The sequence below is a fragment of the Streptomyces sp. GMY02 genome (assembly GCF_019056675.1).
Classification (GTDB): domain Bacteria; phylum Actinomycetota; class Actinomycetes; order Streptomycetales; family Streptomycetaceae; genus Streptomyces; species Streptomyces odonnellii.
The window spans coordinates 5292064-5349734 of the sequence record NZ_CP077658.1; the positions used below are offsets into that span (position 1 = coordinate 5292064).

35 protein-coding genes, 3 rRNA genes and 3 pseudogenes (2 of these 41 only partly in view) are annotated in these 57671 nt (G+C 69.5%); 24 read left to right on the forward strand and 17 right to left on the reverse strand.

Annotated features, from left to right (window positions below; genetic code table 11):
* The 5 genes and pseudogenes from KQY30_RS22430 to KQY30_RS22450 all read left to right on the forward strand — a co-directional run.
* Positions 1 to 92, forward strand: partial view of an SIS domain-containing protein gene (locus KQY30_RS22430; protein WP_217308378.1) — the end only. Its footprint begins 1048 nt before the window's first position; 92 of the gene's 1140 nt are visible here — the last part of the coding sequence; the start codon falls outside the window, past its left edge; it ends in the stop codon at positions 90 to 92.
* 202 nt (positions 93 to 294) lie between these two features.
* A pseudogene (gene manA, locus KQY30_RS22435) lies at positions 295 to 1463 on the forward strand (mannose-6-phosphate isomerase, class I).
* 87 nt (positions 1464 to 1550) lie between these two features.
* Positions 1551 to 2537 (forward strand): cation diffusion facilitator family transporter, encoded by a 987-nt coding sequence (locus KQY30_RS22440; RefSeq protein WP_217308379.1) that lies wholly within the window; start codon positions 1551 to 1553, stop codon positions 2535 to 2537.
* 294 nt (positions 2538 to 2831) lie between these two features.
* Positions 2832 to 4289 carry an adenosylhomocysteinase gene (gene ahcY, locus KQY30_RS22445; RefSeq protein ID WP_217308380.1) on the forward strand — a complete coding sequence of 486 codons (1458 nt, stop codon included), beginning with the start codon at positions 2832 to 2834 and terminating at the stop codon, positions 4287 to 4289.
* Positions 4290 to 4543: 254 nt separating this feature from the next.
* A complete protein-coding gene (locus tag KQY30_RS22450) occupies positions 4544 to 5158 on the forward strand; it encodes a hypothetical protein (protein ID WP_217308381.1) in 615 nt (204 codons plus the stop codon).
* Between the two features lie 31 nt (positions 5159 to 5189).
* Here KQY30_RS22450 and KQY30_RS22455 read toward each other — a convergent pair whose 3' ends face one another.
* Complete coding sequence (locus KQY30_RS22455) at positions 5190 to 6179, reverse strand: RDD family protein (RefSeq protein WP_217308382.1); 990 nt, start codon at positions 6177 to 6179, stop codon at positions 5190 to 5192.
* Between the two features lie 157 nt (positions 6180 to 6336).
* On the opposite strand from KQY30_RS22455, the gene KQY30_RS22460 reads away from it, so the two are divergent.
* From KQY30_RS22460 to rrf, 4 genes are all read left to right on the forward strand, one after another.
* A complete protein-coding gene (locus KQY30_RS22460) occupies positions 6337 to 7344 on the forward strand; it encodes a stage II sporulation protein M (protein WP_217308383.1) in 1008 nt (335 codons plus the stop codon).
* A 577-nt stretch (positions 7345 to 7921) separates the two neighbouring features.
* Positions 7922 to 9447, forward strand: a 16S ribosomal RNA gene (locus tag KQY30_RS22465).
* 306 nt (positions 9448 to 9753) lie between these two features.
* Positions 9754 to 12876 (forward strand): 23S ribosomal RNA (locus KQY30_RS22470).
* 81 nt (positions 12877 to 12957) lie between these two features.
* Positions 12958 to 13074 (forward strand): 5S ribosomal RNA (gene rrf / locus KQY30_RS22475).
* The 16S, 23S and 5S rRNA genes sit together here, the layout of an rRNA operon.
* 125 nt (positions 13075 to 13199) lie before the next feature.
* Here rrf and KQY30_RS22480 read toward each other — a convergent pair.
* From KQY30_RS22480 to KQY30_RS22500, 5 genes and pseudogenes are all read right to left on the reverse strand, one after another.
* Positions 13200 to 14510, reverse strand: a complete 1311-nt coding sequence (locus tag KQY30_RS22480) for a DUF58 domain-containing protein (RefSeq protein ID WP_217308384.1) — start codon at positions 14508 to 14510, stop codon at positions 13200 to 13202.
* A gap of 15 nt (positions 14511 to 14525) precedes the next feature.
* Positions 14526 to 15518: a MoxR family ATPase gene (locus KQY30_RS22485; protein WP_217308385.1), complete on the reverse strand. Its 993-nt coding sequence runs from the start codon at positions 15516 to 15518 to the stop codon at positions 14526 to 14528.
* Positions 15515 to 16756: a DUF4350 domain-containing protein gene (locus KQY30_RS22490; RefSeq protein ID WP_217308386.1), complete on the reverse strand. Its 1242-nt coding sequence runs from the start codon at positions 16754 to 16756 to the stop codon at positions 15515 to 15517. The genes KQY30_RS22485 and KQY30_RS22490 overlap by 4 nt, the downstream gene beginning before the upstream one ends.
* A complete protein-coding gene (locus KQY30_RS22495; RefSeq protein WP_217308387.1) occupies positions 16753 to 17445 on the reverse strand; it encodes a DUF4129 domain-containing protein in 693 nt (230 codons plus the stop codon). The genes KQY30_RS22490 and KQY30_RS22495 overlap by 4 nt, the downstream gene beginning before the upstream one ends.
* Before the next feature lie 4 nt (positions 17446 to 17449).
* Positions 17450 to 18684, reverse strand: a pseudogene (locus tag KQY30_RS22500) (hypothetical protein).
* A 194-nt stretch (positions 18685 to 18878) separates the two neighbouring features.
* Here KQY30_RS22500 and mtnA point away from each other — a divergent pair.
* From mtnA to KQY30_RS22535, 7 genes are all read left to right on the forward strand, one after another.
* Complete coding sequence (gene mtnA, locus KQY30_RS22505) at positions 18879 to 20033, forward strand: S-methyl-5-thioribose-1-phosphate isomerase (protein ID WP_217308388.1); 1155 nt, start codon at positions 18879 to 18881, stop codon at positions 20031 to 20033.
* Positions 20034 to 20040: 7 nt separating this feature from the next.
* Complete coding sequence (gene mtrA / locus KQY30_RS22510; RefSeq protein ID WP_009333493.1) at positions 20041 to 20718, forward strand: two-component system response regulator MtrA; 678 nt, start codon at positions 20041 to 20043, stop codon at positions 20716 to 20718.
* A 1-nt stretch (position 20719) separates the two neighbouring features.
* Positions 20720 to 22804, forward strand: coding sequence for an MtrAB system histidine kinase MtrB (gene mtrB, locus KQY30_RS22515; RefSeq protein ID WP_217308389.1), 2085 nt, complete (start codon positions 20720 to 20722; stop codon positions 22802 to 22804).
* Positions 22794 to 24647, forward strand: coding sequence for an LpqB family beta-propeller domain-containing protein (locus tag KQY30_RS22520; RefSeq protein WP_217308390.1), 1854 nt, complete (start codon positions 22794 to 22796; stop codon positions 24645 to 24647). The genes mtrB and KQY30_RS22520 overlap by 11 nt, the downstream gene beginning before the upstream one ends.
* Before the next feature lie 162 nt (positions 24648 to 24809).
* Positions 24810 to 25532 carry a ComF family protein gene (locus KQY30_RS22525; RefSeq protein WP_217308391.1) on the forward strand — a complete coding sequence of 241 codons (723 nt, stop codon included), beginning with the start codon at positions 24810 to 24812 and terminating at the stop codon, positions 25530 to 25532.
* A 312-nt stretch (positions 25533 to 25844) separates the two neighbouring features.
* Complete coding sequence (gene raiA, locus KQY30_RS22530) at positions 25845 to 26534, forward strand: ribosome-associated translation inhibitor RaiA (protein ID WP_217308392.1); 690 nt, start codon at positions 25845 to 25847, stop codon at positions 26532 to 26534.
* A gap of 254 nt (positions 26535 to 26788) precedes the next feature.
* A complete protein-coding gene (locus KQY30_RS22535; RefSeq protein WP_046507242.1) occupies positions 26789 to 27550 on the forward strand; it encodes a response regulator transcription factor in 762 nt (253 codons plus the stop codon).
* Between the two features lie 4 nt (positions 27551 to 27554).
* On the opposite strand, the gene KQY30_RS22540 is transcribed toward KQY30_RS22535, so the two are convergent.
* Both KQY30_RS22540 and KQY30_RS22545 read right to left on the reverse strand, forming a co-directional pair.
* A complete protein-coding gene (locus KQY30_RS22540) occupies positions 27555 to 28751 on the reverse strand; it encodes a winged helix-turn-helix domain-containing protein (protein ID WP_217308393.1) in 1197 nt (398 codons plus the stop codon).
* A 30-nt stretch (positions 28752 to 28781) separates the two neighbouring features.
* Complete coding sequence (locus tag KQY30_RS22545) at positions 28782 to 29354, reverse strand: GNAT family N-acetyltransferase (RefSeq protein ID WP_217308394.1); 573 nt, start codon at positions 29352 to 29354, stop codon at positions 28782 to 28784.
* Between the two features lie 240 nt (positions 29355 to 29594).
* Between KQY30_RS22545 and secA the strand changes: the two genes are divergently transcribed.
* A complete protein-coding gene (secA, locus tag KQY30_RS22550; RefSeq protein ID WP_217308395.1) occupies positions 29595 to 32420 on the forward strand; it encodes a preprotein translocase subunit SecA in 2826 nt (941 codons plus the stop codon).
* 144 nt (positions 32421 to 32564) lie between these two features.
* Here secA and KQY30_RS36640 read toward each other — a convergent pair whose 3' ends face one another.
* On the reverse strand, positions 32565 to 33101 hold the full coding sequence (locus KQY30_RS36640; RefSeq protein ID WP_254407658.1) for an Rv3235 family protein: 537 nt from the start codon (positions 33099 to 33101) through the stop codon (positions 32565 to 32567).
* 339 nt (positions 33102 to 33440) lie between these two features.
* On the opposite strand from KQY30_RS36640, the gene KQY30_RS22560 reads away from it, so the two are divergent.
* Together KQY30_RS22560 and KQY30_RS22565 are read left to right on the forward strand one after the other, a co-directional pair.
* Entirely contained in the window at positions 33441 to 33947 is a 507-nt protein-coding gene (locus KQY30_RS22560) for a hypothetical protein (protein WP_046507231.1), read from the forward strand.
* 87 nt (positions 33948 to 34034) lie between these two features.
* Complete coding sequence (locus KQY30_RS22565) at positions 34035 to 34700, forward strand: HAD family hydrolase (RefSeq protein WP_217308396.1); 666 nt, start codon at positions 34035 to 34037, stop codon at positions 34698 to 34700.
* A gap of 200 nt (positions 34701 to 34900) precedes the next feature.
* Here the strand turns inward: KQY30_RS22565 and KQY30_RS22570 are convergent, their stop codons facing one another.
* Entirely contained in the window at positions 34901 to 35467 is a 567-nt protein-coding gene (locus KQY30_RS22570) for a DJ-1/PfpI family protein (RefSeq protein ID WP_217308397.1), read from the reverse strand.
* Positions 35468 to 35902: 435 nt separating this feature from the next.
* On the opposite strand from KQY30_RS22570, the gene KQY30_RS22575 reads away from it, so the two are divergent.
* Entirely contained in the window at positions 35903 to 40978 is a 5076-nt protein-coding gene (locus KQY30_RS22575) for an NAD-glutamate dehydrogenase (RefSeq protein WP_217308398.1), read from the forward strand.
* 59 nt (positions 40979 to 41037) lie between these two features.
* On the opposite strand, the gene KQY30_RS22580 is transcribed toward KQY30_RS22575, so the two are convergent.
* The 3 genes from KQY30_RS22580 to KQY30_RS22590 form a co-directional block, all read right to left on the reverse strand.
* Positions 41038 to 42405 carry a glycosyltransferase family 87 protein gene (locus tag KQY30_RS22580; protein ID WP_254407280.1) on the reverse strand — a complete coding sequence of 456 codons (1368 nt, stop codon included), beginning with the start codon at positions 42403 to 42405 and terminating at the stop codon, positions 41038 to 41040.
* A 137-nt stretch (positions 42406 to 42542) separates the two neighbouring features.
* Positions 42543 to 43355 (reverse strand): ABC transporter ATP-binding protein, encoded by an 813-nt coding sequence (locus KQY30_RS22585; protein ID WP_254407281.1) that lies wholly within the window; start codon positions 43353 to 43355, stop codon positions 42543 to 42545.
* Positions 43348 to 44253 (reverse strand): ABC transporter permease, encoded by a 906-nt coding sequence (locus KQY30_RS22590; protein WP_254407659.1) that lies wholly within the window; start codon positions 44251 to 44253, stop codon positions 43348 to 43350. Before KQY30_RS22590 ends, KQY30_RS22585 begins: the two co-directional genes overlap by 8 nt.
* Positions 44254 to 44531: 278 nt before the next feature.
* Here KQY30_RS22590 and KQY30_RS22595 point away from each other — a divergent pair, with 278 nt between their 5' ends.
* Positions 44532 to 45140 carry a TetR/AcrR family transcriptional regulator gene (locus KQY30_RS22595; RefSeq protein WP_217308400.1) on the forward strand — a complete coding sequence of 203 codons (609 nt, stop codon included), beginning with the start codon at positions 44532 to 44534 and terminating at the stop codon, positions 45138 to 45140.
* Between the two features lie 205 nt (positions 45141 to 45345).
* Here KQY30_RS22595 and KQY30_RS22600 read toward each other — a convergent pair whose 3' ends face one another.
* From KQY30_RS22600 to KQY30_RS22615, 4 genes are all read right to left on the reverse strand, one after another.
* Entirely contained in the window at positions 45346 to 46149 is an 804-nt protein-coding gene (locus KQY30_RS22600; protein ID WP_217311252.1) for a carbohydrate ABC transporter permease, read from the reverse strand.
* 212 nt (positions 46150 to 46361) lie between these two features.
* A complete protein-coding gene (locus KQY30_RS22605) occupies positions 46362 to 47681 on the reverse strand; it encodes a carbohydrate ABC transporter permease (RefSeq protein WP_254407282.1) in 1320 nt (439 codons plus the stop codon).
* A gap of 31 nt (positions 47682 to 47712) precedes the next feature.
* On the reverse strand, positions 47713 to 49104 hold the full coding sequence (locus tag KQY30_RS22610) for an ABC transporter substrate-binding protein (protein WP_217308402.1): 1392 nt from the start codon (positions 49102 to 49104) through the stop codon (positions 47713 to 47715).
* 258 nt (positions 49105 to 49362) lie between these two features.
* Complete coding sequence (locus KQY30_RS22615; protein WP_217308403.1) at positions 49363 to 53658, reverse strand: FHA domain-containing protein; 4296 nt, start codon at positions 53656 to 53658, stop codon at positions 49363 to 49365.
* A gap of 469 nt (positions 53659 to 54127) precedes the next feature.
* On the opposite strand from KQY30_RS22615, the gene KQY30_RS22620 reads away from it, so the two are divergent.
* The 3 genes and pseudogenes from KQY30_RS22620 to prfB form a co-directional block, all read left to right on the forward strand.
* Positions 54128 to 55801: a serine/threonine-protein kinase gene (locus KQY30_RS22620; RefSeq protein WP_217308404.1), complete on the forward strand. Its 1674-nt coding sequence runs from the start codon at positions 54128 to 54130 to the stop codon at positions 55799 to 55801.
* A 107-nt stretch (positions 55802 to 55908) separates the two neighbouring features.
* A pseudogene (locus KQY30_RS22625) lies at positions 55909 to 57092 on the forward strand (serine/threonine-protein kinase).
* A 16-nt stretch (positions 57093 to 57108) separates the two neighbouring features.
* On the forward strand, positions 57109 to 57671 hold the 5' portion of the coding sequence (prfB, locus tag KQY30_RS22630) for a peptide chain release factor 2 (protein WP_217308405.1). Its footprint extends 544 nt past the window's final position; only the first 563 of its 1107 coding nucleotides appear in the window; its start codon is at positions 57109 to 57111; its stop codon lies beyond the right edge, outside the window.

Genomic DNA, 57671 nt, shown 5'->3' on the forward strand with positions numbered 1-57671 from the left:
AGGGCAGCGAACTCGAAGCCCTCGCCGAGCTGATCGCCGTCACCGACTTCGCCACCGTCTATCTGGCCCTCGCCGGAGGCGCCCCCGTATGACCCGTTTCCGCATGACATGACCCGCTTCCGTACGACCCTTCGCGCGGCGATCGTTCGTACAGCACCCCTTCGTACGGCGACCCTTCGTAAAGCGACTGTTCGTACGGCATGGGAACCTTCGTCGGCACACACCCGCGCCGCCGGCGCACGCCCCACGTCGTCACCCCCGACTCGTCCCTCCCCGTATCAGAAAGCTCATCCCATGGACCGCCTGTCGAACACCGTGCGCCCCTACGCCTGGGGCTCCACGACCCTCATCCCGGAACTGCTCGGGACCGCCCCCACCGGCGAGCCCCAGGCGGAGATGTGGATGGGCGCCCACCCCGGAGCACCCTCGCGCCTCGACCGCGGCTCCGCCTCCGGTGAGCAGGCGCTCTCCGACCTCATCGATGCCGACCCCGAGGCGGAACTCGGCGCGGCCGCGGCCCGGAAGTTCGGCCCCCGTCTGCCGTTCCTCCTCAAACTCCTCGCCGCCGCCTCCCCCTCTCCCTCCAGGTCCACCCCGATCTCGCCCAGGCGAGGGAGGGTTACGAGGACGAGGAGCGCCGGGGCGTCCCCGTCGACGCCCCCCACCGCAACTACAAGGACGCCAACCACAAGCCCGAACTGATCTGCGCGCTCACCCCCTTCGACGGCCTCTGCGGCTTCCGCGCCCCCGCCGAGGCCGCCGAACTGCTCGCGCGCCTGGACGTCGACTCGCTCAAGCCGTACGTCGATCTCCTCCACGCCCACCCCGAAGAGGCCGCGCTGCGCGAGGTCCTGACCGCCGTCCTCGGCGCCGACCCCGCCGCGATGGCCGCCACCGTCGCCGAGGCGGCCGCGGCCGCCGAGCGGCTCGGCGGTGACCACGCGCCGTATGCGTCGATCGCGCGCCACTACCCCGGCGACCCCGGTGTCATCGCCGCCATGCTGCTCAACTACGTACAACTCCAGCCCGGCGAGGCCCTCTTCCTCGGCGCGGGCGTCCCGCACGCCTATCTCAGCGGCCTCGGCGTCGAGATCATGGCCAACTCCGACAACGTCCTGCGCTGCGGCCTCACCCCCAAGCACGTGGACGTTCCCGAACTCCTCCGGATCGTGCGCTTCGAAGCGAGCGAGCCGGATGTGCTGCGCCCGCGGGCATCGTCCTCCGGCGAGGAGCTGTACGAGACGCCCATCGACGAGTTCCGGCTCTCCCGCTTCGCTCTCGCGCCCGGCGCCGCACCCCGCGATCTCACGGCCGGCACCCCCCAGATACTTCTCTGCACGGAGGGCACCCCCCGTGCGAACGATCTGGATCTGACACCCGGCGCCTCGGTCTTCGTCCCCGCGGGCGAGAAGGCCGAACTGTCCGGTACGGGCACTGTGTTCCGTGCCACAGTGGTGGTCTGATTCACCGTCCCCGCGCACGGCTGCAACAATGTCCCGCCGTACCGCGGCGCCAGGGCCGCAGCACCGAGGAAGGGACACCACGCACGCATGAGCGCGTCAGGCGGAACCAAGGCGATCGTGGCGGCACTGGGCGCCAACCTCGCGATCGCAGTAGCGAAGTTCGTGGCGTTCGCGTTCAGCGGTTCGTCGTCGATGCTCGCGGAGGGCGTGCACTCCGTCGCGGACTCCGGCAACCAGGGGCTGCTCCTTCTCGGCGGCAAGAAGGCACAGCGGGAGGCGACCCCGCAGCACCCCTTCGGCTATGGGCGCGAGCGCTACATCTACGCCTTCCTCGTCTCCATCGTGCTGTTCTCGATCGGCGGCATGTTCGCCATCTACGAGGGCTACGAGAAGATCAAGCACCCCCATGAGATCGAGGCCTGGTACTGGCCGGTCGGGGTGCTCGTCTTCGCGATCATCGCCGAGTCGATCTCCTTCCGTACCGCCATAAAGGAGTCCAACGCCACCCGCGGCTCGCTCTCCTGGAGCGAGTTCGTCCGCCGCGCCAAGGCCCCCGAACTCCCCGTCGTACTGCTGGAGGACCTCGGCGCGCTGGTCGGCCTGGTTCTCGCGCTCGGCGGTGTGTGCGTCTCCCTGGCCACCGGCGACGGCCTCTGGGACGGCATCGGCACCCTCTGCATCGGCGTCCTCCTCATCCTGATCGCGCTGGTCCTGGCCGCCGAGACGAAGTCCCTGCTCCTCGGCGAGTCCGCGGGCACGGAGGACGTCGAGAAGATCGAGGCGGCGCTCGTCGACGGCGATGTCGTCACCGGCATCATCCACATGCGTACGCTCCACCTCGGCCCCGAGGAACTCCTGGTCGCCGCCAAGATCGCGGTACAGCACGACGACACGGCCGCCGAGGTGGCCCGCGCGATCGACGCCGCCGAGTCACGGATCCGCGAGGCGGTCCCGATCGCCCGGGTGATCTACCTGGAGCCGGACATCTACAGCGAGTCGGCCGCCGCCGCGGGCACCAACCCCGGCAAGGTGCCCGGTGGGCCCGGTGCCGCCGCCCCGGACGTCGCTCACTGACCTCGCAGATCCCGCCGTGCCTCGATCTTGTCTTTAGGCTCGATCGCATCTGACTTGATCTCATGGCCCTCTCTTCCTCGTTCGACTGTGGGCCGCTGGGCCGATCGGTGTAGATTCGTGACCAGTGCCAGACGTCGCTGCTGATGGCGGTCGGGCGGTCCGCGAGCGGACCGGCCGAGGGAGAGAGGGCCTCCGACGGACTGACCCGTGAGCGCTCGGGCATTCGTATGCCCCGCGCCGCAGAGCCAGCCGTACGCACCCACCCTCGACCCGATTCACGAGGAGCAGCTCGTTATGACGACTGTCGCCAACCGACAGGACTTCAAGGTCGCCGACCTCTCGCTCGCCGAGTTCGGCCGCAAGGAGATCACGCTCGCCGAGCACGAGATGCCCGGCCTGATGTCGATCCGCAAGGAGTACGCGGAGGCCAAGCCGCTGGCCGGCGCCCGTATCACCGGCTCCCTGCACATGACCGTGCAGACCGCGGTCCTCATCGAGACCCTGACGGCTCTCGGCGCCGAGGTCCGCTGGGCGTCCTGCAACATCTTCTCCACCCAGGACCACGCCGCCGCCGCCATCGCGGTCGGCCCCGAGGGCACCGTGGACAACCCCCAGGGCGTCCCCGTCTTCGCCTGGAAGGGCGAGACGCTGGAGGAGTACTGGTGGTGCACGGAGCAGGCCCTGACCTGGCCGAACACCCCCACCGGCGGCCCGAACATGATCCTGGACGACGGCGGTGACGCCACCCTCCTCGTCCACAAGGGCGTCGAGTTCGAGAAGGCCGGCGAGGCCCCGGACCCGGCAACCGCGGACAGCGAGGAGTACGGGCACATCCTGACCCTCCTCAACCGCACCCTCGGCGAGAACCCGCAGAAGTGGACCCGCCTGGCGTCCGAGATCCGCGGTGTCACCGAGGAGACCACGACCGGTGTCCACCGGCTGTACGAGATGCAGCGCGACGGCGTCCTCCTGTTCCCGGCGATCAACGTCAACGACGCGGTCACCAAGTCGAAGTTCGACAACAAGTACGGCTGCCGCCACTCGCTGATCGACGGCATCAACCGCGCCACCGACGTCCTCATCGGCGGCAAGGTCGCGGTCGTCTTCGGCTACGGCGACGTCGGCAAGGGCTGCGCCGAGTCCCTGCGCGGCCAGGGCGCCCGCGTGATCATCACCGAGATCGACCCGATCTGCGCGCTCCAGGCGGCGATGGACGGCTACCAGGTCTCCACGCTCGACGACGTCGTCGGTATCGCGGACATCTTCGTGACCACGACGGGCAACAAGGACATCATCATGGCCTCGGACATGGCCAAGATGAAGCACCAGGCGATCGTCGGGAACATCGGTCACTTCGACAACGAGATCGACATGGCCGGCCTCGCCAAGATCGACGGCATCGTCAAGGACGAGGTCAAGCCGCAGGTCCACACCTGGACCTTCCCGGACGGGAAGACGATCATCGTCCTGTCCGAGGGCCGTCTGCTGAACCTGGGCAACGCGACCGGTCACCCGTCGTTCGTGATGTCCAACTCGTTCGCCGACCAGACCCTGGCCCAGATCGAGCTGTACACGAAGCCGGAGGAGTACCCGACCGACGTCTATGTGCTGCCCAAGCACCTGGACGAGAAGGTCGCCCGCCTCCACCTCGACGCGCTCGGTGTGAAGCTCACGACGCTCCGCCCGGAGCAGGCCTCGTACATCGGTGTCCCCGTCGAGGGCCCGTACAAGCCGGACCACTACCGCTACTGATCCACCCGTGCTGACGCGCTTCCACTGATCCACGGCAGCGCACCCCGGCGGTACCGGACAGGCCCCCGCACCCCCGTGTCGGGGGCCTGTTCCGTGCACCGATGAACACGCGGCCGAGGCACACGCGTCCGCGTGCGTGTGCGCGTACGCGGAAGAACGTCAGCAGCGAGTCAGCCGGCGACGACCTGAAGGACCCGAAGGCTCCGGACGGAGGACCCGAAGGCTCCGACGGACTCGAAAGACCTGGAAGCCCCATGCCCCGCGGCCGTTATTCGCTCCATGATCCGCATGATCACTCCCCTCTCGGTGATGAGCACTTCCACTGCGCGCCAGGTCCCTCCGGCTGGCGCTATGTCTCCCAGATCACCACTCCCTCCGGCGGCCACGCCGGCTCCGTCGATCTGGCCCTCGACGAACTCGGCCGCCCCATCCGTCTCGAACTCCACGCCGCGAGCTGGCAGGTCCGAGGTGCCGCCCTGGACGGCGTCACCTGGGTCCGTACCGACCCCACCGGCGCCCATGCCACCGAAGGCACTGTGCGCGCCCATGCCTTCACCGGCATGTCCCCCGCCTTTCTCGTTGCGACAGCGAGGCTTCTGCGGCTCACCCCCGGTGCCCCCGCGACCCGCGTCCGCCTCGTCGCCTTCACCCAGCCCGTACTGGCACCCCGGACCGTCGATCAGTCCTGGGCGCTGGTGAACAGTGAAGCGCACGCCACTGACAACGGCCCCCTGATCGTGGACGAGTACCAGGTCAGCGCCCTGGACACCGGTGAACAGCACACCGTTCACCTCGCCGGGGACGTGGTCGTATCAGCCCCCGGCATCGAACTCGAAGACCTCGAAACACCGCCCTCCGCCATGTCCTGACGGACAGGCCCGGAGGGCAGAGGGCCGGGGGCTATGCCGGCGGGGCGAAGCCCGTGGCCGGAGGCGCCTCGGGCGACGAGGGCCGAGAAGGCGTAGAAGCAGGGGGAGCAGAGGGAAGAGGGTCGGCGGGGGCGGCAGCCGCCGCAGGGCGGGGCGTGGACGCCGGATCGGGCACCGGGTTCGGCACGGCCGGTGCAGGCCCGGGTGAGGACCAGGTCGAGCCCGCGAGCCCAGCCGCAGGTGCCGGCGCAGCCACCGGCGCCGAACCGGCGGAAGCCCCGAACGCCCGCCGAGTGTCCCGAGCCTGCCTCTCATGAACCACGGCCGCCAGATAGGCCCCCGCAGGCACCCCTTGCGGCACCGGCGCCCCCGTACGAACCGCCAGATCATCCGCGAGCCGCTCCGCCATCGACTGACTCACCCCCGCGTCGAGCTGCCCCAGCCGCGTCAGGTACTGCCGTATCGCCAGCCACAGATCGTCCGGTACGGCAGAGAGGTCCAGCTCCGCGAAACGCCCCGCCAGCCACGGCGGAGGCGGCGGCACCATCGCCATACGCCCGGCCGGAACCCGCTCCCGTACGACCAGGGTCCCCGCGAAGACATCGCCGATCCGCCGCCCCCGCGCCGACACCAACGACGCGATACACGCGATGACCCCGAACGACATCAGGACCTCCACCACGCCCATCGCCCCCCGCACCAGCGCGTGCCGGAACCGTATGGGCCCGCCGTCGTCCCGTACGACCCGCAGCCCACAGGCCAGCTTGCCCAGCGAGCGCCCATGGCTGAGGGTCTCCACCGCGATCGGACCGCCCACCAGAATCAGCAGAAACGACGCGATGGCCAGCGCCATGATCGCCGCCTCGTCCAGCGACCCCGTCGACAGGGTGAGCACGAACGTCACCAGCAGGTAGACGACCCACACCGCCACCAGGTCGATCGCCAGCGCCAGAGCCCGGCTCGGCAGCTTCGCCGGGCGCAGCCCCAGTACGACCGCGTCGCCCGTCACAAGCTCATTCACCGGTGCCACCCTTCGCCCGCCTTCCCTGCCCCTGAAATCATCAGTCTGCCAAGCTGACCCGGAGCGCGTACCAGCAGTGCGGCAGAGGCAGTGCGGCAGAGCAGTAAGCAGGTACGGACCGACCGTACGCACCCAGCGCCTGGAGCAGCAGCCGACCATGGATCTCGATGTCTTCGTGACCGCCCACCGCGCCGAGTGGGAACGCCTGGACCATCTCCTGCGCCGGGGCCGCCGTCTCAGTGGCGCCGAGGCCGATGAACTCGTCGCCCTCTACCAGCGCACGGCCACCCATCTCTCGCTGATCCAGTCCACCGCTCCCGACCCCGTGATCACCACGCGCCTCACCCAGCTCGTGGCCCGCGCCCGCGCCACCGTCACCGGAGCCCGCCGCGCCACCTGGCGCGACGCCGTGCGCTTCCTGAGCGCGGGCTTCCCCGCCGCCGTCTACCTGTCCCGGCGCTGGTGGATACCGACCGCGCTCCTCTCCACACTCCTTGCCGCAGTGATCGGCTGGTGGGTCGCCGCCCACCCCGAGATCCAGTCGGCGATAGGAGCCCCGGACGAGCTGCGCCAGATGACACGGCCCGGTGGCGAGTACGAGACGTACTACTCGAGCCACCCCGCGGCCTCCTTCGCGGCCCAGGTGTGGACGAACAACGCCCAGGCCGCCGCCATGTGCCTGGTCCTGGGCGCCTTCCTGTGCCTCCCGGTGATCTGGGTCCTCTTCCTCAACGTGCTCAACCTGGGAGTCGGGATCGGACTGATGTCCTCGGTCGGCCGCCTCGACACCTTCCTGGGGCTGATCCTTCCGCACGGTCTCCTCGAACTGACAGCTGTCTTCGTCGCCGCCGGTACGGGTTTGCGGCTCGGCTGGACCTTGATCGACCCCGGGCCGTACAGCCGTCGTACGGCGATGGCCCAGCAGGGCCGCGCCGCACTCGGCATGGCCATCGGCCTGGCTCTGGTGCTCTTCGTATCGGGCCTGATCGAGGGCTTCGTGACCCCGTCGGGGCTGCCCACCTGGGCGCGCATCGCCATCGGAATCGTCGCTGAGCTGCTGTTTCTGGTGTACGTGTACGTCCTCGGCGGCCGCGCCGCACGGGCGGGCGAGGTGGGCGATGTCGAGGTGGCGGACCGGAGCGCGGAGCTGCCCACCGCCGCCTGATGTGCGCATCGCGTCTCCGACCTGTTAGTCTCCTCTTCGCCCCACAGGGACCGTTGACACGGTCTGGGTGGGGAGGTAGATTTGAACGGTTGCCTCGGAGTTGGGTAAACGCCGAGAGCACTGGTACATATCTATGCGGCTCCCGACGGAATGAAGTTCCGTGGAGCCCCTCTCGATTCGCCTTCCAGATCATCAAGGCCGATGTGAGTCGGCCCGAATGTTTCTGATAAAGTCGAGTCAAGCCGAAAGGCAAAAGGCCAACTTCGAAGGCCACTGGAATTCACGAGGCGGAAGACGCCGAATGGATCTGGTAAAGTCGGAGACGCGAGACCGAAGGGAAAAGCCCGGAGGAAAGCCCGGAAGGGTGAGTACAAAGGAAGCCTCCGTTCCTTGAGAACTCAACAGCGTGCCAAAAGTCAACGCCAGATATGTTGATACCCCGACCAGCGGGAACGGTTTTCTGTTCCGGCAGGTTGAGGTTCCTTTGAAGAAAACACAGCGAGGACGCTGTGAACCACTGGTCCTATTCCGGCCGGTGGTTCCGCTCTCGTGTGTGATACCGGATATCCGGTGCACATTCACGGAGAGTTTGATCCTGGCTCAGGACGAACGCTGGCGGCGTGCTTAACACATGCAAGTCGAACGATGAAGCCTTTCGGGGTGGATTAGTGGCGAACGGGTGAGTAACACGTGGGCAATCTGCCCTTCACTCTGGGACAAGCCCTGGAAACGGGGTCTAATACCGGATAACACTCTTCCCTGCATGGGGGAGGGTTGAAAGCTCCGGCGGTGGAGGATGAGCCCGCGGCCTATCAGCTTGTTGGTGGGGTGATGGCCTACCAAGGCGACGACGGGTAGCCGGCCTGAGAGGGCGACCGGCCACACTGGGACTGAGACACGGCCCAGACTCCTACGGGAGGCAGCAGTGGGGAATATTGCACAATGGGCGGAAGCCTGATGCAGCGACGCCGCGTGAGGGATGACGGCCTTCGGGTTGTAAACCTCTTTCAGCAGGGAAGAAGCGTGAGTGACGGTACCTGCAGAAGAAGCGCCGGCTAACTACGTGCCAGCAGCCGCGGTAATACGTAGGGCGCAAGCGTTGTCCGGAATTATTGGGCGTAAAGAGCTCGTAGGCGGCTTGTCGCGTCGGATGTGAAAGCCCGGGGCTCAACCCCGGGTCTGCATTCGATACGGGCAGGCTGGAGTGTGGTAGGGGAGATCGGAATTCCTGGTGTAGCGGTGAAATGCGCAGATATCAGGAGGAACACCGGTGGCGAAGGCGGATCTCTGGGCCATTACTGACGCTGAGGAGCGAAAGCGTGGGGAGCGAACAGGATTAGATACCCTGGTAGTCCACGCCGTAAACGTTGGGAACTAGGTGTTGGCGACATTCCACGTCGTCGGTGCCGCAGCTAACGCATTAAGTTCCCCGCCTGGGGAGTACGGCCGCAAGGCTAAAACTCAAAGGAATTGACGGGGGCCCGCACAAGCAGCGGAGCATGTGGCTTAATTCGACGCAACGCGAAGAACCTTACCAAGGCTTGACATACACCGGTAACTGGCAGAGATGTCAGCCCCCTTGTGGTCGGTGTACAGGTGGTGCATGGCTGTCGTCAGCTCGTGTCGTGAGATGTTGGGTTAAGTCCCGCAACGAGCGCAACCCTTGTTCTGTGTTGCCAGCATGCCTTTCGGGGTGATGGGGACTCACAGGAGACTGCCGGGGTCAACTCGGAGGAAGGTGGGGACGACGTCAAGTCATCATGCCCCTTATGTCTTGGGCTGCACACGTGCTACAATGGCCGGTACAATGAGCTGCGATGCCGTGAGGCGGAGCGAATCTCAAAAAGCCGGTCTCAGTTCGGATTGGGGTCTGCAACTCGACCCCATGAAGTCGGAGTTGCTAGTAATCGCAGATCAGCAGTGCTGCGGTGAATACGTTCCCGGGCCTTGTACACACCGCCCGTCACGTCACGAAAGTCGGTAACACCCGAAGCCGGTGGCCCAACCCCTTGTGGGAGGGAGCTGTCGAAGGTGGGACTGGCGATTGGGACGAAGTCGTAACAAGGTAGCCGTACCGGAAGGTGCGGCTGGATCACCTCCTTTCTAAGGAGCATCTAGACCCCCAACGGGGTCCAGAGCCACTACGCCGGCAAGTGTCCGGCGGTGGTCAGCTCATGGGTGGAACGTTGACTATTCGGCACGATCGGCATGATGGGTTCACTAGTACTGCTTCGGCGTGGAACGTGGGTCTGTGGTGCTGGTCGGGTCGGGCGCGCTGTTGGGTGTCTGAGGGCACGGGCGAGTGTGTTGCCTGTTTCTTCAGTGCCGGTCCCAGTGAACTCGCTGTATGGCGGGGTGGTGGGTGGCTGGTCGTTGTTTGAGAACTGCACAGTGGACGCGAGCATCTGTGGCCAAGTTTTTAAGGGCGCACGGTGGATGCCTTGGTACCAGGAACCGATGAAGGACGTGGGAGGCCGCGATAGGCCCCGGGGAGCTGTCAACCGAGCTGTGATCCGGGGGTGTCCGAATGGGGAAACCCGGCAGTCGTCATGGGCTGTCACCTGCTGCTGAACACATAGGCAGTGTGGAGGGAACGAGGGGAAGTGAAACATCTCAGTACCCTCAGGAAGAGAAAACAACAGTGATTCCGGGAGTAGTGGCGAGCGAAACCGGATGAGGCCAAACCGTATGTGTGTGATACCCGGCAGGGGTTGCGCATGCGGGGTTGTGGGAGTTTTCTGGATCGGTCTGCCGGCCGGTCGGCGAGTGAGAAACCGTATGGGTAGGCGAAGGGCATGCGAAAGGCCCGGCGTAGAGGGTAAGACCCCCGTAGCTGAAATTTGTACGGCTCGTTTGGAGATTTCCCAAGTAGCACGGGGCCCGAGAAATCCCGTGTGAATCTGGCGGGACCACCCGCTAAGCCTAAATATTCCCTGGTGACCGATAGCGGATAGTACCGTGAGGGAATGGTGAAAAGTACCGCGGGAGCGGAGTGAAATAGTACCTGAAACCGTGTGCCTACAAGCCGTGGGAGCGTCGGAGCAAGGCTTGCCTTGTTCTCGTGACTGCGTGCCTTTTGAAGAATGAGCCTGCGAGTTTGCGGTGTGTTGCGAGGTTAACCCGTGTGGGGGAGCCGTAGCGAAAGCGAGTCCGAATAGGGCGTTTTAGTAGCGCGCTCAAGACCCGAAGCGGAGTGATCTAGCCATGGGCAGGTTGAAGCGGCTGTAAGAGGTCGTGGAGGACCGAACCCACCAGGGTTGAAAACCTGGGGGATGACCTGTGGTTAGGGGTGAAAGGCCAATCAAACTCCGTGATAGCTGGTTCTCCCCGAAATGCATTTAGGTGCAGCGTCGTGTGTTTCTTGCCGGAGGTAGAGCACTGGATAGGCGATGGGCCCTACCGGGTTACTGACCTTAGCCAAACTCCGAATGCCGGTAAGTGAGAGCGCGGCAGTGAGACTGTGGGGGATAAGCTCCATGGTCGAGAGGGAAACAGCCCAGAGCATCGACTAAGGCCCCTAAGCGTATGCTAAGTGGGAAAGGATGTGGAGTCGCAGAGACAACCAGGAGGTTGGCTTAGAAGCAGCCATCCTTGAAAGAGTGCGTAATAGCTCACTGGTCAAGTGATTCCGCGCCGACAATGTAGCGGGGCTCAAGCATACCGCCGAAGTCGTGTCATTGCAGCATGAGGGCCAACGCCTGCTGTGATGGGTAGGGGAGCGTCGTGTGCCGGGTGAAGCCGCCGTGTAAGCGAGTGGTGGATGGTTCACGAGTGAGAATGCAGGCATGAGTAGCGATTCACACGTGGGAAACGTGTGCGCCGATTGACTAAGGGTTCCTGGGTCAAGCTGATCTGCCCAGGGTAAGTCGGGACCTAAGGCGAGGCCGACAGGCGTAGTCGATGGACAACCGGTTGATATTCCGGTACCCGCTTTGAAACGCCCAGTATCGAATCAGACGATGCTTAGACCGTGAAGCCGCCCTGATCTCTTCGGAGTTGAGGGGAGTGGTGGAGCCGTCGGACCAGATCTGTAGTAGGTAAGTGATGGGGTGACGCAGGAAGGTAGTCCAGCCCGGGCGGTGGTTGTCCCGGGGTAAGGGTGTAGGGCGTTGTGCAGGTAAATCCGTGCAACATAAGTCTGAGACCTGATGCCGAGCCGATTGTGGTGAAGTGGATGATCCTATGCTGTCGAGAAAAGCCTCTAGCGAGTTTCATGGCGGCCCGTACCCTAAACCGACTCAGGTGGTCTGGTAGAGAATACCGAGGCGTTCGGGTGAACTATGGTTAAGGAACTCGGCAAAATGCCCCCGTAACTTCGGGAGAAGGGGGGCCACACCAGGTCAAGGCACTTGCTGCCGGTAGCTTGGGGTGGCCGCAGAGACCAGCGAGAAGCGACTGTTTACTAAAAACACAGGTCCGTGCGAAGCCGTAAGGCGATGTATACGGACTGACGCCTGCCCGGTGCTGGAACGTTAAGGGGACCGGTTAGCTCCATTTCGGTGGGGCGAGGCTGAGAACTTAAGCGCCAGTAAACGGCGGTGGTAACTATAACCATCCTAAGGTAGCGAAATTCCTTGTCGGGTAAGTTCCGACCTGCACGAATGGCGTAACGACTTCTCGACTGTCTCAACCATAGGCCCGGTGAAATTGCATTACGAGTAAAGATGCTCGTTTCGCGCAGCAGGACGGAAAGACCCCGGGACCTTTACTATAGTTTGATATTGGTGTTCGGTTCGGCTTGTGTAGGATAGGTGGGAGACTGTGAAGCGGCCACGCCAGTGGTTGTGGAGTCGTTGTTGAAATACCACTCTGGTCGTGCTGGATGTCTAACCTGGGTCCGTGATCCGGATCAGGGACAGTGTCTGATGGGTAGTTTAACTGGGGCGGTTGCCTCCTAAAGGGTAACGGAGGCGCCCAAAGGTTCCCTCAGCCTGGTTGGTAATCAGGTGTTGAGTGTAAGTGCACAAGGGAGCTTGACTGTGAGACCGACGGGTCGAGCAGGGACGAAAGTCGGGACTAGTGATCCGGCGGTGGCTTGTGGAAGCGCCGTCGCTCAACGGATAAAAGGTACCCCGGGGATAACAGGCTGATCTTCCCCAAGAGTCCATATCGACGGGATGGTTTGGCACCTCGATGTCGGCTCGTCGCATCCTGGGGCTGGAGTCGGTCCCAAGGGTTGGGCTGTTCGCCCATTAAAGCGGTACGCGAGCTGGGTTTAGAACGTCGTGAGACAGTTCGGTCCCTATCCGCTGTGCGCGTAGGAGTCTTGAGAAGGGCTGTCCCTAGTACGAGAGGACCGGGACGGACGAACCTCTGGTGTGCCAGTTGTTCTGCCAAGGGCATGGCTGGTTGGCTACGTTCGGGAGGGATAACCGCTGAAAGCATCTAAGCGGGAAGCCTGCTTCGAGATGAGGACTCCCACCCCCACTGAGGGGGTAAGGCTCCCAGTAGACGACTGGGTTGATAGGCCGGATATGGAAGCCAGGTGACTGGTGGAGTTGACCGGTACTAATAGGCCGAGGGCTTGTCCTCAGTTGCTCGCGTCCACTGTGTTAGTTCTGAGACCACGAACAGCCGTGACTTCTTCCGGCGGGCTTGTGTGTTTCGCAGTGTTTCGGTGGTTATAGCGTGAGGGAAACGCCCGGTTACATTCCGAACCCGGAAGCTAAGCCTTACAGCGCCGATGGTACTGCAGGGGGGACCCTGTGGGAGAGTAGGACGCCGCCGAACAAACTTTATAAGAAATGCCCTTGTACCGGGTCCCGGTACAAGGGCATTTCTGCGTTCAGGGCTATTTCAAGAGTACGGAGCGGTGGTCGACCGGTTTTCACCGGCCGTACTCGACCGCCCATAGATCAGAGGCGTCCTGCGGCCTTCAGCGCGAGATACGCATCCGCCAGAGCCGGAGCCAGTTTCTCCGGGATGGCGTCGACGACCGTGACTCCGTGACGCTGTAGCTGTTCAGCCGTACGACGTCGCTGGGCCTGCGCCTGGGTGCCGGCGGCCGCTTCGTACACCGCGTCCACTGTGCCTCGCCTGATGCTCATTCTCTCAATGTGTGGATCGGCGACGGAGGCGACGAGAACCGTGTGGCGTTTGGTGAGCTGCGGGAGGACGGGAAGAAGTCCCTCCTCGATCGGAGCGGCGTCGAGGCTGGTGAGGAGCACAACGAGCGACCGGCGAGGGGTGCTCCTCAATGCGGCCGCGCTGAGGCCGCGCGCGTCCGTCTCCACCAGCTCCGGTTCGAGCGGGGCGAGTGCGTTGACCATCGCCGGCAGGACATCGCTCGCTGAGCGGCCCTGGACCTGGGCGCGTGTGCGGCGGTCGTAGGCGAGGAGATCCACCCGGTCGCCCGCTCGTGAGGCGAGCGCGGTGAGGAGAAGCGTGGCGTCCATGGCCGCGTCGAGACGGGGCACGTCGCCGACGCGGCCGGCCGATGTGCGGCCGGTGTCGAGGACGACGAGGATGTGCCGGTCACGTTCGGGGCGCCAGGTTCGTACGGCCACCGCCGACTGGCGCGCGGTGGCCCGCCAGTCGATGGACCGGGTGTCGTCCCCGGGAACGTACTCGCGGAGGCTGTCGAACTCGGTCCCCTCGCCGCGCGTCAGCACGCTGGTCCGGCCGTCCAGTTCGCGCAGCCGGGCGAGCCTGGACGGCAGATGCTTGCGGCTGGTGAAGGGCGGTAGCACCCGGAGCGTCCATGGGACGTTGTGATTGCCCTGGCGGGCGGCCAGGCCCATGGGTCCGTACGAGCGGACGGTCACGCGCTCCGTGCGACGGTCGCCGCGGCGGGTGGGGCGCAGGGCTGTGGTGAGCCGACGGCGCTCACCTGCCGGGATGGTCAGCTTGTGGCGCGACGCGGCCTGCTCGGTACCGGCGGACCAGGCGCTGGGCGGCCAGGCGTCGCGCAGGTGGGCACGGAGACGGCGGCCCGAGGGGTTGGTGACGGTGAGGTGGACTTCGGCGCCTTCGCCGAGTCGAACAGACGTATCACCACTTCGAGTGAACCGGAGCGATCGCACTGGTGCGGCCAGGGCGTAGTCGCACAGAATTGCTAGCGAGAGCGGGACGTTGACGGCAAGGATCCCGGCCCAGCCGGGGGCGTAGATGCCGACGGGGAGAGTGCCGAGGGCCGCGAGGAGCGCGGTTCGTCCGGTGAGGGCCATGAGTGAGTCAGCGCCTCATCGGGGAACGGGGACATGGGCGAGGATCGCGGTGATGACGGAGTCGGCGGTGACTCCTTCCATCTCGGCCTCGGGCCGCAGTTGGACGCGATGACGGAGCGTAGGGAGAGCCAGGGCCTTCACATCGTCCGGGATGACATAGTCCCGGCCGGTGAGCCAGGCCCAGGCACGGGCGGTGGAGAGCAGGGCAGTGGCGCCTCGCGGGGAGACGCCGAGTGAGAGCGAGGGGGATTCACGCGTGGCACGGCAGATATCGACGACATAGCCCGCTATCTCGGGTGAGACGGATGTCCTGGCGACCGCGTCTCGTGCGGCGTCCAGGTCGGCGGGCCCGGCGACGGGCCGTACCCCCGCGGCCTGGAGGTCACGAGGGTTGAAGCCTTCCGCGTGGCGGGTCAGGACGCTGATCTCGTCGTCGCGGGACGGCAGTGACACCGTCAGCTTGAGAAGGAAGCGGTCGAGTTGGGCCTCGGGGAGCGGATAGGTGCCCTCGTACTCGACGGGGTTCTGAGTGGCGGCGACAAGGAACGGATCGGGCAGCGGGCGCGGAGTGCCGTCGACCGTTACCTGACGTTCCTCCATCGCCTCCAGGAGCGATGACTGGGTCTTGGGCGGCGTGCGGTTGATTTCGTCGGCCAGCAGCAGATGGGTGAAGACGGGGCCGGGCTGGAAAGAGAACTCGGCAGTTCTGGCGTCGTACACAAGGGACCCGGTGATGTCGCTCGGCATCAGGTCCGGAGTGAACTGGACGCGCTTCGTGTCGAGTTCGAGGGAAGCGGCGAGTGCCCGTACGAGAAGGGTCTTCGCGACGCCGGGGACTCCTTCGAGGAGGACATGGCCACGGCAGAGAAGGGCGACGACAAGCCCGGTGACGGCGGGGTCCTGGCCGACCACCGCCTTCGCGATCTCGGCGCGCAGGGCCTCCAGGGACGCGCGGGCGCTGTCCGTGTCCTGGGTGTTCCCGGCGTTCTGTGTGGTCGGAGCACTCATGAGGTGCGTACCTCTCTTTCGAGGGCGTCGAGTCGGTCCGCCAGGCGGATAAGAGCGGCGTCGTCGGCCGGGGCCGGGCCGAAGAGCAGGGTGCGCAGGTCCGGGACAGTGTCTGCGAGTTGCGCGGCGACGGCCGGGACCAGGGCTTCGGGTGTGTGTGCCTCGGCGGGTGAGACGCCGAGCAGGGGTGCCAGACGCTCGCGGGTCCCCGAGCGCAGGGCGGATGCCGCGTGGTCCCTGGCGTTCGCCTTGCGGTAGAGGCGGGCGCGGCCCTCGGCGGACTCGGAGGCCCGGATGGCGACGGGGAGTCGTTCGACCACCAGGGGACCCAGTCTGCGTGCGCGCCAGACGGCGGCGAGCACCGCGGCGAGAAGGAGCTGGAAGGCGCCCCAGAGCCAGCCCGAGGGGATCAGATCGAAGAAGCTGCCGCTGTTGTCGTTCCCACTGTTGTCGCCGCTGTCGTCGGAGGCAGAGGCATCGCTGAGAGAAGGGAGGTACCAGACGAGATGAGGCCGGGAGCCGAGGAGTTGAAGAGCGAGCGAGGCGTTGCCCTGCTTGTCGAGACGCTCGTTGTAGAGCAGGTCCGGGGAGCCGAGCAGGACGGTGTCGCCGGTGTGCGTATCCGGGTCCGTACCCGGATCCGGGTCTGTCGCCGTGGCGGGGATCCTGAGCAGGGTCGGCACGCCGTCACTCATGTAACAGCCGTCGGCGTCGGGGGAGTCGGTGATGTATCGGTCACCACCGATGTCGACTGTGCCCGCGCGGTCGGCGGCGGGCAGCGAGCACCGCGGGGCCCGTGCCGAGACGGGTGTGGAGGTGTCGGTGCGGACACCGGGGGCCAGCACGCCGACCGAGGGCGGGCCGGCGCCGAGGTGGACGACGCGGCCTCCCGAGAGCGCCGTCACATCGTGGAGGAGCCCCTGCTGATGGGGCGTCAGCAGATCTGGATTGGTGACAAGGAGCGTGGTGTCAGGGCCCGTCGCGATCATGGCCTCGTCGAGTGTCGTGACGACTTTGACGGAGACCCCGTTGGCCTTGAGCAGCTCGGCGGCGGCGCGGCTGCCGTAAGGGTCGGCGGAGCGGGGATCGAGCCGGCCGTGCTGGTCACCGGAGTTGAGAGCCGCGATGACGATCCCGGCGGCGAGGAGAAGCGCGAGTGCGAGGAGCAGTCCGCGGGTCCGGGTCCAGATCTGGCCGCTGGTCAGGGAGAGCGATGTTGGGCTGGCGGTGGAGGTCACTCGGCCGTTCCTCCGGATGCGGTGCTCAACTGCGGCTTCGCACGGTCCAGATCGAGATCGAGTTCACGCAGGCGCAGGTATGTCCGCTGGTCGGCGGTGCGGCCTCCGTATGTGACGTCGTCGAACTCGCGCGCGACGGCGCGGAGCCGGTCCGCATGGTTGGGAAGTGGGCGCCCGGCCTCGGTGGCGGCTTCGTCGGCGGTGCGGCCTGGGCGCGGGTCGAGCAGTGCTCGTTCTTCCAGCGAGCGGACGATGGCGCGCATCCGTTCCTGGACGGCCTCGTTCCAGCGGTTGGCGGCGGCGTGTGCTTCGGCACTGGCGCGGTGTTCCGCGGTGCTGCGCGGGCCGTCCTCGAAGAGCGAGCCGGCCGAGCCGGGCATGCGGCGGGGCGTGCCGAGCCGCCACCACAGGGCGGCGAGGAGGGCCACTACGACCAGGATGACGATGACCAGGCCGAGCAGGCCGCCGGGGGCGACTCCGGAAGCGGAGTCGAAGAGATCGCCGACCCAGTCCCAGAAGCGGTCGAGTGCGCGCTGGAGAAGGTTGGGGTCGTTCTCGTGGTACATCGGTTTGGACAGTTCGCGTTCCGCCGCCTCACGGGCGGGGACGCGAGAGGTGTCCACCGGTGTGTCGTCGCTCAGGCGTATCAGCAGCAGCCGCGCGGATGTCACTCCCCCCGTGATGGACACCGCATCAGCCCCCGGAAGGGCCGTAGCCCGGTACGCCGGCGGCCCGGGCCAGTTCGAGGTCGAGGGCCTCGCGGCGGATGCGCTGGTCCACGTAGAGGAGCACGGTCACACCGGCGGAGATCGGATAGGTGATCGTGGTCGCGATCACCGTGCCGATGCCGGTGATGATCAGGAAGGGCCAGCCGAAGCCCGTACTGGTGCCGGAGACCAGGCCTTCGAGACCGTCGCCGTCCACGGCTGTGGCGAGGATGCCGAACGGCACCGCGATGACCAGCGTGACGAGGAAGGTCAGTACGAGGGTGAGCAGGAGGATGCCGAATGTGCGCCACCAGGCGCCTCCCACGAGCTTGGCGGAGCGGCGCAGGGACGGCATGACGCCCTGGCGTTCCAGCACGAGCGCGGGCGAGGCGAGGCTGAAGCGGACCATCAGCCAGATCATGACGGCGAGGCCCGCGAATCCGCCGAGCATGGCGAGCGCGAATCCTCCGGCGGAGCCCAGCAGCAGGCCGGGGACGATACCGATCGTCATGACGGCGCTGCTCATGAGGAGGAGCAGCAGTGTCAGGCCCAGGAGCTGGGGGAGCCGGGGCCGGGCCTCGCGCCAGGCCTCGGAGAGCGTGACAGGGCGCCCCAGCACGGAGCGGCTGATCACCACGGTGAGTATCGAGGTGGTGAAGAGGGTGCCGACCACGGTGATGGCCAGCGACGGGATGAGGGAGACGAGGCTCTGCTGTGCCGAGTCGGCGGCCTGGCTGAGGGCTTCCGAGGGGGTGGCTTCGGGATCGAGGGCCACCGGCTCGGGGACGAAGTACCGCTGGATGAGTATGTCGACGATCTGGGAGACCACCGCGACGACGAGGGTGACGCCCAGCACGGTGCGCCAGTGGGCGCGCAGCGTGGAGACGGCGCCGTCGAGGATCTCGCCGACGCCCAGCGGGCGCAGCGGGATGACACCCGGCTTGGCGGCCGGTGGACGGCCCCAGCCGTAGCCGGGTCCGCCGCCGTAACCAGGGCCGCCGCCCTGGGGCGGTCCGCCCGGGCCCGGCGCGGGGCGCTGGGGCGGGGGCCGGTGCCGGGGGCGCTGGGCGGGGACCACTGGCCGGGAGGCGGCTGGGTGGCGGACCACTTCGAGGAGGAGGAGCCGGAGCCGTCGGCGGGCTCGGCGGGCCGGGGCACGGTGGGGTCCTGGCCGTCGGACGGGGCGGATCCGGGCGAGGCCCAGCCCGGAGTGTCGTTCACGGTCGTCCACCTCGTGGATTGGTTGCGGGGCCGGCTCGGAGAGCCGGCGTGTCAGCGGTGCCTGTCCGCGGAGCGGGGCGGCGGCCTGGCAGCCATCGTGCCACGCGTCGGCTGTGGGCGGACCGGGGGCCGTATCTCCTTCTCGCGTTCGTGCTTGCCTTCATTGTCCGCTCCGTAGCGGGCAGACTGAGCGAATGGTTGATCAGTACGCACAAACCCCGGTCGGCGCGGAGCCGTCCATGCTCCCCTCGATTCGCTGGGACGAGCCGCCGGAAGGGCCCGTACTGGTACTCCTCGACCAGACGAGACTTCCGGTCGAGGAGTCGGAGCTGGTCTGTACGGATGTCCCCGCGCTGGTACAGGCGATCCGGACGCTGGCGGTGCGGGGGGCACCGCTGCTGGGGATCGCGGGCGCCTACGGGGTGGCGCTGGCGGCGCTGCGGGGCTACGACGTGGAGGACGCGGCGACGCAGCTTTCACAGGCGCGGCCCACCGCGGTGAACCTCGGGTACGGGGTGCGGCGGGCGCGGGACGCGTACCGGTCGGCGGTCGACCAGGGGGCCGGTCTTGAGCGGGCGGCCGCCGCCGCGCTCGCCGAAGCGAAGCTGTTGCACCGGGAAGATGCCGAGGCCAGCACGCAGATGGCGGAGTTTGGGCTTAGTCTCCTCGATGAACTGCTGCCGGGGGGCGGGCACCGGATCCTGACCCACTGCAATACCGGGGCGCTGGTCTCGGGCGGGGAGGGGACCGCGTTCGCCGTGGCCCTGTCGGCCCACCGGGCCGGGCGGCTGAGGCGCCTGTGGGTGGACGAGACCCGTCCGCTCCTCCAGGGGGCCCGGCTGACGGCGTATGAGGCGGCTCGTAACGGGATGGCGTACACATTGCTCACGGACAACGCGGCTGGTTCGCTGTTCGCGGCGGGGGAGGTGGACGCCGTTCTGATCGGGGCCGACCGCATCGCCGCGGACGGTTCCGTGGCGAACAAGGTGGGGAGCTATCCGCTCGCCGTCCTGGCCAGGTACCACCATGTGCCGTTCATCGTGGTCGCCCCGACCACCACGATCGACCTGGACACCCCGGACGGGGCGTCGATCGAGGTGGAGCAGCGGCCCGGGCACGAAGTGACAGAGGTCACGGCGCCACAGGTGGCGGCGGGAGCGGAAGCGGGGAGTGGGATGCCGGTGGCGCCGCTGGGAACGCAGGCGTACAACCCGGCTTTTGATGTCACACCCCCGGAACTGGTGACGGCGATCGTCACCGAAAAAGGCGCGCTGTCCCCGGTGACCGGGGCCGGAATCGCGGAGCTGTGTGTCAGGTCACGCCAAGGTAACGATGAGCTAATGGGATGATGTCGATATGAAGGGACGCGTCCTTGTCGTCGATGACGACACCGCACTGGCCGAGATGCTGGGCATTGTGCTGCGGGGAGAAGGTTTTGAGCCGTCGTTCGTAGCGGACGGTGACAAGGCACTTGCCGCTTTCCGGGAGGCCAAGCCGGATCTGGTGCTGCTGGATCTGATGCTGCCCGGGCGGGACGGTATTGAGGTGTGCCGGCTCATCAGGGCCGAGTCCGGGGTTCCGATCGTCATGCTGACGGCCAAGAGCGACACGGTCGATGTGGTGGTGGGGCTGGAGTCGGGGGCCGACGACTACATCGTCAAGCCGTTCAAGCCCAAGGAACTGGTGGCCCGGATCAGGGCGCGGCTGCGCAGGTCCGAGGAGCCGGCGCCGGAGCAGTTGGCGATAGGCGATCTCGTGATCGATGTGGCGGGTCACTCGGTGAAGCGGGACGGGCAGTCGATCGCGCTGACCCCGCTCGAGTTCGACCTGCTGGTCGCGCTGGCCCGTAAGCCGTGGCAGGTGTTCACGCGTGAGGTGCTCCTGGAGCAGGTGTGGGGCTACCGGCACGCGGCGGACACCCGGCTGGTGAATGTGCATGTCCAGCGGCTGCGCTCCAAGGTCGAGAAGGACCCCGAGCGTCCGGAGATCGTGGTGACCGTCCGCGGTGTCGGTTACAAGGCGGGACCGAGCTGACATGTCCGGCGGCGGTGCTGCTCCGAAGCCCGGGGAGCCGGGGGTCCGTGCGGGGCGGGCTGCCGCTCCTGGGCGTGTCCTGGCGCGGTTCCGCCGGCTCTTCCAGAGCGGCCGGCTGCTTCAGGACGGCTCGCCGGGCGGGCCGGCGCTGCGGCTGCTCGTGCGCTGGGTGAGGCGTCCGCTGCTGCCTGCCGTACGGCTGTACCGGCGCAATATCCAGCTTCGGGTCGTCGCGGCCACGCTGCTGATGTCACTGGGCGTGGTGCTGCTGCTCGGGTTCGTCGTCATCGGCCAGGTGCGCAACGGTCTGCTCGAAGCCAAGGAGAAGGCGGCCCAGAGCCAGGCGGCCGGCGGGTTCACCGTGGCGAAGGAGAAGGCCGACGCACCGGCGGCGCTGGGTGGCAGGGACGGCGACGGGACGAGCGGCAAGTCGGGCAGAAATTCCGTCAACTGGCGGTCCGACCTGGTGGAACAGCTCGCCAGCGGCGGCCCGGGAGCCTTCAACGTGGTGGCGCTGAGCCCCGACGCGCAGGACGCGGCGTCCACCAGCCGCGCGCCGCGGGTCTCGGGCGGGGTGGACTTCGCGAGCGTTCCGGCGGATCTGCGGTCGGCCGTGGCGCGCGGGACCGGGCCGTTCGAGACGTACGCCCAGATCAGGTACACCGGGGCGACCGAGGACCGGGAGCCGGAGCCGGGGCTGATCGTCGGCAAGCGGCTGAACGATGTCGACGGCAACGCGTACGAGCTGTACTACCTCTTCCCGCTGACGCAGGAGGAGCAGTCGCTCAACCTGGTCAAGGGCACGCTCGCCACGGCCGGGCTCTTTGTGGTGGTGCTGCTGGGGGCCATCGCCTGGCTGGTGGTGCGGCAGGTCGTCACGCCCGTACGGATGGCCGCGGGGATCGCCGAGCGGCTCTCCACCGGGCGGCTCCAGGAGCGGATGAAGGTCACCGGCGAGGACGACATCGCCCGGCTCGGTGAGGCGTTCAACAAGATGGCGCAGAACCTCCAGCTCAAGATCCAGCAGTTGGAGGAGCTGTCCCGGATGCAGCGCCGGTTCGTCTCGGATGTCTCGCACGAGCTGCGTACCCCGCTGACGACGGTGCGGATGGCCGCCGATGTCATCCATGAGGCGCGTGGCGACTTCGATCCCGTGACGGCGCGGTCGGCCGAGCTGCTCGGCGATCAGCTCGACCGCTTCGAGTCGCTCCTGTCGGACCTGCTGGAGATCAGCCGTTTTGACGCGGGTGCCGCGGCGCTGGAGGCGGAGCCGATAGACCTGCGCGTGGTCGTACGGCGGGTGATCGGCGGGGCCGAGCCGCTCGCGGAGCGCAAGGGCACCCGGATCCGGGTCCTCGGGGACGAGCAGCCCGTTGTCGCGGAGGCCGATGCCCGCCGGGTCGAGCGGGTGCTGCGCAATCTGGTCGTCAACGCCGTCGAGCACGGCGAGGGCCGGGATGTCGTCGTACGGATGGGGGTCGCGGGCGGTGCCGTCGCGGTCGCCGTGCGTGACTACGGTGTGGGGCTCAAGCCGGGGGAGGCGACCCGGGTGTTCAACCGGTTCTGGCGGGCCGATCCGGCGCGCGCCCGCACCACCGGCGGCACCGGGCTCGGGCTGTCGATCGCCGTCGAGGACGCGCGGCTGCACGGCGGCTGGCTCCAGGCGTGGGGCGAGCCCGGCGGCGGTTCGCAGTTCCGGCTGACGCTGCCGCGTACGGCGGACGAGGCGCTGCGTGGCTCGCCCATACCGCTGGAGCCCGAGGATTCCCGGCGCAACCGTGAGCGTGCCGGAGCGCAGGCTCTCAAGGACGGCGGCGCGCAGCGGCTGGGGAGCGTGCCCGCGCAGCAGAGCGCGGACCGGCCCGCGCTCGCCAGTACGGCCGGAGCGCCCGCTCCGGCCGTGCCGCCCCGTACCGCGGCGGCGGTGGACCCGGCGGCGATGCCGGGCAGCGGAGCGCGGGTGGTGGCCCGGCCCGCGGAAGAGGCGGTTCCGGGCGGCGGGCACGGCGCGGGCGGGGCCGACGATTCCGTACACCAGTCCGTACACCAGGTTCCGGAGCGGGAGGACACGATTCGTGGGCGCTGACCGCCGTCGGTACGGTCTGGGACGGGCGGTGAGGGTCCCGGCGGTGCTGGGGACACTCGCCGCGCTGCTGGCCGGGTGCGCGTCGATCCCGGACAGCGGCGATGTCGAGCCGGTGAGGGCGTCGCCGCCCGGCGAGTCGCAGGTGCGGGTGTACGCGGTGCCGCCGCGCGAGAAGGCAGGGCCCGACGAGATCGTCGACGGCTTCCTGGAGGCCATGACCAGTGACGATCCCGATTTCGCGATGGCCAGGAAGTATCTGACCAAGGAGGCGTCCCGGGACTGGAAGCCGGCGGAGGGCACGACCGTACTGCGCGCCGCGCCCGACCCCAGCCCTTCCAAGGAGCAGCCGCCCGGATCCGGGGACACCGGTCGTACGTATCCGCTGTACGGGGACCGGATAGCGGATGTGGACGCGGCGCACGCCTACCAGCCGATCGAGCCGACGCCGTACAACGGTGCGATCCACCTGGTGCAGGAGAAGACCGCGGCGGACACCAAGGAGTGGCGCATCGACAGTCTGCCGCCGGGCCTGGTGCTCGGTGAGTCGGACTTCCAGCGCAACTACCGGTCCATGAACAAGTACTACTTCGCCGCGGGGGAGAACTGGCTGGTCGCCGACCCGGTCTATATCCGCCAGCGCATAGACCCCACGACGCGGATGGATCCGGTCACCCAGGCGGTGAAGGTGCTGCTGGACGGGCCGACGGACTGGCTGAAGCCCGTCGTCGAGTCGCCCTTCCCGCCGGGTACGGCCCTTCAGAAGGGCACCAGATCACTGGAGTTCGACGACCGCAACGCGCTGAAGGTGCCGCTGAACGAGAAGGCGGCCAAGGCGGGGCGTTCGCAGTGCCGGAAGATGGCGGCGCAACTCCTGTTCACTCTGCGGGATCTGACGTCGACCCCGGTCAGCCAGGTCGAGCTGCTGGCGGACGGGTCCTCGCTCTGTGTGCTCAGCGGCGACCAGGCCGAGGAGTTCGCGCCGGACCGGACCACGGGCCGTCCGGACAATCCGTACTTCATCGACAGCGGGGGACGGCTGTCGACGCTTCATGTGGGCACTGACGAGAACGCCGATCCGGCGCGTGTCATCGGGCCGTTCGGCAATGGCGCGCTGAAACTCGGCTCGGTCGCGGTGGCACGGGACGAGAGGCACGCGGCTGGGGTTTCGGAGGACGCCAAGTCGCTCTATGTGGCGTCCATACTTTCGGACGGCGAGCTGGGCGACCCGCTGGTGAAGAGCGATGCCGCGCGCCCGCAGGACCGGTTGTCCGCGCCGAGCTGGGACGGGCACGGTGATGTGTGGATAGCCGACCGTGATCCGCGCAAGCCGCGTCTGCTGCGGTTCGCGGACGGCGCCGGCACGGGGCAGGAGGTCACGGTCGACGGGCTCGACGGGGCACGGATCGACGCGCTGAAAGTCTCGGCGGACGGTGTACGGATCGCGCTGCTGCTGGTGAAGGACGGGCGGACCACCCTGCAGATCGGCCGGGTGGAGCGGCACGGTTCCGGGGCCAAGGCCGAGGTGTCCGTACTGGGGCTCCAGCCCGCGGCCCCGCAGATGGAGTCGGTGACCGCGGTGTCCTGGGCCGGGCCGAGCCGGCTGGTGGTGGTCGGCAAGGAGTCCGGCGGGGTGGAGCAGGTGCGCTACATACAGACCGACGGGTCGACCTCGGCCGCGGGTGTGCTGCCGGGGCTGTCCCCGGTGACGGCGATCGCGGCGGCCGACGACGACCAGCAGCCGCTGGTGGCCGATTCGCAGGACGCGGGGATCGTACGGCTGCCCATGGGGGCGAACTGGCAGACGATGGTCGAGGACGGCTCGTCGCCGGTCTATCCCGGCTGATCCCGTGGGTGACACGGCTGTGGCCAGGGGAGAGTTCGCCGAGTCCGGCCGAGGCGCACCGGGTGCCTTGGCCGGGGGCATATGACCCATGGCTGGACCTTTACCGGACGCAGTTGTCCACAGGGGTGGCCCGCGGCTCCCGGGATTGGCACAGTGGCTCCCATGCGGGGGTGGTGGAGAGAGATCACCGGGTTGGTGCTGCCGGTCGCCTGTGGCGGCTGCGGCAGCCCCAGGACACCGTTGTGCGAGGACTGCGGCCGGGCTCTGTACGGCACATGGCCCTGCCGGGTGCGGCCGGTTCCCGAGCCGGTGGGGCTGCCCGCGGTGTACGCGGCGGCGCCGTACGAGGACGCCGTACGGTCCGTGCTGCTGGCCCACAAGGAGCGGGGCGCGCTCGGGCTGGCCGGTCCGCTGGGCCGGGCCCTCGCCGGGGCGGTGGGGGACGCCGCGCCGGCCGGTACGGGAGTGGGGCCGCTGTTTCTCGTACCGGTGCCGTCCTCGCGGCGGGCGGTCGGGGCGCGGGGACATGACGCGACGCGCCGGATAGCCCTGGCCGCGGCCGGTGAGCTGAGACGTACGGGCCGGGTGTGCCGGGTACTGCCGGTGCTGCGGCAGCGGCGGGCGGTGGCCGACCAGGCAGGGCTGGACGCCCGCCAGCGGCGGGCGAATCTGTCCGGGGCACTGGAGGTGGCGAGCGGGGGCGCGCGGCTGCTGGAGGGCGGCCGGGTGGTGCTGGTGGACGATCTCATGACCACCGGCTCTTCGCTCGTCGAGGCGGCGAGGGCACTGCGTGCCATAAGACGGCCCGGCATTTCTGGATTCGCACAGGTGAGCGCGGCAGTTGTGGCCGCACCGCCCCTCTCTTTCGAAATAAACCGGAACTGATCGAGATCTTGCATCTTCGCAGGTGAACGGGGAAGAAGCAGGGCCGAACAGAGGTATATGCCGGTAGCGGGTGCCGACAGCCGTCCGAGAGGGCTATGTTCGGTTATGAGGAATGGCGGAAGCCATCGCTCACTGAATGCACTGGTCTGCTTCGGCGTTTTTCAGAACCTCGCAACTTCTGGGGTGGGGATCTTGCCGGTGGGAAGGAGGAGGTGAAAGTCACCAAGTCCGAGGCTCCGGTGACTACTGGGGTCTGGTGCAACAGGGAGTAACTCCGCAGCGAGGCGGAGTGATCCGGGAACGGAGTTCTGCGTGGACATCGTCGTGAAGGGCCGCAAGACCGAGGTGCCCGAGCGGTTCCGCAAGCACGTGGCCGAGAAGCTGAAGCTGGAGAAGATCCAGAAGCTCGACGGCAAGGTGATCAGCCTCGACGTCGAGGTGTCCAAGGAGCACAACCCGCGGCAGGCCGACCGGTGCGACCGGGTGGAGATCACGCTCCACTCCCGTGGCCCCGTCATCCGTGCGGAAGCGGCCGCCTCCGATCCGTACGCGGCGCTCGATCTGGCCACCGGAAAGCTGGAGGCCCGGCTGCGCAAGCAGCACGAGAAGCGCCACAACCGGCGTGGCAACGGACGGCTTTCGGCCGCCGAGGTCGTCGAAGTCGTTCCTGATGCGGCTCAGTTGAACGCGAACGGCCAGACCGCGCGGGAAGAGGCCGCACAGGCCGTCCCCACCACCAGGATCGGCACGCTCGAAGTGCAGGGGGACGGGCCGCTGGTGGTCCGGGAGAAGAACCATGTGGCCGCGCCCATGACGCTTGATCAGGCTCTCTACGAGATGGAGCTGGTCGGGCACGATTTCTATCTCTTCGTCGATTCCGACACCAAGGAACCCAGCGTCGTCTACCGGCGCCATGCTTACGACTACGGAGTGATCCACCTCAGGTCCGACCCGTTCGCCGGCTCGGAGACGGGTGGCGCGGGCGGCGCCCTCGGCGGCTGAGCCACCGTTCGGCAGACCACGGGCACAGGGCCCGTGGAAGGGCCGGAAACCGGCTGGGACTCCGGCGGCGATCCGTGCTCCGGTGGTGCCCCTGAGCGCTCCCCGCGCCTCAGGGGCACCGGCGTCCGGCCGGAAGGATCACCGCACTGTCATCCAGGCATGAAATCATGGCGTCGCAAGCCAACAAGTGGTCTGCGAACTGCGGTTGGCCGGCTCTCATGAACTCGGGCCACTGGCCTTCAGGGGGAGGAACGATGGCGGACAGCTTCGGACCGGTGCACAGCGCGGACGATGCCGACAACACGGTCGGCGGCGCCCGGTCCGACGCCGACACGGACCGGGGCGGCTCCCGCAAGGAGCCGATCCGGGTCCTTGTCGTGGACGACCACGCCCTCTTCCGCCGCGGACTGGAGATCGTCCTCGCCCAGGAGGAGGACATCCAGGTCATCGGCGAGGCGGGCGACGGCGCGGAGGCCGTGGACAAGGCAGCCGACCTGCTGCCCGACATCGTGCTGATGGATGTACGGATGCCCAGGCGCGGCGGGATCGAGGCCTGCACCTCCATCAAGGAGGTGGCCCCCAGTGCCAAGATCATCATGCTGACGATCAGCGACGAGGAGGCCGATCTCTACGACGCGATCAAGGCGGGCGCCACCGGCTATCTCCTCAAGGAGATCTCCACCGATGAAGTGGCCACCGCGATCCGCGCCGTAGCAGACGGGCAGTCACAGATCAGTCCGTCCATGGCGTCCAAGCTGCTGACCGAGTTCAAGTCGATGATTCAGCGCACCGACGAGCGCAGACTGGTGCCCGCGCCACGTCTGACCGACCGTGAACTCGAAGTCCTCAAACTGGTCGCCACGGGAATGAACAACCGCGATATCGCCAAGGAGTTGTTCATCTCCGAGAACACCGTGAAGAACCATGTCCGCAATATCCTGGAGAAGTTGCAGCTCCACTCCCGGATGGAGGCCGTGGTCTACGCGATGCGGGAGAAGATCCTGGAGATCCGCTGAGTGGTCAGAGGCCGGCGAGCGCCTCGGTCAGCGGGCCCCGCAGCTCCGTTGCGTCGACGCGCTCGACCCGTACGTCCGAGCAGCCGACCCACTCCGCGGCCTCCCGCAGCGCCCGGGCCATCGGCAGCACGGCCTTGCGGGTCTGCAGGGACACCTGCTTGGCCACCAGCGTCCTGCCCTCGCGTGCCGGGTCGACCCGGCCCAGCAGTCTGCCGCCGGACAGCAGCGGCATCGCGAAATAGCCGTACACCCGCTTGGGCTTGGGGACATACGCCTCCAGCCGGTGGGTGAAGCCGAAGATCCGCTCCGTACGGGCCCGCTCCCAGATGAGGGAGTCGAACGGCGACAGCAGGGTCGTACGGTGCCGTCCGCGCGGGGTGGTCGCCAGCGCCTCGGGGTCGGCCCAGGCGGGCTTCCCCCATCCCTCGACCGTCACCGGCACCAGCCCCGAGTCCTCGACCACCGCGTCGAACTGCTCGCCCTTGAGCCGGTGGTAGTCCGCGATATCGGCGCGGGTGCCGACACCGAGGGAGCGGCCCGCGAGCCGGACGAGCCGGCGCAGGCACTCCCGGTCGTCCAGGTCGTCATGGAGGAGCTCGCCGGGGACGGCGCGCTCCGTCAGGTCGTACACCCGCTTCCAGCTACGCCGCCCGGTGCACACGACCTCGCCGTACATCAGCGCGCGCTCGACGGCGACCTTGGCCTCCGACCAGTCCCACCACGGCCCGCCGTTCTTGGCGCCGCCCAGTTCCGTGGCGGTCAGTGGGCCCTCCGTGCGCAACTGCTTGATCACCGCTTCGTACGCGCCGTCCCGCAGGTCGTGGTACCAGTGCGGGCGTGCGCGGTAGGCACGGCGGCGGAAGGCGAAGTGCGGCCACTCCTCGATGGGCAGGATGCACGCCGCATGGGACCAGTACTCGAAGGCGTGCGGCCGCGGTGACGACGCGCCGAGGGGCGCGGGCGTCCAGTAGGCGTCCTCGACGGTCTTGCGGCCGACGGCGCCCAGCCGTGCGTAAGGGATCAGTTCGTGCGACCGGGCCAGCACCGAGATCGTGTCGAGCTGGACGGCGCCGAGATGGCGCAGGACCCCCCGAACGCCGCCGCGCCGGTCGGGCACGCCGAGGAATCCCTGGGCGTCCAGGGCTATCCGGCGGGCCTCGTCGGCGGACAGTTCGGCGGCGGGCGGCGGCGCAGTCGTCATGGTCCGCACGATAGACCGCGCCACTGACAGTCAGCCGCGCGCGGGCAGATACGGATGCGTGCTCGGCAGCCCCAGATCGGACGGCAGCAGGCCCGCTATCCAGCAGTCACGCAGCGTGCCCTTGTTGAGCAGCCCCGCGCGCAGGACACCCTCGATCATGAAACCGGCCTTCTCCGCGACGGCCCGCGAGCCCGTGTTTCCGACCTCGGCACGCCACTCCAGCCGCTCCACGGCCAGCGCCGTGAAGGCCCAGCGGGCCACCGCCGTCACCGCCTCCGTCATGAAGCCGCGGCCCCGGTGCTCCCTGGCGGTCCAGAAACCCACCTCCCAGGCGCCGACGCGCGGGTGGTGCAGGCTGATCGCGGCGATCACCGGGCCGCCGTCGAGCGGCTCCACGACGAAGGTGTACTCGGTGTCCTGGCACCAGCCGTCCGGCACCGTGCGCCCGATGAAGTGCTCCGCGTGCTGCCGCTCGTACGGCGACGGGACCGGTATCCAGCGCTGGATGTCCGGATCCTGGCAGGCCGCGAGGACCGCGTCGGTGTCGGCCGGCTCCGGCACGCGCAGCCGTAGCCGCCGGGTGGTGAGAATGAGGGGTTCCATGCCCGGATTCTGCCGAGGCGTGCCGCTTATCACGAGTACATTTCCCGGGGCACCGGCACCTTCGGCCGGTTCCGCGCGTTCTCTTTGCGGGTGACAGCAGGCCGGCGTGACGGCGGCCCTCCCGGCGCGGGCGGGTCCTCGCTTACGATGGCCGTTGCGGTGGGGCCCGCCTGCCGTGCCCGCGCCCGTGTCCGTATCCGACTCACGTGCCAGGCCCGACCGGCAAGGAGACCAACCTCAGTGTCCGTCTTCAACAAGCTCATGCGTGCAGGCGAAGGCAAGATCCTGCGCAAACTGCACCGCATCGCGGACCAGGTCAACTCCATCGAAGAGGACTTCGTGAGCCTCTCCGACGCCGAGTTGAGGGCGCTCACCGCCGAGTACAAGGAGCGGTTCGCCGACGGTGAGAGCCTGGACGACCTGCTTCCCGAGGCCTTCGCGACCGTTCGCGAGGCGGCCAAGCGCGTCCTTGGCCAGCGTCACTACGACGTCCAGCTCATGGGCGGCGCCGCGCTGCATCTCGGCTATGTCGCCGAGATGAAGACCGGCGAGGGCAAGACCCTCGTCGGCACGCTGCCCGCCTATCTGAACGCGCTGTCCGGCAAGGGCGTCCACCTGATCACGGTGAACGACTATCTGGCCGAGCGCGACTCCGAGATGATGGGCCGCGTCCACAAGTTCCTCGGCCTGGAAGTCGGCTGCATCCTGGCGAACATGACTCCGGCGCAGCGCCGTGAGCAGTACGCCTGCGACATCACCTACGGCACGAACAACGAGTTCGGCTTCGACTACCTCCGCGACAACATGGCGTGGTCACGGGAGGAGCTGGTCCAGCGCGGTCACAATTACGCGATCGTCGACGAGGTCGACTCGATCCTGGTCGACGAGGCCCGTACGCCGCTGATCATCTCCGGCCCCGCCGACCAGGCCACCAAGTGGTACGGCGACTTCGCCAAGCTCGTCACCCGGCTGACCAGGGGCGAGGCCGGCAATCCGCTCAAGGGCATCGACGAGACCGGCGACTACGAGGTCGACGAGAAGAAGCGCACCGTCGCCATCCACGAGTCGGGCGTCGCCAAGGTCGAGGACTGGCTGGGCATCGACAATCTGTACGAGTCGGTGAACACCCCGCTCGTCGGTTATCTGAACAATGCCATCAAGGCCAAGGAACTGTTCAAGAACGACAAGGACTATGTCGTCATCGACGGCGAAGTCATGATCGTCGACGAGCACACCGGCCGTATCCTCGCGGGCCGCCGCTACAACGAGGGCATGCACCAGGCGATCGAGGCGAAGGAAGGGGTGGACATCAAGGACGAGAACCAGACCCTTGCCACCATCACCCTCCAGAACTTCTTCCGCCTCTACGGCAAGCTCTCCGGCATGACCGGTACGGCCATGACCGAGGCCGCCGAGTTCCACCAGATCTACAAGCTGGGCGTCGTGCCGATCCCGACGAACCGGCCCATGGTCCGGGTGGACCAGTCCGACCTGATCTACCGCACCGAGGTCGCCAAGTTCGCGGCGGTCGTCGACGACATCGCCGAGAAGCACGACAAGGGGCAGCCGATCCTGGTCGGCACCACCTCGGTCGAGAAGTCCGAGTACCTCTCGCAGCAGCTCAGCAAGCGCGGTGTCCAGCACGAGGTGCTCAACGCCAAGCAGCACGACCGGGAGGCGACGATCGTCGCCCAGGCCGGCCGCAAGGGCGCCGTCACGGTCGCGACGAACATGGCCGGCCGTGGTACGGACATCAAGCTCGGCGGCAACCCCGACGATCTGGCGGAGGCGGAGCTGCGCCAGCGCGGGCTCGACCCCGTCGAGCACGTCGAGGAGTGGGCGGCGGCCCTGCCCGCCGCGCTGGAGAAGGCCGAGCAGGCGGTCAAGGCGGAGTTCGAGGAGGTCAAGGAGCTGGGCGGGCTCTATGTCCTCGGCACCGAGCGCCATGAGTCGCGCCGTATCGACAATCAGCTCCGTGGCCGTTCCGGACGCCAGGGCGACCCTGGCGAGTCCCGGTTCTATCTGTCGCTCGGCGACGATCTGATGCGTCTCTTCAAGGCGCAGATGGTCGAGCGCGTCATGGCCATGGCCAATGTGCCCGACGACGTCCCCATCGAGAACAAGATGGTGACGCGGGCCATCGCCTCCGCGCAGTCGCAGGTCGAGCAGCAGAACTTCGAGACGCGTAAGAACGTCCTGAAGTACGACGAGGTCCTCAACCGGCAGCGTGAGGTCATCTACGGCGAGCGCCGCCGTGTCCTGGAGGGCGAGGACCTGCATGAGCAGGTGCGCCACTTCATGGACGACACGATCGACGCGTACATCCAGGCCGAGACCGTCGAGGGCTTCGCCGAGGAGTGGGACCTGGACCGGCTGTGGGGCGCCTTCAAGCAGCTCTACCCGGTGAAGGCCACCATCGAGGAGCTGGAGGAGGCGGCCGGCGACCGCGCCGGGATCACCGCCGAGTTCATCGCGGAGTCCATCAAGGACGATGTCCACGAGCAGTACGAGGACCGCGAGAAGCAGCTCGGCTCGGACATCATGCGTGAGCTGGAGCGGCGCGTCGTGCTCTCCGTCCTGGACCGCAAGTGGCGCGAGCACCTCTACGAGATGGACTACCTCCAGGAGGGCATCGGCCTCCGCGCGATGGCACAGAAGGACCCGCTGGTCGAGTACCAGCGCGAGGGCTTCGACATGTTCAACGCCATGATGGAGGGCATCAAGGAGGAGTCCGTCGGCTATCTGTTCAACCTGGAGGTCCAGGTCGAGCAGCAGGTCGAGGAGGTCCCGGTGGACGACGCGGCGGCGCGTCCGTCGCTCGCCAAGCAGGACACGGTGGCCGCGGGCACCTCGCGACCGGAGATCCGCGCGAAGGGGCTGGACGCGCCGCAGCGGCCCGACCGGCTGCACTTCTCCGCTCCCACGGTGGACGGCGAGGGCGGGATCGTCGAGGGCGACTTCCAGAACGCGGAGGGGCCGACGCGGTCCACGACGGACGGGCTGACGCGGGCCGAGCGGCGCAAGGCGCAGAAGGGCGGCGGTGGCGGGCGTCGCCGCAAGAAGTAGGTCCTTCTGTAGGAAGTCCGTCGCGGTCGGTCGCGGGAGGACCAGCGGGTCGGGATACGGGCCGGGGTGCGCACATGTGGTGCGTGCCCCGGCCCGTTCCTGTGCCGTGTGCGGCTGCCTGCCATGGGGCTTACGGCGCGCTGCTCAGGGCGTGCCGTTCACGGTGTGCCCTGTGCCGTTCGGGTTCCGGCCGTCGGCGCGTACGCCGGGTTCGCCGCCCAGTTCGACGGCGGCACAGCGCCAGCGCAGATCGGCGCTCTGTTCCAGCCGGAATGCCATGGCGCGGATCTGATCTCCCGCGGCGATGCTGGCGCAGGCCTCGACCACGCCCGGCCGCGGCTGGGAGCCATGGCAGGTACGGATGACGGGGACCGCGCCCCGGGCCCTGAGCGGGGTGCCGGGGGCGAGCCGGACGAGCTGTTCGTACGCCTCTCCGATGGTCCGGCCCAGCATCCAGTGCACCGGGCGGTGGCCGCTGAGGACGGCCAGCAGGCGTTCCGCGAAGAGTTCGTGCGGGGCCGGCTGGCGGCGGCGCTGCGGGCGTACGGTGCCGGGCCTGCGTGGGTCGCGGCGGCCCGGGGGCCGGGGCGCGGCGACGGTCCTGGCCGCCGCGCGGTCCGCCCTGGTGCGGGCGGGAGCGGTGGTGTTCGTGCGGGTAGTGGTGCCGGTGCGGCTGGTGATGTCCGTGTGGGTAGTGGTGCCGGTGTGGGTGGTGGTGCCGGTCGTGTCGGTCGCATGCATGCAGATCGCCCCCGTTCTGCCCGTCCGGTCCGATACCGGTCGGTAACTTGTGTTGGGGGATCTTTTACGGGCTCGGGGTGACGGCCGCAAGGCGGGTACGCCATCGGGGTACGGAGCGCCGGAATCACCTGTCCGAGTGACCGGCGGGCGGCCGTGGGCGGGAGCGCGGGGTGCGGAGCGGCTTTCGGTGGACGCTCCGGCACTCCCTGAGCATCACCCCGAAGAGGGACTCCCGGACGTATCCTTGAGTGCTCTCCCGACGATGAAAGCGGCCACCTCATGCGCGTCTATGTCCCCTTGACCCTGTCCGGACTGGCGGAGGCGTACAAGACGGGTGAAGTGGGGCCGGGGCCGCTGATCGCCTATGCGGTGACCCCGGGGCTGCGGGAGTGGTACGTCTCGGACGACATCGAGGAGCTGGAGTACGCGGCGCTGAACCGGGCCGCCGCCGCCTCGCTGCGGCTGCTTGCCGCCGATCCCGGGGTCGGAAGGCGCCGGGTGGTCCTCGCGGCGGACGTGCCGGACCGGGAGGCCGTGTCGGACCCGGACCGGGGGCTGGACGCGGCGACGCTGGGCGAGGTGCGGATCGCCTCACCGGTCGCGCTGGCCCGGGCGGCGGCGGTGCATGTCGACTCGGACGAGGCGGACGAGGACGTGACGGCCGCCGCGGCGGCGCTGGGGGCGGCGGACCACGGGGACGACGACGCGCAGTTCACGGTGGACGGCGCGGAGGACCACGAACTGCTCTGGTACGGGGTCCAGGAGATCCCGAACCTCATCGGCTGAGCGCCGGGCACGGCACGCCGGGGCAGGTTATCCACAGGCAGGGCTCGATCCGGGCCGTTGTCGGACCCGGCCGGTACGGTTTCTGCCATGGGGAAGCAGAACACACATCTGGTCTGGGACTGGAACGGCACGATTCTCGACGACATCGACGCGGTCATCGGGGCGACCAACGCGGCCTTCGCGGAGATAGGGCTGGAGCCCATCACGCTGGACCGCTATCGGGAGCTGTACTGCGTGCCGATTCCGCGGTTCTACGAGCGGATGATGGGGCGCCTGCCGAGCGACGCCGAGTGGCTCGTCATGGACGAGGCCTTCCACCGGCACTACACGGAGCGGCGCGTGCACTGCGGGCTCACGGCGGGGGCCGAGGAGCTGCTTGAGGAGTGGCGGCGGGCCGGGCGGAGCCAGTCGCTGCTGAGCATGTACGGGCACGAGGAGCTGGTCCCGACCGTGCGGGGGTACGGGATCGAGCGCCACTTCGTCCGGGTCGACGGGCGCACGGGGCCTTCGGGCGGCAGCAAGGCGGTGCACATGGAGCGCCATCTGATCGCGCTGGCGGACACGGGCGCGATATCCGCCGAGCACACGGTGGTGATCGGCGACGCGGTCGACGACGCGGTGGCGGCCGCGCATGTGGGGGCGCGGGCCGTGCTCTACACCGGTGGGACGAACAGCAGGGCCAGCCTGGAGGCGGTGGGTGTCCCGGTGGTGGACACCCTGGCGGAGGCGGTCGCGACGGCACAGAGCCTGTGAGGGGCCGGGCCTCCGGGCAGGAGCTGCCGCAGCGGGCCACCGGCGCTGCACAGGGTCGGCGGGCCACCGGTGCTGCACAGGGCACCGACGCGCGGAGCCTGTGACGCCACGCCGTGAGGCGCCGCAGGCCGGGCGGGGGGCGGCGCCGCGGTGACGGGTGCGGGCAGGACGGGGCAGGTGACGGGGGTGAGGTGACGGGGTCAGGTGACGGGGGCCTTCGCTCGGAGGACCGTGAGGAATTCACGCATCCAGGCCGAGTGGTCGGGCCAGGCACGGGAGGAGACGATATTGCCGTCCACCACCGCCTCGGTGTCCTGGAAGGTGGCTCCGGCGGCCTGCATGTCGAGTTCCAGCGCCGGGTAGGCGGTGACGCGGCGGCCGGCCAGTTCACCGAGGGCGGCGGTGAGGAGGGGGCCGTGGCAGATCTGGGCGACCGGCTTGTCGGCGTCGAAGAAGGACTTCAGGATCTTGCGCAGCTCCGCGTCGCCCCTCAGATACTCGGGGGCGCGGCCGCCCGGGATGACGACGGCGGCGTACTGCGTGGGGTCGACCTCGGAGAAGGCGAGGTCGGCGGGCCAGGTGTAGCCGGGCTTCTCGGTGTAGGTGTCGAAACCGGGCTCGAAGTCGTGGACGACGAACCGGAGCTTCTTGCGGGTGGGGGCCGCGATATGGACCTCGTACCCCTCCTCGCGCAGACGCTGATAGGGATAGAGGACTTCGAGGGACTCGGCGGCGTCGCCGGTGACGATCAGAACCTTGGCTGTCATGACTGCTCCCGGAAGGGGTGGGTCGATCCGTCCATCTGTCGAGAATCTGTCCATATGTCGACCAGTGTCGTCCCCTGGGCCGCTTCCCGTCCCGGCCCGCGCGGTCCGTGTCGCTGTCCAGAGTGTCAAAGTTGGGCGCCGTCTTTTGCACATGCGGCTCATGACGGCCTTCCGGTGAGGGGATATAGCCTTGGGCGGTGATCAGTGCGATATGCCGTGGGGGCAGTGAGGCCTCCCGCCCGTGCCCGGAGCGCCACAGCGTCCGGACGACCGCTGATCGCCACGGTCCGGGCCGGCCGCCAAAATTGGCCAATAACGCCCCGGACATCTCTCATCGCGGCATAACGTCGACCTCGACCGGAAACCCCGCGTCGTGGCGTTGCGTCGCATCCTTCACCAACGTCACGCAATGGCGCGCGACAGGAGTCAGAGGACATGCAGATCAAGCTGGACGAAGCCAAGGCTGAGCTGCTGGAACAGGCGGCCCGGGCCGCTGAGAACAGCCCGGCGGGGTGGACCGGGGCGCTCGGGGGCGGCCCCCGGGAGGACGAGGCGGCGCCCGGCGCCCGTGACGGCGCGCCCGCCGGCGCCCCAGGCGTGCCCGGCGGCGGTGCCGGTCTGGACGGCCAGGGCGCGCTCCGTGCGTACCTCCAGCGTTACTACCTGCACACGGCCCCCGAGGACCTCTCCGACCGCGATCCGGTCGACATCCTCGGCGCGGCGCTTTCGCACTACCGGCTGGCGGGACACCGCCCGCAGGGGACGGCCAGCGTACGGGTGCACACCCCGACGGTCGAGGAGAACGGCTGGACGTGCAGCCACTCCGTGGTCGAGGTGGTCACGGACGACATGCCGTTCCTGGTGGACTCCGTCACCAATGAGCTGTCCCGTCAGGGCCGCGGTATCCACGCGGTGATCCACCCGCAGGTCGTCGTACGCCGTGATGTCACCGGCAAGCTGATCGAGGTCCTCCCCGAGGCGAACGCCTCCGCAGCCGACCGGTCCCACGATGTGCTGATCGAGTCCTGGATCCATGTCGAGATCGACCGCGAGACCGACCGCGCCGATCTCAAGCAGATGACCGCCGACCTGCTCCGTGTCCTGTCCGACGTCCGCGAGACCGTCGAGGACTGGAAGAAGATGCGCGACTCCGCGCTGCGCATCGCCGAGGAACTGCCCACCGAGCCGACCGCCGACGATCTGCGTGACCAGGAGGTCGAGGAGGCCCGCGAGCTGCTGCGCTGGCTCGCCGCCGACCACTTCACCTTCCTCGGGTACCGCGAGTATCAGCTCACCGACGCGGACGCCCTGTCGGCCGTGCCCGGCACCGGTCTCGGCATCCTGCGCTCCGACCCCCAGCAGAGCGAGGACGACGACCATCCGGTCAGCCCGTCCTTCAGCCGGCTGCCCGCCGACGCCCGCGCCAAGGCCCGCGAGCACAAGCTGCTCGTCCTCACCAAGGCCAACAGCCGCTCCACCGTTCACCGGTCGGGCTATCTCGACTATGTCGGGGTGAAGAAGTTCGACGACAAGGGCAATGTCGTCGGCGAGCGGCGTTTCCTCGGGCTCTTCTCCTCGGCCGCGTACACCGAGTCCGTACGGCGGGTCCCGGTGATCCGGCGCAAGGTCGCCGAGGTGCTGGAGGGCGCGGGCTTCTCGCCCGACAGCCACGACGGCCGCGATCTGCTCCAGATCCTGGAGACCTATCCGCGCGACGAGCTGTTCCAGACGCCGGTCGACCAGCTCCGTTCGATCGTCACCAGCGTGCTCTACCTCCAGGAGCGCAGACGGCTGCGGCTGTATCTGCGCCAGGACGAGTACGGGCGGTACTACTCGGCCCTCGTCTACCTGCCGCGCGACCGGTACACCACCGGCGTCCGGCTGCGGCTGGTCGACATCCTCAAGGAGGAGCTGGGCGGCTCCAGCGTCGACTTCACCGCGTGGAACACCGAATCGATCCTGTCCAGGCTCCACTTCGTCGTCCGCGTCCCCCGGGGCACCGAGCTGGCCAAGCTCACCGACGCCGACACCGAGCGGATCGAGGCCCGGCTCGTCGAGGCCGCCCGCTCCTGGAGCGACGCCTTCGGCGAGGCGCTGAACGCCGAATGCGGCGAGGAGCGCGCCGCCGAGCTGCTGCGCCAGTACGGCAACGCGTTCCCCGAGGGGTACAAGGCGGACCACTCGCCGCGCGCCGCCGTCGCGGACCTGGTGCATCTGGAGGCGCTCAGCAAGGCCGAGTCGGACTTCTCGCTCTCGCTGTACGAGCCGGTCGGCGCGGGTCCCGGCGAGCGGCGCTTCAAGATCTACCGCTCGGGCGAGCAGGTCTCGCTCTCCGCCGTCCTGCCCGTGCTCCAGCGGCTCGGGGTGGAGGTCGTCGACGAGCGTCCGTACGAGCTGCGCTGCACCGACCGTACGATCGCCTGGATCTACGACTTCGGCCTGCGGATGCCGCTTGGCGGCGCGGACGGCGACTATCTCGCCGATGACGCCCGCGAGCGCTTCCAGGACGCCTTCGCGGCGGTCTGGACCGGCGCCGCGGAGAACGACGGCTTCAACTCCCTTGTCCTGCGCGCCGGTCTGGACTGGCGGCAGGCGATGGTGCTGCGCGCGTACGCCAAGTATCTGCGCCAGTCGGGCACGACCTTCAGCCAGGACTACATGGAGGACACCCTCCGCAGTAATGTCCACACCACCCGGCTGCTGGTCTCCCTCTTCGAGGCCAGGATGTCGCCGGAGCGCCAGCGCGCCGGCACGGAGCTGACGGAGGCGATGCTGGAGGAGCTGGACGGCGCCCTCGACCAGGTCGCGAGCCTGGACGAGGACCGGATCCTCAGGTCCTTCCTCACCCTCATCAAGGCCACGCTCCGTACCAATTTCTTCCAGGGTGCCGACGGGAAGCGTGAGAGCAGGGGCGACAAGGACAAGCGGGGCGGGAAGAAGCAGGGCGGCCGGCACCACAGCTATGTGTCGATGAAGTTCGACCCGCAGGCCATCCCCGATCTGCCCGCTCCCCGCCCGGCGTACGAGATCTGGGTGTACTCACCGCGCGTCGAGGGCGTCCATCTGCGCTTCGGCAAGGTCGCCCGTGGCGGGCTGCGCTGGTCCGACCGGCGCGAGGACTTCCGTACGGAGGTGCTCGGCCTGGTCAAGGCGCAGATGGTGAAGAACACGGTGATCGTGCCGGTCGGCGCCAAGGGCGGCTTTGTCGCCAAGCAGCTTCCCGACCCGGCCGTGGACCGGGACGCCTGGCTCGCCGAAGGCATCGCCTCGTACAAGATCTTCATCTCGGCGCTGCTCGACATCACGGACAACATGGTCGCGGGCGAGGTCGTGCCGCCGGCCGACGTGGTCCGGCACGACGAGGACGACACGTATCTCGTCGTCGCCGCCGACAAGGGCACCGCGAGCTTCTCCGACATCGCCAACGAGGTCGCGCTCGCCTATGACTTCTGGCTCGGCGACGCCTTCGCCTCCGGCGGCAGCGCCGGATACGACCACAAGGGCATGGGCATCACGGCCCGCGGGGCGTGGGAGTCGGTCAAGCGGGACTTCCGCGAGCTGGGTCACGACACCCAGACCGAGGACTTCACGGTCGTCGGCGTCGGTGACATGTCCGGCGACGTGTTCGGCAACGGGATGCTGCTGTCCGAGCACATCCGGCTGGTCGCGGCCTTCGACCACCGGCACATTTTCCTCGATCCGCACCCGGACGCGGCCACCTCGTACGCCGAGCGCCGCAGGCTGTTCGAGCTGCCGCGCTCCTCGTGGGCGGACTACAACAAGCAGTTGCTGTCGCAGGGCGGCGGCATCCACCCCCGTACCGCCAAGTCGATCGCCGTCAACGCGCATGTCCGCGACGCCCTCGGCATCGAGCCCGGGGTCACCAAGCTGACCCCCGCCGAGCTGATGAAGGCGATCCTCAAGGCCCCGGTGGACCTGCTGTGGAACGGCGGGATCGGTACGTACGTCAAGGCCTCCACCGAGTCGAACGCCGATGTCGGCGACAAGGCCAACGACCCGATCCGCGTCAACGGCGAGGAGCTGCGGGTCAAGGCCGTCGGCGAGGGCGGCAATCTGGGGCTCACCCAGCTCGGCCGTATCGAGTTCGCGCGGCGCGGCGCGGGCGGCGCCGGCGGCAGGGTGAACACCGACGCGATCGACAACAGCGCCGGTGTGGACACCTCCGACCACGAGGTGAACATCAAGATCCTGCTCAACGGTCTGGTGGCGGAGGGCGATCTGACCGTCAAGCAGCGCAACAAGCTGCTCGCCGAGATGACCGACGAGGTCGGCGCGCTGGTGCTGCGCAACAACTACGCGCAGAACACCGCCCTCGCCAACGCCTGCTCCCAGGCGCCGTCCCTCCTCCACGCGCACCAGCGGTTCATGCGCAGGCTGGAGCGGGACGGACACCTTGACCGCGGGCTGGAGTTCCTGCCGACCGACCGGCAGATCCGCGAACTGCTGAGCGCGGGCAAGGGCCTGTCCCAGCCCGAGCTGGCGGTGCTGCTCGCGTACACCAAGATCACGGTGGCCGAGGAGCTGATCCACACCGGCCTGCCGGACGACCCGTATCTGCGCAAGCTGCTGCACGCGTACTTCCCCTCGGCGCTGCGCGAGCAGTTCCCCGAGCGGATCGACTCGCATGCCCTGCGCCGCGAGATCGTGACGACGGTGCTGGTCAACGACACCGTCAACAGCGGTGGTTCGACCTTCCTGCACCGGCTGCGCGAGGAGACCGGGGCGTCGACCGAGGAGATCGTCCGCGCACAGGCCTCGGCCAGGGACATCTTCGGGCTCAACGCGGTCTGGGACGCGGTGGAGGCGCTGGACAACCAGGTTTCCGCGGATGTCCAGACCCGGATCAGGCTGCACTCGCGCCGGCTGGTCGAGCGCGGTACGCGCTGGCTGCTGGGCAACCGGCCGCAGCCGCTGGAGATCACCGGCACCATCGAGTTCTTCGCGGCGGGAGTCGAGCGGGTGTGGGCGCAGTTGCCCACGATGCTGCGCGGCGCGGAGATGGAGTGGTACCAGCGCATTCTGGCGGAGCTGACCGAGGCGGGGGTCCCGGAGGAACTGGCCGTACGGGTCGCCGGGTTCTCGTCCGCCTTCCCGACGCTGGACATCGTGGCGATCGCGGACCGTACGGGACAGGACCCGCTCTCCGTTGCCGAGGTGTACTACGACCTCGGGGAGCGGCTGCGGATCACCCAGCTCAGGGACCGGATCGTGGAGCTGCCGCGGGCGGACCGCTGGCAGTCGATGGCCCGCGCCTCCATCCGCGAGGACCTGTACGCGGCGCATGCCGCGCTGACCGCGGATGTGCTGACCGTGGGCAATGGGAACTCGACGCCGGCGGAGCGCTTCACGGCGTGGGAGGGGAAGAACGCCGCGATCCTGTCCAGGGCACGGGCGACGCTGGAGGAGATCCAGGGGTCGGACGCGTTCGATCTGGCGAATCTGTCGGTCGCGATGCGGACGATGCGGACGCTGCTGCGTACGCATAGCTGATACGCGTACGCATGGTCGGCTGTAGGCCGGCTCTGTAGGTGGGTGGGGGTGCGCCGGGCTCATGATGAGCCGGGCGCACCCCCTCGCGTTCCGGTCCACAGCCGTCGGCAGGCCAGCAGGGCGGCGGCGAGCAGAAGGCCGTTTCTGACCGCCATCACCAGACAGCCCAGCGGCGTCACGGCCATGACGTCCAGATACAGCACCGGATAGCCGACGGCGCTGAGGACGGTCGCGGGGAGCAGCAGCAGGGCGACCGGGCGCTGCGTCGTTTCCCGGCAGGTGAGACAGACCGCGGCCAGGCCCAGCAGCCAGATCAGATACTGCGGGCTGATCACCCGGCTGGTGACGGTGAAGAGGAGTACGGCCGTCAGCGCCGCGTCGAAGGGGGTGGCCGCTGTCCAGTGTCCGGCGCGTACTCGCCAGAGGAGCAGCCAGCAGAAGGCCGAGGCGGTCAGCAGCAGGGCCGCCAGGGATACGGCCGCCACATGCGGGCCGGTGAACTCGAAGGCGCCGTAACGGTATTCGACCCGGCCGGACCAGCCCGCCAGCCGCGCCAGGGAGAGCGCGGTGCCGCCGAGCGACTCGATCTGGATGCCCCGGCCGCCCTGCTGGCGCAGAAAGTCCAGCGGGCGTTCGAAGTTCAGGGCGAGGACGCCCAGCAGTACGAGGGCGCCGGCTGCCGCGGAGGTCCAGGCGGCGCGGGTGGTACGGCCGCGGGGGGTGCCCAGCAGGGTCAGCGCCGGCCAGACCTTCACCATCGCGCCGAGCCCGGCCAGTGCCCCGCCGGTGCGCGGATGGCGGCGTACGGCGAGCAGCGCGAGGACGGCGAGGGCGGTGGCCTGGACGTCGTACCGTACGAGAGGGGTGTGCAGCAGCAGCGGTAGGCCGCCCACCCAGAGCCACGCCCCGGCGGCCGAGGATCCGGCCGGGCGGCCGGCCCGTACCAGCGCGAAGGTGATGACCGCGTCGGAGAGCAGGGCCAGGACGACGAACGCCTGGAAGAAGGTCAGCCAGGGCAGCAGCACGGGCGAGAGCAGTACGGCCCCGGCGCCGGGCGGGTACTGCCAGGTCGCGTCGTCGACGGGGAAGGAGCCCAGCTTGAGCTGCTCGTACCAGTGCCGGTAGACGCCGTGCACCTCGCGGCCGACCGCGCCCACGCCGAGGGTGTCGTGAAGGATCAGATGGAGCATCGCGAGCCGGCTCAGGGCCCAGCCGGTCCAGACGGCGGGGGTGGACCAGATGGCCCACGAGGACCAGGCGGACCATGAGGACCAGGTGGCCCAGGCGAGGAGCGCGCCGGGGCCGGGTGGACCGATCGGGATCTCCTCGGTACGGGAAGAAGCGCGCGGCGGAGCGGGTGTACGGGCGGGAGCGCGGGCGGGCGTGGGCTCGGGGGTGTCGGCTGTGCCGGTCGGCGGGTTTGTCATCGACCGGCACCCTAGCCCGCTTTGTCACCCTTTATTGGGGCTCTTCCACTCGGGTACTTCGTCGTCCAGGGGCCCTCGTGCTCGATCCAGGGCCCCCGCGCATGTTCGGGCTCCTTCGTGCCGCCCGCTGCTTCCCGCTACTTCTTCTTGGACGTGAACTCCTCGTAGGCCGCGACGACCTGCGCCGCCGGGCCGTCCATCCGCAGCGTCCCCGACTCCAGCCAGAGCGCCCTGTCACACGTTTCGGTGATCGTCTTGTTGCTGTGGCTGACGAGGAAGACCGTCCCGGCCTCCTCGCGCAGTTCCGCGATGCGTTCCTGGCTGCGGCGCTGGAACTTCGCGTCGCCGGTGGAGAGCGCCTCGTCGATCAGCAGGACCTCATGGCTCTTGGCGGCGGCGATCGAGAAGCGCAGCCGGGCGCCCATGCCCGAGGAGTAGGTCCGCATCGGCAGGGAGATGAAGTCTCCCTTCTCGTTGATCCCGGAGAACTCCACGATGGCGTCGTAGCGTTCACGGATCTGCTCGCGCGACATGCCCATGGCCAGCCCGCCGAGGATGACATTGCGCTCGCCGGTCAGATCGCTCATCAGGGCCGCGTTGACCCCGAGAAGCGAGGGCTGGCCCCGGGTGAAGACCTTGCCCCGGGTCGGCGGGAGCAGTCCCGCGACCGCCTTGAGCAGGGTCGACTTGCCCGAGCCGTTGGAGCCGATCAGACCGATCGCCTCGCCCTTGTACGCCGCGAAGCTGACACCCCGTACGGCATGGACCTGGCGGGCGCCCGGGGTGGCCCGGCGGGAGGCGATCCGGCTCAGGGCGGAGGTGGCGCTGCCGCGCCCGCCCCGGGTGCCATGGACCGTATAGGTGATGTGGACCCCGTCGGCGACAACGGTGGGGACGCGTTCGGCGACGGCGGGGGTGTGTCCCGTGTCGGCGGGGATGCGGTCAGCCACGTCCGTACTCCTCCTCGGCCTTCCAGAAGAACAGGAACCCGCCGACTCCGGCGAGCAGCGCCCAGCCGACGGCGACGGCCCAGACATGCGGGGGCAGCCGGGCGGCGGTGAAGCTGTCGATGAGCGCGAAGCGCGTCAGGTCGATGTAGACGGCGGCCGGATTGCACTCCAGGGCCACCGTGACGGCATGCGGCAGCCGGCCGTTGCCGGCCACCTTGTCGACGCTCCACATCACGCCCGACGTGTACATCCAGGTGCGCAGGACGAAGGGCATGAGCTGGGAGATGTCCGGGGTCCTGGCCGCCAGCCGCGCCACGGCCATCGAGACCCCGGTGCTGAAGAGCGACTGGAGCGCCAGCGCCGGCACGATCAGCAGCCAGCTCGGCTTGGGGTACTCGCCGAAGCAGATCAGGATCACCGCCAGCGCGCCCAGGGAGAAGAGAAGTTGCTGGAGCTGCTGGAGGGCGAGGGCGACCGGCAGGGCGGCGCGCGGGAAGTGGAGGGCCCGTACGAGACCGAGGTTGCCGGAGATCGCGCGGGTGCCCGCCATGATCGAACTGGAGGTGAAGGTCCAGATGAAGACGCCTGTGACCAGGAACGGCACAAAGTCCGGCACACCGTTCTTGGTGCCGAGCAGCACTCCGAAGATGAAGTAGTAGACCGTCGCGTTGAGCAGCGGGGTCATGATCTGCCAGAGCTGGCCGAGCTTGGCCTGGCTGTACTGGGCGGTCAGCCGGGCGGTGGCGAAGGCGGTGATGAAGTGACGCCGGGACCAGAGGCCGCGCAGATACGCGGGCAGGGTGGGGCGGGCGCCGCTCACGGTCAGCCCATGGCGGCGGGCGAGGGCGCCGAGGTCGGTCTCGGCGGCCGCGCCGGGCGCCTGGTCGAGGAGGGGCAGGAGGTCCGGATCCGGGACCGGTGCGGTCGGTGCGATCGGCTGGCTCACGGAGATGTCGGCTTTCGGCGGTGGCTGGGGGCATATGTGCGTACCGGTGTACGCGGGTACGCGCCGCGCGCTGCGAGGCGGGACAGGGCGGGGCGCCGTAGGAGGACGGGCGCTTACGGGATGCTTGCGTCGGGACGGATCCGTATCGTCGCAACGCCCAAGGTAGGACGGAGTACGCCGGAACGCAACCGTCTCGTCGTGACGCCACGGTCACGCTATGCTCGGTGTTCATGACCACGGACCCCCGCACCTCACGCCGCGTCCCCGCGGGAGCCGCCGTTCTCCGGGAGGATGTGACCGACGCCATCCGCGCCGCCGTCTTCGAGGAACTGGCCGCGGTCGGGTTCGCCCGGATGTCCATCGAGGGCATCGCGCGCCGGGCCGGGGTCGGCAAGACCGCCGTCTACCGGCGCTGGAAGTCCAAGCTGGCGCTCGTCCTCGATCTGGTCTCGGCCTTCGCGTCGCAGGGGCTGCCCGCCCCCGCGACCGGTTCCCTGTACGGCGATGTGCGCGCCCTGCTCGAAGTGGCCTCGCACGCCCTGCGCCACCCGGTGGCCTCGCAGGTCATCCCTGATCTGCTGGTGGAGGCGGCCCGCCAGCCCGAGATCGCCGACGCGATCAGGACGGCGCTGCTCGACGGGCAGCGGGGCATCGCGGCGGTGATCGTCCGGGAGGCGGTCGAACGCGGCGAACTCCCCGAGGGGGCCGACGCCGACCGGGCGCTGGATCTGATCGTCGGGCCGCTCTACTGGCGGCTGGTGGTCGTACGGGGCGGTCTGCCCAAGGGGTATCTGGACGACCTGGCGGCCTCGGCGGTGGCGGCGCTGAGCCGCGCCTGACGCACCTGACGCACCTGACGCACCGAAAAGTACGCGGAAGCCACTACGTGTACGTACGCGGAACCTACGCGTACGTACCGGAACGCACGCGTACGTACGCGGACTTACGCGCAACGCACCCGGGCCGGCCCCTCGGCCCCTGACACAGAACACGGAAGAGGGCCGGTCGTCCCGCGACCGGCCCTCCCCGTTTCTCAGCCCAGGGCTACTTGACGGCTCCCGCCATCACGCCCGTCACGAACTGCCGCTGGAACGCGAAGAACACGACCAGCGGAATCACCATCGAGACAAAGGCGCCGGGCGCCAGGACATCGATGTTGTTGCCGAACTGGCGTACCTGCTGCTGAAGCGCGACCGTGATCGGCGGGCTCTCCGAGTCCGCGAAGATCAGCGCGACCAGCATGTCGTTCCAGACCCAGAGGAACTGGAAGATGCCGAGCGAGGCGATCGCGGGGCCGCCCAGCGGCATCACGACCCGCGCGAACAGCCGTATCTCGCCCGCCCCGTCGAGCCGGGCGGCCTCCAGCAGCTCCTTCGGGATCTCCGCGAAGAAGTTGCGCAGCAGGAAGATCGCGAAGGGGAGGCCGAAGGAGACATGGAAGATGATCACGCCGAAGGTCGTCTCGAAGATGCCGATGGCGCCGAACAGCTTCGAGACCGGTACGAGCGCGACCTGCACCGGCACCACCAGCAGCCCCACGACCACCAGGAACCACCAGTCGCGGCCGGGGAACTCCATCCACGCGAAGGCGTATCCGGCGAGCGAGCCGATCACCACGACCAGGACCGTCGAGGGGACGGTGATCAGGATCGTGGAGAGCAGGGAGTTGGTGATGGTGTCGTTGTCGAGGAGCTGCGCGTAGTTCTCGGTGGTGAGCTGGGCCGGGGCCGTGAAGATCTGCCACCAGCCGCTCGCCGCGATGTCCGAGGAGTCGCGCAGCGAGGAGAGCAGCAGTCCGATGGTCGGCATCAGCCAGAACAGGCCGACGAGGACCAGGAAGATCCGCATGGCCCCGCCGCCCGCGCGGGCGGCGATCCGGCCGGCGAGGGACTGCCGCGCCTTGACCGGCTGTTCGCTCCGGCCGTTCGCGGCCACCGGGACCGTCTGAGCGTCCGTGGTCACCGGCGGGCCTCCTTTCGCATGCGCCTGACGTTGCTGTGCTGTCCCGGGGGCGACCCCGGACCCCCGGCAGTGTGCGGGGGCGGGGAGACGGGCGGCGTTCACCGGCGGGTCTCCCTTCGCATGCGTCTGACGTTGAAGAGCATCACCGGGATCACCAGCAGGAGCAGCAGTACGGCGATGGCGCTGCCCACGCCGAGATCCGCGTCCGTGCCGAACGACGAGCGGTAGAGCTGGAGCGCCAGCACATTCGCGTCGTCCTGCGACGAGCCCGGGGCGATGATGAAGACCAGGTCGAAGATCTTCAGCACATTGATCATCAGCGTGACCATCACGACCGCGAGGACCGGTGCCAGCAGCGGTACGGTGATCCGCCGGAAGACCTGCCACTCGTTCGCGCCGTCCACCCGCGCGGCTTCCATGAGTTCGCGGGGCACGCTCGCCAGCCCCGCCGCGATCAGCACCATCGCGAACCCGGCCCACATCCACAGATAGCTGCCGATGATCGCCGGGGTGACCAGGGAGGGGCCGAGCCAGTCCACGCCGTTGTACGGCTCCCTGAAGTTGGCCTCGGGGAGTCTGAGCTGCGCTCCGTCCGCGGCCGCGGGGAGGCTGAACGTACCGTCGGCGGCGGCCTTCGCCGAGGCCACGACCTTGCCGTCCTTGACCGCCTCCACCGTGATGCCCGGGAGGCCCAGCTCCTGGGTGTCGATGGCATTGGGCTTGCCGCCGCCGCCCTTGGTGAAGTCCAGCCAGGCGGTGCCGGTGACCCGGCCGTCCTCCGCCGCGGGCGCCTTGGCGGGCACCGCGTCGGAGGGCATCTTCGCGGGCGGCACGCCGACCAGCGGGAGCTGGACCACGCTGCCCGCGCTCACGGGCTCCTTGGTGATGAACGCGCCGCCGCCCGCCGGCTTCAGCGGATGGACCGGCAGCGGATGGGCGTTGGGGAAGCCCGCCGACTCGTTGAAGGTGTCGTGCACGCCGACCCAGACCGCGTTGGCGACGCCGCGGTCGGGGTCCTGCTCGTACACCAGCCGGAAGATGATGCCCGCGGCGAGCATCGAGATCGCCATCGGCATGAAGACGATCAGCTTGAACGCCGTGCCCCAGCGCACCCGTTCGGTGAGTACGGCGAAGATCAGCCCGAGCGCGGTGGCGACTGTGGGCGCCACCACCACCCAGATCGCGTTGTTCTGGACCGCGGTCAGGATGGTGTCGTTGGTGAAGATCTCCACATAGTTGTCGAGGCCGGCGAAGCTGTCGCCGGACTTGTCGAAGAACGACCGGTAGACCGAGAACCCGATGGGGTAGACCACGAGCGCGCCGAGCAGTACCAGCGCGGGCAGCAGAAAGCCGGCCGCGACGAGTTTACGTGTGCCTGTCACGCTCTTGCGTTTGCCTGGACCGGGGGGCACCGGCACGGTGCCCCCCGTCGCCGCCGTTGTCACCGCGTCAGCTCTGGTACGCCTTGGCCGCGTCCGACTCCAGCTTCTGCTGGGCGCCCGCGACATCCTTCGGGTTCTTCAGGAAGTCCTGGAGCGCCTTCCACTCGCCCTTGCCGGGCGTACCGCCGAACGACTGCGGCATCTGGTCCGACATGTCGAAGCGGACGTTGTCGCCCGCGGCGATCAGGGCCTCGGCGATACCGCGCTGCACCTCGTTCGGGTACGAGGCGGAGTCCAGGGACTTGTTCGGCGAGATGAAGCCGCCCGCCTCCGCCCAGATCCGCGCGGCGTCCGTCGACGCCAGGAACGTCAGCAGCGCCTGGGCGCCCTTGCTGTCCTTGAGTGCCACGGCCGCGTCGCCGCCGGTCACCACCGGAGCCTCGGGGCCCACCGCCGGGAACGGGAAGACCTTGGCGTCCGTACCGATCTTGGCCTCGGTCTCGGCGATGTTGACGCCGACGAAGTCACCCTCGAAGACCATCGCGGCCTTGGGCTGGTCGCCGCCGGTGAAGGTCTGGGTGACGGAGGCGGGGAACTCGGTCTGGAGCGCGCCGTCCGCGCCGCCCGCGATCAGGTTCGGCTTGCCGAAGAGCTGGCCGAGGGTGGTGAGGGCGTCCCGCACGGAGCCGTCGGTCCACTTGATCTCGTGCTTGGCGAGCTGGTCGTACTTCTCCGGGCCCGCCTGGGAGAGATAGATGTTCTCGAACCAGTCGGTGAGGGTCCAGCCGTCCGCGCCGCCGACCGAGACCGGGGTGACGCCCGACGCCGATATGGTCTCGGCCGTCGTCAGGAAGTCGGGCCAGGTCGCCGGGACCGAGGCGCCGGCGTTCTCGAACGCGGCGTTGTTGTACCAGACCAGCGACTTGTTGGCGGCCTTGAAGTACACGCCGTACTGCTCGCCGCCCACCGAGCCGAGGTCCTGCCACACCTTGCCGTAGTTCTTGGCGAGCTGGGCCTTCGCCTCGGCACCGGCCGGCTTGGCCCACTGCTTCTCGACGGCCTGCTGGATCGCGCCGACCTGCGGCAGCATCGCCACGTCCGGCGGACTGCCGCCGGCGATCTTCGTACCGAGGAAGTTGACGATCGGGTCCTGCGCGGGGACGAAGGTGACCTTCGCTCCGGTCCGCTTCTCGAACTCCGTCAGGACCTTGGTGAAGTTCTCCTGCTCGGGGCCGGTCCAGACCGCGGCGACCTGGATGGTCTCGCCCTTGAGCTGGGGCAGTTGGACGGTGGCCGCCGGCTCCTTGCTCGCGGCGCTGTCCGAGCCCTTGTCGTCGCCCGAGTCGCTGCTGCAGCCTGTGAGCGCCAGGGCGCCGGCGGCGACGGCCGCCACGGCGGCCCTGCGGGTGCCGAGTCTCCCGGCGCCAAGAACCTTGCGTGCCCTACGAGTTGTACCCATCACTGCCCCGTCTCTGTCCGAGTGCGTACGGATCTACGCGTGTGGAACGGCTTCGCGGCCGTGACGTGGCGGCGCTGCTCTCGTCCCGTGCGGACAGTCCTACGCCGGGTGATCTGCTGTCGCAATACTGTTACCGGCGTCAACTCCTTGATCGTGATGGGCTCGTGACGTGCCGCTGAGGACGTAAAGGGATCTTCAGGGTTTCCGGGATGAGCGCCTCAGGATTTGCGGGACGGACGGGGGACGGTCAGGAGATGCTCACGGGTGAGCCGGGGTCAGCGGTGCGACCGGGACGGCGTCCACCGAACGCGCGGCCCGGTCCAGCGCGCTGGCGAGCAGGGCGAGATCCGTCGGTCCGTTGCCCAGCTCCCTGACCGGCCGGCGGGCGGGCGGATCGCCCATCCGCTCCCACTCCAGCACCACGACGGTGGGCCGTTGCGTGGCCGTACGGGGGATACGGCCGGTGACCCGGCCGCCCTGGAACGGGGTGACCCGGCCGTCCGGATGCCCCAGCCGGCCGCGGCCCGGCGCCGGATCGTCGGGGGAGGGCGCGACGGGCGGGGCGTCCAGCACGACCCGCAGCCGGGCGCCCTGCGCCAGTTCGGTGTCGACGGTACGGTCGGGGCGCGCCGAGGCGGCGACCAGATGTACGCCGAGACGCTCGCCGTCCCTGGCCACGGCCTCCAGGGCCCGTACGACCGAACCGGCCGCCGGGCGGCCCGGGCTGCCGAGCGCGGGCGCGACGAGTGCGTCGAAGTCGTCGACGAGCACGACGAGTCGGGGGAGGGGGGCGGGGCGCCGTCCGTGGCCGTGGCCGGGGCTCCCGGCGGCGGTACGGAGCCGGACCGCGCCCCGGGCGGCGGCTTCGGGGTCGGCGTGCGTCCCGTCCTGCTGCTGCTCGGGCAGATCGGCGCGGGACTCGGCGCGGCGCGGGGAGCGCTGCTCGGGGCCGGCCTGCGCGTGGCGGCCGGACGGCCGGTCGGGGTCCGGGGCGTACGAGCCGACGGGGGCGTCGACGCCAGGGGTGCGCCGACTGGTCGCCGGGTCCGGGCCCGGGGCGCGCTGATCGGTCAACCGGTCGGTGCCGACGCCGCGTTGACCGGGAAAACGATCGGGGAACCGGTCTGGGAACCGGTCCGCGCCGGGCGTGCGCCGGCCGGTCGGGCCGTCGCCGCTCGCAGTGCGCTGGTCCGCGAACCGGTCGATGGCCGGGCCACGTTGGTCGGCCGGGCCATCGGCGCCCGGGGCGTGCCGGCCGGTCAACTGATCGGAGCCGGGGGCGTGCCGGCCGATCGGCGCGTCGGCGTTCGGGTCGCGCCGGCCGGCCGAGCGGTCCGTACCGGCACCGCGCTGGCCGGTCGGCCGGTCCGGGGCCTCGCGTACGTCCTGGGCGGCGCGTACGTCCTGGGCCGCGCCCCATTCGCGGTGCCACTCCGCGAAGTCGGACCGGCCCAGCAGTTCGGCGCGGCGCTTCAGCTCGGCACCCAGTGCCTGGGCGAACTCGCGCATTCTGACCGGGTCGGAGGCGATCAAGTGCTCGGTCACATGCGGCAGTTCCGTACAGGCCGAGAGGCCCTCGCCGCGCTCGCCGCCCGCGCCGTCGACCAGCAGCAGCCCCAGCCGGTCGGGCGGACCCGCGGCGGCCAGCGAGGCGGCGACGGACCGCAGCAGTTCCGTACGGCCGCTGCCGGGCGGGCCCTCGATCAGCAGATGCGGGCCTTCCTCGGTCAGATCGACGCTGAGCGGGCCGCGCGGCCCGGCGCCGAGGACGGCCGTACAGTCGCCCGTACGGTCCGCCGCCGACGCCCAACGCGCCATCAGCGACGCCGGGGTGGCCCGCGCCAGTCCCAGCTCGTCGAGCAGCCTGGCCGACCGGGGCAGCACCGCCGCGGGACGGCTCCTGGCGCTGCCCGCCGCCGCGCGCAGCGGTGCCAGCGCCCGCCCGAACCGCTCGGCCCAGGCCGCCGACACCGCGTCCACCACCGCGACCGTGCCATGCCCCGTCGGCTGCCCCACGGACGTACGGAGCAGCCGCAGCGTGGTGGCCACATCACCGCTCAGCAGGGCGACCGCGCCGCACTCACGGAACGGGAGCGAGGCCGCGCACGCCGTCTCGTACATCGCGGCGATCGGCGACAGCGGTGAGGCGGCCGGGGTCTCGGTGAGACAGAGCAGATGGATCCCGGCGGCGGCCCCCGCCCCCGCGAGCTGCGCCGTCGACTCGCGCAGCGCGGCGGAACCGGGATCGCCGTCGACGATCACCAGGGTGTACGGGCCGTCGTGGCGGGCCGCCGCCTCCGTGATGGTCCAGGGATCGGCCGAGGCCCAGCCGGTGCCCAGTGGGCCGTCGTCGAGCCGGCGGGCCAGCTCGGCCGTCCTGGCCGCCGCCTGGTCACGGTCGAAGGCGAGCAGCAGCCGGCAGTCCTGGCCGTGCGCGGGCCGGACATGGGGGAGCCAGCCGAGCCAGCCCCAGTCGGCCCGGCGCTCGTCCAGGGTGCGCGTCCGGTCCGCACTGATCAGGACGATCTCCAGATCGGCGGGGGAGTGCAGCGCGGCGAGCTGTGCCACGGCCCAGCGGGCCATGCCGCTGATCCGCTCCCGGGGGCCCGCCAGGGCGAGCGAACCGGCCTCGCGCAGACAGACCGTCACCGGCGCGGCGGCGGCCGGGCGGTCCGCGGTGCCCAGCCGGACGACCAGGGCGTCCGGGTGGCGGCTGTCCCGCTCCCAGAGCCTTGGGCCCGGACCGAGCGCGGTCAGCAGCACGGCGGCCGGGTCCGGACAGGTCTCGGGCCGGCCCTGCCCCGCCGCTCCGGCCGCGCTCCCGGGTCCGTCCGCCCCGGCTCCGGCGGGCTCCTCGTCCCGCCCGCCGGCGAGCCGTCGCGCCCAGGCGCCTATCCCGCCCCGCCGCCGGGCCGCGGCCTCGGGCGCCTCGGTCCCCCGAGGGGGCGTCCCCTGCCGCCGGGCGCCGCCCGTACGGCTGTGCCCCTGCGGCCCGTCGTTCCCGGAACCGGCCCCGGCCCCGGTGCCGTACGGGGTGCCCGCATGGCGGGCGTGGTCATCGGCGGCACCCGCGCCGCCCCGCGCCGGGACACCGGAACCGGGCCCGCCGAGGCCGTGCCCGTACGAGGTGTTGTCGGCGGGTCCGGGGCCGCTGCGCCAGGAGGTGTCGTCGTCGGGTCCGGTGCCCGCCGGCCAGGCGGAGCCGTTTGCCCGGCCCGCGCCCCTGTTCCCGTACGGCGGTCCGTCGGCCGCTCCCGCGCCCGACGGTGCTTGCCCCGGGTGTCCCGTGCCGGACTGCCCGTACGGGGTGCTGTCGGCCGGGCCTCCGCCGCCCTGCCATACGGCGCCGTCGTCCGGTCCGGTGCCCGTGTGCTCGTACGGCGTGCTGTCGCCCGGAGCCGCGCCCGGGTGCCGGGACGGCGTGACCTCCGACGGGTCCGGGGTGGCGGCCCTGGTGTGGGAGTCGTCCGACGGCGGGGGGTCCATACGGCCGCGGAAGCCGTAGTGGGTGTCGGCGCTGCGAGGGTCGGGGACCCGGGGGGCGCCCGGCGGGTTGCCGTACTGGGGGCCCAGGACCCGGCTCGACGCGCCCGCCGGGACCGAGCCGCCGTAAGCGCGCGCCGTATGACTTTCGCCACGTCCCTGGCCGTCATGTCCCCGGCCGTCACTCGCTCGTCCGTCACGCGCCTGGTCGCCGCGGACCGTCCCGTCCTGCCCCGCCTCGCGCAGGCCGCTGCCGTACTGCGGGCCCGGTGAGGCGCCCTCCGGGCCGTACTCCGAGCCGTCCGTACCGAATCCGCCCGTGCCGTACGCGCCCGTCGTCGGCCCGCTCCCCGGCACGGCGGCCGGACCGCCCGCCCCCGGAGAACCCGAACCCGGACCCGGACCCGCACCCGACGACCCCGTGGGCCCGTCCGTCCGGGCGATCCGCAAGTGGCCCTCGCCGTCCGGCGCCGTGGGCAGTACGGGCGGCCGCTCGCCCGAGGTGAGCCGCAGCACCGACTCGCCGAGCCGCAGCAGCGCGCCGGGCGGCAGCGGGACCGGGCGCTCGCCGACGGCCGCGCCCTCCAGCGTCGTACCGTTCGTGGAGCCCAGGTCCGCCACCGACACCCGGCCGTCGTCCCCGACCGTCACCGCGCAGTGGATCCGTGACACGTCCGGGTCGTCCAGCGGTACGTCCGCGTCGGCGGAGCGGCCGATCCTGATCCGCCCGCCGTGCAGCAGATGCACCCCGCCCGCGTCCGGCCCCGCCACCACATGGAGCTGCGCGGGCGCGTCGTCCGCCGGCGTGTCGTCCTCCCCCGGGACCTGGAGCGAGAGCACCGCTCCGTCGATCAGCGGCGGCTCGCCGAGCGTGCGGCGCTGGGCGTCGAGCCGCTCCCTGCCCGCGTACAGGACGACCGCGCCCGGGACGTCCGGGCCGGAGACGGCGGTGGCGAGGCCGGAGGCGACGGCGGCCAGCGCCGTCCCGGCCGGTGCGGTGACGAGCACATCGCACGCGCGCGCGGCGGCATGCCCGCCGTGCGGAGCGAGGACGGTCAGCCGGATCTGCATCGCCGTCAGCGGTCCCTTCTGCGCGGCGTGCCCGGCAGGGGAACTGCCCTGAGTCTCTTCCCCCCACCACGCACCGACGCGTCGCCCGGTACAGGTCGGCACGGACGGCGCGGCCCCCCGCCACACCTTCGCGTGCTGGGGGCATCCTCGCACCTGCCACTGACAACACGCCCGGCGGCCGACGCCAAGTGATCTTGAATAGTCGGCTGTTGGCGCAAAAGTACCTGCTTGAATGTCGCTTCGGGGCAGCTTGTGATCATCTGCGAACCATTCCGACCTGCTGTTCGGCAACCGTCCGCGCTATGTGAGCGTCTTGTCTCCGAACACGACCGGAGTGGGAGCGGAAGATGACCGACCGGTGATCCGCCCGCTGATCCGCTCGGTGACCCGTTCGGGCGGTCTAAAGTGGGTCGCAGGCCCGGGGCGCCCGGGGCAGTGACCCGACCCACACCAGCAGGGAGCGCATGACGTGCGGCCGGTAGGCAGCAAGTACCTGCTCGAGGAGCCGCTCGGCCGCGGCGCCACGGGCACCGTCTGGCGCGCCCGTCAGCGCGAGACCGCGGGCGCCGAGGCGGCCGTGGCCGGCCAGCCGGGCGAGACCGTCGCGATCAAGGTCCTCAAGGAGGAGCTGGCGAACGACGCGGATGTCGTGATGCGCTTCCTGCGCGAGCGCTCCGTACTGCTCCGCCTCACGCACCCCAATATCGTCCGCACCCGCGACCTGGTCGTCGAGGGCGATCTCCTCGCGCTGGTCATGGACCTGGTCGACGGCCCCGATCTGCACCGCTATCTGCGGGACAACGGCCCGCTCTCCCCGGTCGCCGCGGCGCTGCTGACCGCCCAGATCGCGGACGCGCTCGCCGCCAGCCACGCCGACGGCGTCGTGCACCGGGACCTCAAGCCCGCCAACGTCCTCCTCAAGGACGACAACGGCCGGATGCACCCGATGCTCACCGACTTCGGCATCGCGCGCCTCGCGGACTCCCCGGGCCTGACCCGTACGCACGAGTTCGTCGGCACCCCCGCCTATGTCGCGCCGGAGTCCGCCGAGGGCCGCCCGCAGACCTCCGCCGTCGACATCTACGGTGCGGGCATCCTGCTGTACGAACTGGTCACCGGCCGTCCGCCGTTCGCGGGCGCGACCGCGCTGGAGGTGCTCCACCGCCATCTCAGCGAGGAGCCCCGCCGCCCCACCACCGTGCCCGAGCCGCTGTGGACGGTCATAGAGCGCTGTCTGCGCAAGGACCCCGCCCAGCGGCCCAGCGCCGAGAACCTCGCCCGTGGACTGCGAACCGTCGCCGCCGGGGTCGGGGTGCACTCCACCCCCGCCCAGGTCGACGCCGCGCTGGGGGTCGGCGCGCTGCTCGCGCCCGACCCGGCTCCCGCGCCGGTGCCCGACCTGCCCGGCGCCGCCGACCCCACGCAGGTCCTGCCGGGCAACGCGGGCTCGTACGATCCGAACGCGGCCACCAGCGTCCTGCCCTCCTCCGGAGCGGGTCCCGGTTTCGGCGGGGCCCCGGGCGCCGCCGACCCGACCGCGGTGATGCCGCCCGTACCGCCGCGCCCCGACGGGACCCCCGAGCCGGAGAGCCCGCACCCCTGGCAGACCCAGCTCAGGGCCGCGCGCGACCGCAACGAACAGACGCAGGTCCAGTATCTGGACCCGGACCAGGACCCGCTGCGCCGCCGTCCGCAGCGCCCGCAGGCGCCCCGGCAGCAGCAGCCCCCGCCGCCCGTACGCCAGCAGCGCCCTCAGCGGCAGCCGCAGCCGTACGCCCCGCAGCCTCCCCAGCCGCAGCAGCAGCGGTACGCGCCGCCCCCGCAGCAACAGCAGTACGCGCCTCCGCAGCCGCCGCCCCAGCAGCCGGCCCCGCGTCAGCCGCGCCAGCGCGGCGCGAACCCGATGCGGATCCCGGGCCTGGGCTGTCTGAAGGGCTGCCTGTTCACGCTTGTGCTGCTCTTCGTCGCGGGCTGGCTGGTCTGGGAACTGACCCCGCTTCAGGACTGGATCGCCGAGGGCAAGAGCTACTGGTCGGCCATAAGCGACGCGTTTACGACGGTGACCAACTGGATCTCGGAGCTGGGCGGTTCCGACCCGGGCACCGGTTCCGGATCGGGTACGGGTTCCGTCCCCGGACAGTGATTCCGGGCCGGACAGTGACCCCAGGGGTGACAACCCCCGGAACCCGTACGGAACACCCCGATACCCGCGTACTTTGATGGGCAACGCCAGCCGCTGAGGGAGCAGTCTTGGCACGGAATATCGGCAGCCGGTACACCGCCCATCAGATTCTGGGGCGGGGCAGCGCCGGCACGGTGTGGCTCGGCGAGGGGCCCGAGGGACCCGTCGCCATCAAGCTGTTGCGCGAGGACCTCGCCTCCGACCAGGAGCTGGTCGGGCGCTTCGTACAAGAGCGCACCGCCCTGCTCGGTCTCGACCACCCCCGGGTGGTCGGTGTTCGCGATCTCGTCGTGGACGGCAATGACCTGGCGCTCGTCATGCAGCTCGTCCGCGGTACGGATCTGCGCACCCGGCTGGAGCGCGAGCGCAGGCTCGCCCCGGAGGCCGCGGTCGCGATCATCGCCGATGTCGCCGACGGCCTCGCCGCCGCGCACGCCGCCGGGGTCGTCCACCGCGATGTCAAGCCGGAGAACATCCTGCTCGACATGGAGGGCCCGCTCGGCCCGGGCGGCGCGCACCCCGCGCTGCTCACCGACTTCGGGGTCGCCAAGCTGATCGACACCCCGCGGCGCACCAAGGCGACCAGGATCATCGGCACCCCCGACTATCTGGCGCCCGAGATCGTCGAGGGCCTGCCGCCGCGCGCGGCCGTCGACATCTACGCGCTGGCCACGGTGCTGTACGAACTGCTCGCCGGCTTCACCCCGTTCGGCGGCGGACACCCCGGGGCCGTGCTGCGCAGGCATGTCACCGAGACCGTCGTCCCGCTGCCCGGGATCCCCGAGGAGCTGTGGCAGCTCCTCGTCCAGTGCCTGGCGAAGGCCCCGGCGTCCCGGCTGCGCGCCTCCGAGCTGGCGGCGCGGCTGCGCGAGCAGCTTCCGACGCTGGCGGGCATCCCCCCGCTGGACGTGGACGAGCCGGACGCGGAACCGGCCGAGCCGACGGCGTACGAGGAGCGGGGGCCGGTGGCGCCCGAGGAGCCGCGCCGCCGCGGCGCGGTCCCGCTGGTCCCCGGCGCGGCACCGGACTCCAACCGGGACACGCATACGAGCATGCGCGTCCCGGGCCCCGACGAACTGGCGGGCGGCGCCCGCGGCACGGCCCGCGCCCCCGCTCCCCGGGCCAGCGCAGGCCGGGCTCGGCCCGCCACAAGGCGGAGACGGTCCGGAAGCGACGGCTCACGCTGGGAGTGGTGGTGGCACTGGTGGTCGTGGCGGTGGCCGCGGGCGGCTGGCTGGTTGTGTTCTCTTAGGGGCTAGGCTGGTGGCGTGGCAGTCGTCGATGTATCCGAAGAGCTGAAGTCCCTCTCCTCGACCATGGGGTCGATCGAGGCCGTCCTGGACCTCGACAAACTGAGGGCCGACATCGCCGTGCTGGAAGAGCAGGCCGCGGCCCCGTCCCTCTGGGACGACCCGGAGGCGGCGCAGAAGATCACCAGTAAGCTCTCGCACCTCCAGGCCGAGGTCCGCAAGACGGAGGCGCTCCGCGGGCGGATCGACGACCTCGAAGTGCTCTTCGAGCTGGCCGAGGCCGAGGACGACCCGGACACCCGGGCCGAGGCCGAGTCCGAGCTGGAGTCGGTGCGCAAGGCGCTGGACGAGATGGAGGTCCGTACGCTCCTGTCCGGCGAGTACGACGAGCGCGAGGCCCTCGTCAATGTCCGCGCCGAGGCGGGCGGCGTCGACGCCGCCGACTTCGCCGAGCAGCTCCAGCGCATGTATCTGCGCTGGGCCGAGCGGCACGGCTACGGCACCGAGGTCTACGAGACGTCGTACGCGGAGGAGGCCGGCATCAAGTCGACCACCTTCGTCGTCAAGGCGCCCTACGCGTA

Coding starts and splice junctions, on each gene's coding strand:
- KQY30_RS22440 (WP_217308379.1), top strand. CDS start 1,551: ATGAGCGCGTCAGGCGGAACCAAGGCGATCGTGGCGGCACTGGGCGCC.
- ahcY (WP_217308380.1), top strand. CDS start 2,832: ATGACGACTGTCGCCAACCGACAGGACTTCAAGGTCGCCGACCTCTCG.
- KQY30_RS22450 (WP_217308381.1), top strand. CDS start 4,544: ATGCCCCGCGGCCGTTATTCGCTCCATGATCCGCATGATCACTCCCCT.
- KQY30_RS22460 (WP_217308383.1), top strand. CDS start 6,337: ATGGATCTCGATGTCTTCGTGACCGCCCACCGCGCCGAGTGGGAACGC.
- KQY30_RS22480 (WP_217308384.1), bottom strand. CDS start 14,510: ATGGCCCTCACCGGACGAACCGCGCTCCTCGCGGCCCTCGGCACTCTC.
- KQY30_RS22485 (WP_217308385.1), bottom strand. CDS start 15,518: ATGAGTGCTCCGACCACACAGAACGCCGGGAACACCCAGGACACGGAC.
- mtnA (WP_217308388.1), top strand. CDS start 18,879: ATGGTTGATCAGTACGCACAAACCCCGGTCGGCGCGGAGCCGTCCATG.
- mtrA (WP_009333493.1), top strand. CDS start 20,041: ATGAAGGGACGCGTCCTTGTCGTCGATGACGACACCGCACTGGCCGAG.
- mtrB (WP_217308389.1), top strand. CDS start 20,720: ATGTCCGGCGGCGGTGCTGCTCCGAAGCCCGGGGAGCCGGGGGTCCGT.
- KQY30_RS22525 (WP_217308391.1), top strand. CDS start 24,810: ATGCGGGGGTGGTGGAGAGAGATCACCGGGTTGGTGCTGCCGGTCGCC.
- KQY30_RS22535 (WP_046507242.1), top strand. CDS start 26,789: ATGGCGGACAGCTTCGGACCGGTGCACAGCGCGGACGATGCCGACAAC.
- KQY30_RS22540 (WP_217308393.1), bottom strand. CDS start 28,751: ATGACGACTGCGCCGCCGCCCGCCGCCGAACTGTCCGCCGACGAGGCC.
- KQY30_RS22545 (WP_217308394.1), bottom strand. CDS start 29,354: ATGGAACCCCTCATTCTCACCACCCGGCGGCTACGGCTGCGCGTGCCG.
- KQY30_RS22560 (WP_046507231.1), top strand. CDS start 33,441: ATGCGCGTCTATGTCCCCTTGACCCTGTCCGGACTGGCGGAGGCGTAC.
- KQY30_RS22565 (WP_217308396.1), top strand. CDS start 34,035: ATGGGGAAGCAGAACACACATCTGGTCTGGGACTGGAACGGCACGATT.
- KQY30_RS22570 (WP_217308397.1), bottom strand. CDS start 35,467: ATGACAGCCAAGGTTCTGATCGTCACCGGCGACGCCGCCGAGTCCCTC.
- KQY30_RS22575 (WP_217308398.1), top strand. CDS start 35,903: ATGCAGATCAAGCTGGACGAAGCCAAGGCTGAGCTGCTGGAACAGGCG.
- KQY30_RS22580 (WP_254407280.1), bottom strand. CDS start 42,405: ATGACAAACCCGCCGACCGGCACAGCCGACACCCCCGAGCCCACGCCC.
- KQY30_RS22595 (WP_217308400.1), top strand. CDS start 44,532: ATGACCACGGACCCCCGCACCTCACGCCGCGTCCCCGCGGGAGCCGCC.
- KQY30_RS22600 (WP_217311252.1), bottom strand. CDS start 46,149: ATGCGGATCTTCCTGGTCCTCGTCGGCCTGTTCTGGCTGATGCCGACC.
- KQY30_RS22610 (WP_217308402.1), bottom strand. CDS start 49,104: ATGGGTACAACTCGTAGGGCACGCAAGGTTCTTGGCGCCGGGAGACTC.
- KQY30_RS22615 (WP_217308403.1), bottom strand. CDS start 53,658: ATGCAGATCCGGCTGACCGTCCTCGCTCCGCACGGCGGGCATGCCGCC.